Genomic DNA, 56913 nt, shown 5'->3' with positions numbered 1-56913 from the left:
ACTACTCGCATAATATTTATTGACGCTTACTCGCTCCCTATTTTAGGGGAAAATATATAGCTTAAAGATTGAGGAATTCTGTGTATTTACTAATTCCAGCTGCCGGAATCGGAAAAAGAATGGGGAGTAACCGCAATAAACTCCTGCTGAAGGTGCGATCGCAACCAATTATTGCTTGGACTCTATTAGCCGCAGAAGCCGCCACTACAATCAGTTGGATCGGGATTATTTCTCAACCTGCTGACTGGTCTGACTTTAAAGCAATTATCGCTGAACTAAAGCTGACTAAACCAGTGGAATTGATTCAAGGTGGCTCCACCCGCCAAGAATCTGTTTACAATGGCTTGCGGGCACTACCAGTCGCCGCAGAACAAGTGTTGATTCATGATGGGGCTAGATGCCTTGTCACACCAGATTTATTTAACTCTTGTGCCGATGCCATTCGCCACTGTCCGGGTTTAATTGCTGGTGTACCCGTCAAAGACACGATCAAAATTGTTGATGAACAAGGCATAATTCAAGAAACACCCGACAGACGACAACTATGGGCGGCACAAACTCCCCAAGGATTTGATGTCAAGTTGTTGAAACAGTGCCATGCTGAAGGTGTCCGTCAAGGTTGGGAAGTAACTGACGATGCCGCTTTATTTGAAAGGTGCGGCATCAAAGTCCGAATTGTCGAAGGAGAGGAGACAAATTTAAAAGTGACTACTCCCCAAGATTTAGCGATCGCAGAATTTATTCTCACGAGCAGAGGCTTTTGAGGCAGACAAAGGGAATAACCAATGCCTAATGCCCCATGCCCTGTTTGGCCAATGCCCAATCTTTAATTTGATACCTTAAAAAAATATTTTGACAATCTACGATATAATGCCACACACTTGTTGATTATTAGTTGTCATCTGCTAATGACTAATGACTAAATGACTACAGCCACAGCGACGAAGATAGAAGCAATTCTTTATTTAAAGGGTAAACCCTTGTCGCTCGGCGAAATCGCCGAGTATGCGGCGTGCGATCGCGCCACTGTCAAAGAAGGCATAATTGAACTAATGGACAACTATGCCCATCGAGATAGCGCCCTAGAGGTCATAGAAACCGCAGACGGTTACAGTTTGCAACTCCGGTCTGACTTTCATGATTTGGTGCAAACTATCATACCAGTAGAATTGGGTGTAGGCGCATTGCGGACTTTAGCAGCGATCGCCCTCAATAGTCCCATACTCCAGAGTGACTTGATTAACCTGCGCGGTTCAGGAGTATATCAGCACGTTCCAGAACTCGTCGAACTTGGTTTCATCCGCAAGCGCCGAGACAGCGATTCTCGTTCCTACTCACTCCAAGTAACGCCGAAATTTCATCAGTATTTCCAAATCGAACAACTCCCACAAATACTTTCCATCAGCCAGAAGGAAGAACAACTAGAACTAGAACTAGAACTAAAGGGAGTGGGGAGTAGGGAATAGGGAATAGGGAATAGGGAATAGGAGAACTCTTGCATAAATTTAAATTGTCATATTGAGCAAACTGAAAAATCTGGTGAGATTCTTCTCTCCACTGCGTTCCGTACCCTGCGGGAACAGAATGACATTGCTGTTTTTATTGCAAGAGGTCTAGGGAATAAACTAATCACCAATGCCCTGTTTGGCCAATGCCCTCTGTTTTTGACAGCCTATACCCGTGGTGAATGCGCTAGCCTTGAACTATGGTTTAGAGTAGAGTGGTTTAGAGTAGAGTTAGCAATTAAGCTAAATAAAACTGCCAATGGTGTTTAATCCTGACTTTTTGAATGACAACTCTGAGGAACACCCTAATCAACTTCTTTCCGGCCACTCTGAGGAATACCCCAATCAGTTACTCAAATATCTACAGCATCAGTCTCCTGATGTTTTAGCGAGGATTGCTCAGTCCGCCAGCCCTGAAATTAAACAAATCATCTCGCAAAATGTCCAAGGGCTAGTGGGAATGCTCCCGGCAGAAAGTTTCAACGTGCAAATCACAACAGATCGGGAGAACTTAGCTGGGCTTCTAGCGTCGGCCATGATGACGGGGTATTTTCTGCGCCAGATGGAACAAAGAATGCAGTTAGAGCATTTGTCTAATGGTCAATAATCAATAGTCAGTAGTCAAACATTCTCGGACTATTGACTATTGACTACTTCCTTTCAGGATAAGCTCCTAATTGTACTTTGAAGGTTTGAATTTTATCATTGCGGTTGACTTCGATCGCTAATATGTCCCCAACTTTGCTCGCCTCTACCAACTTCTGTACTTGGGCTGAGGTTTTGACAGGTTTACCGTTAACTTTTTGAATCACGTCTCCAGGAAGAAGTGCTACTTGCTTGGCTGGAGAATTGTCTGTAACTCCTCTAATGACAATCCCAGCTTCCTGCTGAATGTTCAGTTGATTTTCTTGATTAATCTGCTGTTTTCTGATTGGAGAAAGGTCTGCCATTTCAATACCCAAGAAGGGATGTTCTACATGCCCTTTGGTAAAAAGTTCATTGGCGACGCGGGCGGCGGTTTCAATGGGGATGGCGAAACCGAGTCCTTGAGCATCGGCGCGGATGGCAGTGTTAACACCAATCACTTCCCCTTGGGCGTTTAACAAGGGGCCACCAGAATTACCAGGGTTAATTGCGGCATCAGTTTGGATAAAGCTGACTCGCTTATCTGGGACACCAACTTGAGTGCTGGTGCGATCGGTAGCGCTGATGATGCCGATAGTGACAGTATTATCTAAACCTAGAGGATTGCCAATAGCGATCGCCCACTGTCCCGGCACTAAGTTTTGCGAATTGCCCAGCTTTGCGATCGGTAAATGATTTGCTTTTATTTTCACGACTGCCACATCTGTCACAGAATCAACTCCTACCACCTTTCCCTCTAGACTCCGACCATCCTTGAGGGTGACTTGTACTGTATCTGTATCTGCTACCACATGAGCATTGGTGAGTAATTCTCCATCTTCGCTCAAAATAAATCCCGATCCTGTACCACGCTCAATGCGTTCTTCGGGAATTGGTTCCTCATCCTCTCCAAAGAATCGCCGCAAGAGGGGATTTTTCAAAGCGTCAGAGATCGGATTGGCGACTTTGCGAGTGGCATTAATTCGTACCACAGCCGGGCCAACTTTTTGCACTGCCGTCGCAATAAAATTCAGATTATCGCCCCCAGTAGCCCCAATCGCTCCGTTAGGAGAATTCGGAACTACGGATTCTGGAGGCGAAGCCATTGTTACATTTTTTAACTGTTGGAACGAGCGGTTTTGTGGCAGGAGATAGCGACTGCCAAACAAACCTGCACCACCGCCGATCACCAATAAAAACACATAAACCGCCACTTGCTTTAAGGATAACTTCATAATCGTTTTGCTTAAGGACAGCAATGCAGTTGCTAATTTCTAAGTGTAGTCAAGCTAACGGCAAGTGGACAGATCAATTTACAAGGAATTGGGCATTGGGCATTGGGCATTGGGCATTGGTTATTCTCCTCATCTCCCACCCTGCGGGAAGCTAAAGCTACATCTCCCTCATCTCCCCCACTCCCCACTCTCCACTCCCCACTCCCCACTCTTCCCATTTAAAATTTAAAGTTAATGCGCTCTTGACGTGTATACATGATTTTACCCTTTCGTCAACTGTTTCTCTGTAGCTTAGTTAGCGCCTTGGCACTAGTAAGCATACTGCCAAACTTGAAGAGTGCCAACGCTGCTGTCGCTGGTTGCCCAACTCCAGCCTTATCTCGCTTCCAACGCCATAAAGTTGTTCGTGGCGAAACTTTGGAGAGCATAGCGCAGCGCTACAATCTCATACCTACAACTATTATTGGCATGAATCCAGCTTTGCAGAATGGTGCGATCGCCACAGTTGGTAGTGTACTTCAAATTCCTCCTTACAATGGGGTTGTAGTCGAAGTGCCTCGCGGTGAAACTTGGCGACAAGTAGCGGCAAAATACAAAGTTCGTGCTGATAGCCTTTTTGAAGTAAATGGCTGCCAACAAGACCCCAGAATTGTGTTTGTTCCGGGGGTAAATTGGTCGCCCAATGGTGTTATAACTAAGTCCCCTTTACCTACTAATACAGATACGCCAAACCGTGCATCCCTATCTGGATATCCCTTGGCACAAGTGGCAACGATCGGATTAGCTTACGGCTGGCAAATTAATCCGGCGACAGGTGAAGTTTTCTTTCATAGTGGTGTTGACTTATTAGCACCAGTTGGTAGTGATGTGCTTGCGATCGCACCTGGAACTGTAGCCTTTGCCAGTGACCAAGGTACTTATGGCAAGTTGGTCATTATTAACCACAGTGGCGGACTCCAAAGCCGTTATGCTCAACTTGAGAGTATCAAAGTTACTGTCGGTCAGCAAGTGAAAAAAGGAGACATATTGGGAACCGTAGGTACCAGTGGACAACCAAGTTCCAGTCAACCGCATCTCCATTTTGAAGTGCGTTCTAGCTCATCTCTGGGTTGGGTAGCGGAAGATCCAAAGAGTTATTTGAAGAAATGAGGGAGTGGGGGAGTAAGAATTTTAGATTTTAGATTTTAGATTTTAGATTAAAGAATTGAAATTTAATCCAAAATCGTCAATCCAAAATCCAAAATTGAATTGCCCTATGCCCAATTCCCAAATTCGCTAGATTTTACAATGTGCATTCCTGCTTCTGCAAACCTTGCAAATGCCGCATCTGCCTGTTCTGTGTAGTCTACAACACCGGGAACAACAACGGGGGAAGTGCAATCTTCTAGCAGATATATTTTTTGAGCAAGGGTAGCATCTACCTGTTTAATTTCTGTTAATAAATCGTCAATTGTCCAGGCGACGCAATGACTTTTAGCTTGACCACCAATAATTACTGCATCAAATTCTAAAAGTTGTTTAATCAGGTGTGTGTTCTTTTGAGCAAGTGGACGTTGCTCAAAATCTTCCAACACTTCTGGACGCAAGATGGAATAGTTTTCTGTTAAGGGATTTTCCCCTTTAATTTCAAATTGTGTCTGACTCTGACGAGCAATGCCGTGAAAAAATATTGCTTCTTCTACCGATGGAACTAAAGCATGACCAATACCACCCAACATAGAATGATAAGGCCAAACAATGAGAGGATATTTACCGTCCTGACTTAGTTGCTTAACGTAATGATAAGCGTGTTTTTCTAATAATTCGTAATCCCCATTAGTAACGCTATCAGCAACTGCTGGGTTAACTTTCCAGATACCTTGTTCGATATCTCCAGCAGTGATGCTAGTCGCTGCTGGGGTAGGATGTTCTCCGGCGGCATTCACCCAAAAAATTGGATGGAAGATTTGCGTTGCTTTGTGGGTATCTAAAGTAGGTATAATTTTTGTAATTACTCCCAAGTTGCGATAGATAAAATCACACAATTTGACGTTATCATCCACCGCCGCAGTACCGGATTTTCCACCTACAAATAATTCAAATCCAGGAATGCAGAAGGTGTTTTGGACATCAATTAATAGTAAGCAAATGCTGGTTTTATCTAAAGATGCAGGTTTGATATCGTGTTGTTTTGCCCAGATTTCAGCTTCGGCGGCACGTTCTTGGTAAGCTACGCGCCAAACTTCGCCGACCTGATCGGGGTTAAAGTGCGGAGGAATAGATAGTTGGGGTGTTATTTGGGTGTTCATAATTACAGTCGCTTTTATTCTGTAATAACACCTATAATTTCAATCCCCAAATTTTATTAAGAACGTGAATTAAATAAAATGCAAAACTTCATCCTATATCTAGCTTCCCTCTCCAATATATCGGAGAGGGATTGAGGGTGAGGTAAGCCAGGGACATAAATTGTATCTTATTTAATTCTTATTCCTAAGTCTAGCGTTACCTTAGTAAACATCATCATGAGAACCTAAAGTCAACAAAGAAATTACTAATTCCCCAGAATCGGGATGAGGAACAAACTCAAATAGAATACGATTGCTGTAGTCTATGGAACAAGCCCATGTACCCAATAAATCCCCTTTAAGTTTATGAGTACGCAAGCTAGGGTAAAACGGATCTTCAGCAAGTTGTTGTAATCTTTGCTCAACTACAGAGCGTAATTCTGGATTTCGACGGGCTAAACGGTTAAAATCTCGAATAAATCTTGCACTCCATAGCAGCTGCATCAATCATCTAACTCCGCCATTAAATCAGCAACAGTTCCACTACGTACTTCCCCTTTAGCATAGGCTTCACGAGCTTCTGCAACCGCCTTTAATAGGTCATCCCGTCGCTGTTGCTTGAGGCGCTTTTGGATAATATCTACAAGAATAGCCTGAGCTTCTGGATCTAATGCTTCTACCGCTTCTATGGCTTTCTGGAATGTAGATGTTTTTTCTAGCATGGGCGTCAAAAAATTTGGTGATAAGTCTAATTTAGCTCGTGGTGTGTGTAATCTGTTTACTCAATAGTATATTTGTATTATGAAAGTATAAATTTAGCGTTAGCGAAGCCTAACGAAGTTATCGCTCTTATGAACCGAGATGAATTACTCAAACGCTATGCCGCAGGTGAGAGAGACTTTTCAGGAGTTGACCTTAGTCGTGCTAATCTCTATGAAATTGACTTGACAAATGCGAATCTAAGTAGAGCTAACATCAGTTATGCTAACCTTGGTGATGCTAACCTTCAAAGCACTAATTTGCATCAAGCCGATCTAAGTCGTGCCGATCTAAGTTATGCCAATCTGAGTGATACCAATCTGAGTGATGCTAATTTGTATCTTGCTCAATTAGATGGTGCAGAACTGAGCAATACTAATCTAAGTCGTGCCAACTTACAAGGAGCATCAGAGATAAATGGTGGGAGCAATGTCAACCTGAGTGACGCTGATCTAAGACACGCTAGGCTAACGCATGGTGAACTGATAAACTCCAACTTGAGTGGAGCTAATTTAAGCCGTATTGACCTAAATCATAATTATTATTTTAAATTAATAAATGTCAATTTGAGTAATGCCAATTTACAGTATGCCGATCTGAGGGGTATCGATTTGAGGAATGTTGACCTCACAAATGCTGACTTAAGTTATGCAAACTTAATTGGTACTCTTTTAGTTGGAGCAAATCTTAGTGGTACTATCCTAAAAAATACTCTCTATACAGATCCAGATTTACCTACTGATATTGAACAACTTTCTCAAGCATACTTCATTGCTCCTGGTGTCAATTTGAGCAGTGCCAACTTAAGTAATGTATGTCTAGAATACTCAGACTTGAGTGGTGCTGATTTGAGTTATGCAAACCTGAGTGATGCCAACTTAGAATATGCCAATCTCATTGGTGCTAACTTGACTGGTGCTAACTTGAATAGTGCGAAATTGTCTGATACCAGACTCAGAAGTGCAAACCTTACTGCTGCTGATCTGAGAAATGCTAATCTAAGTGGTGCTGACCTGATTAGTGCAAATCTTAGTGGCGCTGAACTTAGGGGTACTAGTTTGTTTTATACTCTTTACAGTTCAAAGACAATTTTTCCACCTGAAATTGATTTAACTAACGCAACCTACATTGGTGCTGGTGCCGATTTATCAAACTCTAAGCATAGTTTAATGGGTTTGGATCTACAGGACTGTGACCTAAGCAGTATCAACTTGAGAGGTCGCAATCTTAATAATGCTAATCTAATTGGTGCTAATCTAAGCAATGCTAACTTGAAGAAGACTTCTTTAAAAAACGCTAATTTACAACAAGCTAATCTCAGTTACGCCAATCTTGAACAAGCAGATTTGAAAGATACAAAACTTGAGGCTGCTATTTTTTACAATACAATCATGCCTGATGGTAGTATAAAGAATGATAATTTATAGTTAAATTCTTGCAGGTTGGGTCATAGAATTACGATGAATTTAGTAGTATTTATGACTCAGTAGTAAGGCGATCGCTTTGTTAAGCTTTCCTGTGCGATCGCTACTTCCACTACTCAGTTAAAAGGATTTTTAAGCAATATATCATTAAAAATGAGCAAAACCTCTAAATAGCTCTTTATTTCTTTGCTTGTGTTATTTTGCTTTTTTTTCTATCTAATCGCCCAAAAAAGCTCTAGCTGTGGCAATCTGAGAGACAGAGACTTATCAAACCTGATATTTTAGCTACAGCAAATTTACCTGATAGGGTTATGCAAACTCTACCGACTCTTACAACTTCTAACACCACAGTAGATCAACCCACCTTTGATACAACTATCAAGCGGCGTAAAACCCGTCCTGTAAAGGTGGGAAATGTCACCATTGGGGGCGGCTACCCCGTTGTGGTGCAGTCAATGATTAACGAAGACACTCTTGATATTGATGGTTCCGTGGCTGGTATTCGTCGTCTGCACGAAATTGGCTGCGAAATAGTCCGCGTCACAGTGCCGAGTATGGCTCATGCTAAAGCTTTAGCAGAAATTAAACAAAAATTAATAAAAACTTACCAAGACGTGCCAATTGTGGCTGATGTCCATCACAATGGGCTGAAAATCGCTGTGGAAGTCGCCAAGCACATAGAAAAAGTGCGGATTAATCCGGGATTGTATGTGTTTGAAAAGCCAAACATCAATCGAACTGAGTATACTAAAACCGAATTTGACGAAATTGGCGATAAAATCCGCGAAACCCTAGAACCTCTAGTAGTTTCTTTGCGCGACCAAGGAAAATCGATGCGAATTGGGGTAAATCACGGTTCCCTCGCTGAAAGAATGCTATTTACCTACGGTGACACCCCAGAAGGAATGGTGGAATCTGCTATAGAATTCATTCGTATCTGTGAATCGTTGGATTTCCGCAACTTGGTTATTTCCATGAAAGCCTCACGAGTACCAGTGATGCTAGCCGCCTATCGCCTGATAGCCAAGCGCATGGATGACCTAGGTATGGATTATCCGCTACACTTAGGCGTTACGGAAGCCGGTGATGGCGAATACGGGCGAATTAAATCCACAGCTGGTATTGCAACCTTACTTGCTGATGGCATTGGCGATACAATTCGCGTGTCACTTACAGAAGCACCAGAAAAAGAAATTCCCGTCTGTTACAGCATTCTCCAAGCTTTGGGATTGCGAAAAACGATGGTGGAATACGTCGCTTGTCCTTCCTGTGGACGCACTTTGTTTAACCTAGAGGAAGTGCTGCACAAAGTCCGGGATGCCACTAAACACTTAACAGGTCTTGATATAGCAGTTATGGGTTGTATTGTCAATGGCCCCGGAGAAATGGCGGATGCCGACTATGGTTATGTTGGCAAAACACCTGGTTACATTTCTTTGTATCGTGGCCGAGAGGAAATTAAAAAAGTCCTAGAAGATAAAGGTGTAGAGGAATTAATTAACCTGATTAAGGCAGATGGACGCTGGGTAGAACCATAAAGGGACTAGGGGAGTGGGGAGTATAGGGAGTAGGGAGTAGGGGATGAGGGGGATGAGGGGGATGTAGCTTTAGCTTCCCGCAGGGTGGGAGATGAGGGTGTAAGAATTTTAGATTTTAGATTTTAGATTAAAGAATTGAAATTTAATCCAAAAGACGCTCTCTACGTTCGCGCAGCGTGTCGCAGACAGACGCTGCGCGTAGCTTGTCCTCCGCAGGAGTACGCGGACTCGCTCTCCGTGGCGCTATCGTCAATCCAAAATCCTTGCATTGAATTGCCCAATGCCCCATGCCCCATGCCCCACTCCCCACTCCCCACTCCCCAGTTCGCCAGATTGTCAAGTATTTTGTTGAAATTAGGAATACATATTCGGTCTGTACAGTGGTAGCCTGTGTTAGATTGAGCATACTGAAATATATATTTTCCCTCTGACGCAGCTGTCATTATGGTGATTACAAAAAGTAGGCTTGTTTTGGGTGCTACGGCAGTGACACTCTCCACGATCGCTGTTACTAGCCTTGGCATTCACTCGCGAGGTCAGGCTTTATTTAAAGCAAGTCCCAAAGCATTGGTAGATGAAGTTTGGCAAACTATTGACCGCCAATATGTAGACGGTACTTTTAATCAGCTAGATTGGCGGGCTGTTCGTAAAGAGTACTTGAGCAAGTCCTACAGTAATCCGCAGGAAGCGTATAAGTCCATTCGGGAAATGCTTAAAAAGCTACAAGACCCATACACCCGGTTTATGGACCCAGAGGAATTTAAAAATATGCAAGTGGACACCTCTGGAGAACTAATAGGAATTGGGATCACGATTGGTCAGGATGAAAAAACGAAGCAACTGGTTGTAATTGCGCCAATCGAAGATACACCAGCCTTTAAAGCTGGTCTTTTGGCGAAAGATGTCATCATCAAAATCGACGGCAAAGATACTAAGGGGATGGATAGCAATCAGGCAGTATCCTTGATTAGGGGTGAAGCAGGAACGCAAGTCAGCCTGACAATTGCGCGCGACGCTCAGAGAAAAGAGTTTGTCATCAAACGGGCGCGGATTGAAATCCATCCAGTTAAGTTTTCCCAGAAACAAACTCCAGCAGGGAATCTTGGGTACATTCGCTTGAACCAGTTCAGCGCCAATGCTGGTAAAGAAATGCAAACCGCTATCAAAAATTTAGAAACCAAACGCGTAGCTGGATATATTCTGGATCTGCGTGGTAATCCAGGCGGCTTACTCTTCTCCAGTGTGGATATTGCCCGGATGTGGATAAATAAAGGTAAGATTGTCTCCACAGTTGAACGCCAAGGAGAGGCAGAAAAGGAAGAGGCAAATGGACGAGCCTTGACAACTAAACCGTTGGTGGTGCTGGTAGATAAAGGTTCAGCCAGTGCAAGTGAAATCCTCTCAGGGGCCTTGCAGGATAATAAGCGTGCTACTTTGGTTGGTACTCAAACCTTTGGTAAGGGACTGGTGCAATCGGTGCGTCCCCTGGAAGATGGTTCAGGATTGGCGGTGACAATTGCTCATTACTATACCCCTAGCGGTAGAGATATCAATCATAAAGGCATTGATCCAGATGTAAAGGTGGATTTGACCAAAGCGCAGATGGAGGAGTTGTGGCTCCATGAACGTGAAAAACTCGCTACCCTAGCAGACCCACAATTCGCTAAAGCAGTGGAAGTCATAGGTAAAGAAATTACTGCTAAACGCACGCCCACAGCAGAAAAATGAAGAGTTAGGAATAAAGTTAGGAGTGAATAGTGAGGAGTTAGGAATAAAAACCATTATTGGCAATTTCAAACTCTGCCAATTTTAGATTTTAGATTTTTCCTTCAATCCAAAATCTAAAATCCCAATTTAAATGACTCCTAACTTAAACTGGTTGGCACTTTCTGGCCCTAATAAGTCCCACACGCCGAGCGATCGCTTCTTCTTGCGAACTAAAAGGCCCCCACTGTTCTATAATCTCTAGATTATCGTCTCCAACTTTGTCGCTGGGGATAATTTCGCAATTACCAGCAGAACGCTTGACAATATACCAAGTTTGTGAGTCATTCATGCTTGAAAAAAATTTGTTTTTTACGGTAGGGTGTGTTAAGTAAAAGCGTAACGCACCCTACATTTAAATTTCTACATTTAAATTTATTAACATAGCTTGAAAGATTTGCGCCGACTTACTTAGAGAAAAAATTTTCGCGCGTATGCGATGCCTACGGTGGGCTGCGCCAACACGCCGGATCTGATTTGGCTATAGACTACACTCACGAACCAGTTCCGTAGAGTCATAAATTTGCTATTTGCCCTTGGCTATCACAGTGATAAATTTTAATCAAAATATAAAGTGTACTTAAATAAGTAGATGAATTTATATATATAATACATATATAATACTTTTGAAATTCAAGGGATTGATATGCGTTTACCTATGATTATCAGTGCCGGATTATTGCTATCTTTGGGTCTGAACCTACCAGTAATGTCCAAATCTCCCATAGAGATAGCACAATCGCCAGCGAGTAATAACTTGAATTTAAGGCGATTAGAAAAGCGATTAGAATTTAATCGGCGTTTCTGGAATCAGCAAAATATTTCCAATTATGACTATGAATTGAGCAATAGTTGCTTTTGTATACCCGACGCTAGGGGGCCAGTAGTGATTAAAGTACGTAATGGTAAAACAACTTCTATCACTTCTGTAGCTACAGGTCAACCAGTTAATCCAGAATTGTTTCAAAACTATAATACAATTCCTAAGCTGTTTAATGTGATTCAAGATGCTATCAACCGTAAAGCCTTTAGCCTGAATGTGCGGTACAGTGCTAAATTCGGCTATCCAACCCAAATTGATATCGATTACAACAGTCAGATAGCTGATGAAGAAAAATATCTCACAATTGAGAATTTTAAGGAAATTAAATAGCCAAAGCTGCAATTAGAAATTTAGATATTAAGCCAAAGCGTTCTTTGAATCACTTAATTACTAAATGTGGAGTGGCTGTAGGTCTACCCCAATTTGTAGTCAACTAAAGTATGAGATGAGATGCGATCCGCCAAAATTGGATATCAAAGCTTTCTCTGCTTGATGGGTTGAGCCGGATTACCTGCATAAATAGTCATCGGCTCTAGTGAGCTTCCAGTCACGCCACCTAAAGTCAGTACTGCTCCCCGACCAACAGTAACTCCTGGGCCAATTACTGACTTTGCAGCAATCCAACTACTCTCTTGAATATGGATTGGAGCATCAATCAATTTAAAATCGGGATGATTCCAATCATGATTTCCAGTGCAGAGATAGACCCCTTGAGATAGACAAACATGCTTTTCGATCGTGATCAGAGCAAGGTTATCTATCCACGTATCTTCTCCAATCCAAACAAAATCACCAATGTTTAATCGCCAGGGAAACTTTACCCGCACTCCCGGTTTAATGCGGACACCTTGACCGATTTTAGCTCCAAAACTGCGGAGTACCCAAATCTTAAAAGCTGAAAATGGTAGCCAATAACTTTCAACTAAGGGCGACCCAACAAAATACCAAAAAAGTTGCTTCCAGTATGTTGTGCCTGGAGTATAGTTGCCAATAGTATATTGATCTAGACGCATATGGTGGGTAAGCAAGGTAGGTTAAACAAGAATTCAATCAGCTAAAAGTTAGAGCGCCGGAAACCAGCGCTCTAAAGTTTTCAAGATAGTGAGGGATTGATACCTACCACTAAAGATAAGGGTAGCGATCGCCTTGGCTCTGGGCATGTGAAAATCTGAAGTAATTAGAAATAGGTGTTGGATCTGCTGTTGCTGGAAAACCTTGAGTCTACAAGATATTCTGGTAAAAGTTTTCTTTCAATAATCGCATGATAAACAGAGGTAAGATTTTGAGCGATCGCTTCCCAGGAATATTGCTGTTTGACAAGCTGTTTGCCATTCTCGCCTTGCTGTTGCCTCAGATTGGGAGATTTCAGTAATTGGGCGATCGCTTCTGCCAATGTTTCAAGTGTACCCTCAACAACCAACCCAGCTTGGGCAGCAGCAACCTCTGGAGAAATTTGAATTCCTGGAGTTATAATCACAGGCAATCCAGCTGCCATTGCCTCAGCGACGGCGATACCGAAATTCTCGGAAAAAGATGGTAAAATAAACATATCTGACCCTTGTAGCAGCAAGTCTTTCTCTTGCCCCATCACAAAACCAGCAAAGGAAATTTGATCTGAGATGCCAAGGGATATTGCCAAGTTTTTTAGCTGAGTTTCATATTCTGGTTCTCCTGAACCCGCTATGATTAGGTGAAAATCATAGTTTTGTTCTACAAGACGACTAAGTGCTTGTAGTAGTAAGTCTGGGCGTTTTTTGTAGTGAAGACGAGAAAGAAACAGCATTACGGGTGTTTCTGTAGAAATGCCGTAGATGTGTCGTAGTTTTTGTTTGGCATCGGGTAAAGGGTGAGGGATATTCACCCCAAGAGGTAAAGTGAGGACGGGTGTCTTAACACCGAAATTACGGATATCTGCTGCTTCACCAGCAGATGTAGAATGAATAACAGCCGCACGATTCAGATTATGATGCTCAATCAGCCGACTATAAACCTGTTTTTTGAAGGGACTTTGAGCTAGTGCCCAAGGTGACAATTGACCCATTGTACGAACTAGATAGGGGATTCCTTGCCAACGAGCGATCGCCGCAGCACAAGTCGGAGCATAGGAAAAAAGATAGTGAGTTTCCACTAAGTTATAATTTCGCATATGCTGCCAAAGCCAAGGTGCTAACTCAGGAGAGAAGATATATTCTTTGATTCGGCGGGAAACACGGGGTAAAAACCAGATTGGCACTTCTTTATACTCGATACGCTGACGAAGAGGGACATCCAATAAAGTATTTCCATCATCGTTGGTGGTGACAATCTCAATATCTGACCCAAGCTGGCGCAGGGCTTTGACCAAGTTTAGAACAACTTCAGTAGGGCCGCCCATAGTCAGACTGATGGAGGGTATGACTTGTAATATCTTCATCTAATTTTTAGGTTAATTTTGTTGATCAACTTCATCAGGTAGTGGGTAGTAGTTGAGTTTGAATTAACTCAGCCAGAGTTTGTTGGAACTGTTCAAATCCAAATCTGGCAATCACTTGTTCGCGTAAAATTTGAGGTTGATAGAGGATAGGGTGAGGATAAGCACCTTGTAAGATTTGAATCAGTGTTTGGGCGATCGCATTTACATCATCAGGATTCACCAAAACGCCTAACTCCCCATTACAGAGGGCATCAACTGCACCATCTTGATTCCCTGCTAAAGTTGGTTTGCCACAAGCCAGAGCTTCCAAATAGACAATTCCAAATCCCTCTCCTTTACTAGGCATGGCAAAAACATCGCAGACATTGTAATAGTCACAGAGTTCTGAATCTGGTATAAATCCTGCTAATGTTACACAGTCGTCTAAGTTTAATTGAGAAATTAGTTGCTCAATTCGGGGGCGATCGCTTCCTTTGCCTACTAAGATGTAATGAGCATGGGGAATAGCTAGGCGAATCTGTGGCATTGCTAGTAAGATTTGGTCGTAGCCCTTGTAGCGTTCACTATTGTCTAATCGAGCTACGGTCAAAATGATTGGCTGTTGAACAGTTAACCGATGACGTTTAAGTAAATAATTTGGTTTGGGACTGAGCTTAAAGCGTTCTGCATCAAAAGTAACTGGTAAAAGCTCAATTTTATCTGGAGATAAATTCTGCTCTTCAATTAGGCGATCGCGGGTATAACTACTAATTGAGATTATTTTTTCAGCAGCATATAACGCTTTGATTTTCCATATATTTTTAATTTCCCAAGCATCAATACCATAAACAATAATTCCATAAGGAATACCCGTAACCCGACGAACAAAAAATGCTACAGGAGCAAAATTGATATGCCCACACAAAATGAATTTTGGACGATTAATTAATGCTTTTGTAATTAATTTAAAAGTAAAGTGCGCTGTTTTAAAAAAAACCGGATAATGACCACTAAAAGTAAACGAGTAATTTTTTGAATTGAATTTATCTACAGGTTTATTTCTGTCAAGCTTATCTAAAATACATACAGATAAGTTTGGTAGTGCTTCTTGTATAGCCTGTAGAACATCCTGGAGATAAACCTGAATACCACCCTTAAACTCAAACAGGTTAGGAAACCAAAGATGCAGAGAGTCTGTCGTTGCAGATTTGGGTTTTTCAACCTTGATTATTTGCATATTGATATCTCTAAAATTTTATGATTAGTTAAGTATTTAGATAATTGATAATTTCCTGAACTCGACTAGCCAATCTCTGGCGGTACATACCCCAATTCAACTGTTCAGCTTTGCGACGAGCGGCTCGTCCCATCTCTGCTAATTCTTGAGGATGGGAATAGCACCACTCAAGTTTTTCTTTGAGAGCCTCTGAATCACGAATAGGGATGATAAAGCCTTCTGTCCCATCAGTAATAATATCGGAGCCTGCTGTGTGAGGGGTTGTAATCACAGGAATGCCACAAGCCATCGCTTCTAGAAGTACCAGTCCAAAGCCTTCTACTAAAGAAGGAAACACAAATACATTGGCATTGCTGTAGTATTGATTCAGCGTAGTATGGGGTACTGATGGGATGTAATTAAGTCCATGAGGAAGTTGAGAAAGCCAGGTTTCTGGAAATTCGTTCACTCCTACCAGCATTAACTCTGCCTGGGGAAGTTGGAGTTCTTCCCATGCCTTGATCAGGTAATGAACTCCTTTGCGAACACCGACGCGACCGACAAATAAGGCCCGAAAAGTTCGATCTAGTTTGGGTTGAGGTTGAAAATAATCAATCGGTGCGCCATAAGGGATAACCGTGATTTTGTCAGGACTGACCCCTTCTCTGAGTAAGGATTGCTGGGTAATAGAAGAGGCCACAAAAATATGGTCTGCGAGCGCCACTTCCTGTTCCTTGCGTCTCAACTTCCAGTCAGGTTCTCGTACTGCTTGCAGTGATGCAGATAGTGCTGGGAATCGTTCAGCCTCCTCCTGCTGAATTTCTCGCGCCATGCGGTAGAACAGGATAGGCAAGTCGTACAGGCATAAAATTCCCTGCTGTTTGGCAACCTCAAAGGTAGTAGCAGCGCCATCTTCATAAGCATAAACTGCTGCCAGACCCTGGAGGTGATGCTTGGCAACATGGCGATCGAGAGAAGCATAAACCCAATCTATGGGGCCTTGAGAACCGAAGCCAAAACGCCTGCTGAGTCCAGTTTTAACCAAGGTCATCCGCATTGCTTCACCCCAAGGGTGCGATCGCATGGCTACACCATTTGGAGGAATCCAGGTACGCCGCCCTAGTTCATTAGTGATTCTATTGCGAATTTGAGCAGGAAGCAGCTTGAAGTATTGGCAGATACTTTCTTCTGGGTTATAGGCAATAGTTGTAATCACCTCTTGAAGTAGACCTGCTTCTCCTAACGAGATTGCTGCGTTGCGAGCGAAGGGATTACCTGTAGGATGTATCAGCGCGATCGGTATCTGGGACATGGAAGTATTCCTGTTGTTGTTTCCAGTTCTCTATCTGTTCGAGCCGGGGTAGAAGGAAAATAAATCCTGCCAGGAACCAGTAGTAGACTAGGAGAATATGGTTGAACACAAGCTGACCACTAAATTGGAGCGCATGAATCAAAAAAGCCGACAGCGCTAGCTGTCGCAACAGAGGTCGCTTTAATTTCAGGAATGTGCGCCACAGTAGATAAATGAGTATGAGTCTCAGCAGATACCACAAGAAAAAACCTATGGGGCCAATTTCCAAAACTATTCGACCCATTTCCGACTCATAGTAAACAGGAATGGTTTCTCCTAGAGGTAAATTTAGAATTCTACGCAATACTGAAGCTGCTGGATGAGTTGCGCCTAGACCATAACTATCCAGTCCTTTTAACTTCATCAATTCAAATGGCTCAATGAAGCTTCCCGAAATGCGACTAGATACATCATGATTGGAATTGATGCGGAATAGTAAAGAATTGATAGCAGACTGAAACCAAGTGATAGTTGCAACAGCTATAGCGATTATAGGCACTGTAAACTGTTTGATCAAGGGAACAGTTGTTTTCAGGTTAGTTAGTAACTGTGCCCCAAAATAACCAATTAAAAATAGGATTTCACTGAAAAAAAGACCACGAGAGCCGTTCATGAAGGAGGTGCCAATAATTAGCAGTAATTCTGCTATTGTTGCCCAACGCCACCATCGAGATTGCTGAACTGCTAACAGGGGAACTAATAATCCAAAGGAAATAATTGCGTAAACTGAATAGCCAGCAATGTAGGAAAAAGTGCCCGTTACACGAACATTCGTAGAATTTGCATCTCCAAAAGTTGCAACACCTAGCTTTAAATCTGGGGTATAGACATTGAGGGGGCTTGAAGGGGGGCTAAAGAACTGTGCTACTGCTAATAGCCCCACTGGAATGACCAACAGCAGGTAGGAGCGCAGAAATCTATATAATTCTTCTTCTGAACGAAAGAGATTAGGTAACATCCATATTAAAGGAATATATAACAAGTATCCTCTTATTCCAAAAATACCAATAATTGGAGAACCCAAGCTAGGATTAAAAACTTGTAATAGACACCAAGCTGTTAATAGCAAAATTACCGAAGCGATAGTTTCAGCTGCCGAATTGCCTTTGATACGAAAGGTTTTTTCAGTAGATGATAAAATGTAATAACGAAGATAAGCCCCTATGAGTACAATATCTTTCAAAAAATAGATGAACTGACTGCCTTGGGGTAAAACCCATTTTCGCAAAGCCCCTTCAATTATCGCTAACACCAGTACAGTTTTTAAAGAAGTCCGCCAGTTTTGAACAGAAAGATAGAGAATAAGTAGAATGGCAAAGGGAGCTAAAACTCCAATGTATTCTTTCACCGAATTACTGCCTCAATTACTTCTAGATAAGCTTTAGCAACTACTGATTTCTGATGGCGTAAAAGGTGATTATCTGAATTGGCTCGGTAGTTAGCAAGTTGCTCAGGATTTTTTAAGAGATTAAATAGAGTTTGCGTTAATGCTTGCACATCTCCATTGGGGAATGTCACACCACAGGGGCCAATGGCATCTTTTAATCCTCCACCCTCTGAACCAACAATCACACAGCCACAAGCAATTCCTTCTAAGGCGACAATACCAAATGGTTCTTGCCATCGGGATGGTATGACCATTATTTTATAAGTGTTGAGTAGTTCTATGAGTTCTTGTTCAACCTTAAGTCCAACAAATTCTATTTGCTCACTGATAGTCAAAACTCTTGCTTGCTCACGTAAATTAGATTCTTCTAATCCACTACCAATAATTGTTAGCTTGGGGGATAGCCCCATTTGTTTTAGTTCAGCAAGTGATTGAATCAGTAGGTCTACTCCCTTATCAGAAACCAGCCTTCCTAAAAACACTAAGTCTTTATTACGAGGAATTTTTGGTATCTCATAGAATATCTCATCTCGATAGGGATTAGGAATAATGACTGATGGCGTAGAAATATGGTTAGCTAATGCTTGGCTGACCGAGATATTGGTTGCAAATCGCAGTAGAAATTTCTTTAAGTGATCCTGCCAGCCCAAGCTACCGTTTGGTCGAGTATACCAATTATGGTGAGCTACTACCCAAGGCTTAGGGCTAATTAATAAAGTCCAAATTCCCTTGAGGCTAATAACTGGTTGAAAGTATACATCACACCATTGTGTTAGGTTTAACAGCGTTAGGGGATTGGGTTTACGAATCACTTCAAAGGCAAAAACTTTTCTATCTGTTGTTAGAACGTTTGATACTAGTTTAACTGTGTGCCCTTGCTCAACAAACTCATGAGCCAGGATGGACACAACAGTTTCTAATCCGCCAACACTGGGGTAAAAGAGCGGAGAATAGATAAGTATTTTCACAACAACTTTTAAGTAAGCTTTACACTAAATCCATTCGGTTATGAAGCGAATGCCATCCCCACGACTTAGTACGTTGTAAAACACGGGCTGGATTTATAGTCGCAAGATAACAGGGGGGTTCCCAGTAACGTCCTATTTGTTGGCTTTCAGGAGAACAAATGATTGGCCCCCAAAAACCTCCTACAGCTTTGAAAATGGTGTATCCATACTTTTCTAAAAAATTTGTCACCAAACTAGGATAGGAATTATGCTCCTCGAATATGATATCGCGAATTTTTTGCTGACCAATTAGTTGTTGAGCACCATTTAAAGCTTCAAACTCATGCCCTTCAATATCAATTTTAAGAACACCTATCTGAAAAGATTGATTCAAGTCTAAAATTTTATCCAGTGTAGAGACAGAAACTAAATAAGATTTTTGAATCAAAGAACTTTCATTTTTGATCAAAACCTTATTGTTGGTATCTATTTTGGAGAGTCCCCGATTTTTATCAAAGCCGTCTGGGATAGTTAATATATCCGAACCAGACTTATCGGAAATTGCTATTTGTTGTGGGATGATATGGTGCCAATCAAGAGACTCTTGCCACTTTGTGATGTTTTCTAATAATTCCTGATAAATCTCTGGATGTGGTTCATAACAATATACTTTACCTGTCTGAGTAACTTTAGCGGCCATAATGCTAGTCATATAACCAATATTTGCGCCAGCATCTATAGCAACTTCCCCTTGATCAATTAACCTCCATAACATTTCAGTGACAATCAAGTCGTAAACTCCACTCATCGAGATGGCACGTCCAATCTCATCATCTGGCCGAATTCTAATTTGGACTTTCCAAGGAAGAATAACTTCTTCCAAATTATTATTAATATTATTGCCAGTGAAACGTTGAATACGTTGCCATATCTGGGAAGGTCTGAAAAAATATTCTGGCTTATTTAGATTTTTAAAACTTCTTGTCATAGTTGAAAGAATTATGGTTTGTAAGCAAGAGTTAGTAAATTATCACTGTAGCGTAAACCCTTAAATAGTCTTCCTGAAATTTGTTGCCATTGAAATTGAGGAAGTTTGGGAATACCTCCAAGATTAGTAAAAACAAATGTTGGCTCAGAAAAGCCCGCTTCGCCTAAAATGCGCCGAATATCTTTGCGAAGAAGCGCTGTAATGTGTGCTGGATAGCAAGTATCGCTGAAAAGTACAAAATGTCCTTGTAGCACGAGAGCAATTAAAGCTCGCCAACTTTCATTATTAGGTGTGCTGAAAATTATAATTCCATTAGGACGTAGTAATCGGAACCATTCTCTGAGAGTTGCTCTGGGATTTTCTAGATGTTCAATAACCTCAGCAGACACAATAACATCAAATTGTTGACTAGGTATATTTAGTGATTCATTAAGATCCCAGCTAATCCACTTAATTGAATCATCTATCCCGACAGGACGCTGCATAATGTCAGCAGCAGTAATAGAATTAAAGCAGTCTAAACTTTGAAGCAGTTGAGTTAAATTTCCTATACCTGCTCCAAAGTCAAGACAATCACCTTGAATATTTAACTCCTCTATTAATTCCAAAAAATTATCATATATTGCTTGGCTGCTAATGCCCCCACTGGCTATAGATGCAGCCTGTCTTGTGTTTGTCAAATTTAAGTTCATCTAAGCTCCTATTAATTAATTCAGTAGCTCATTAGTTATTAAGTAGTTCAGCAAAAGTTTTAACAGTTATTGATAGTCTGTGCGTTTTATACCAGGAATAAGCATTGTCTGCGATCGCCTGCATCTCCATGTGATTTCCTAACTCATTTCCTTGAGGATTAGGAACCCAATAATGTTTACCTGGTTCTATACCATCAACTACTGAGGCACTACCTTTGGTATTGATAGGTAATAGTCGGTGGGCACAGTAAGAAGCAAAAATAGTTGACTTAGCTAGAAAATCGGGGTTATAGTCCGAGAAAGCAGCAACAGAATCTGCTAAAATTTTACTCACCTTTTCGGCAGATTGCTGTCCTATTTCTAAGATAGGTACTTTAGTAATTGAGGATAAATTTACTCCCGTTGGAGTTCCTATATCCCAAATTTGTTGAATGTTTAATCTCTGACAAACGTACTCCAAAACTGCTTGAGACTCTCGGTAAACTCTTGCACGGTTAGCAACACCTCCAAAGACAACTAAGCGCTGCTGGCGTTCTGACAAAGGAAGTACTTTGTCTGGTTCACCGATGTTTGAAAAAACTGGTAGGAATGGAATTTGATGATGCTTGCCTCGGCTAATATTAGCAATTATTTCAGCATAGAGTTGTTTACTAGTAATACAGCGATCGCTCATCTGTGCCAAACGTGCTGCTAAATTTTTCTGTAAGGGCGATAACCAAAAAGAGCTAGTCCAAGGAAGCCCTGAAGCATAGACTTCGTGGAACATCGTAAGGAGCGATCGCTTGGGAAATAAACTTTTCCAACGCTGTAACCCATCGACTAACCAAATTGGACAGCCGCGTTGAGCATAGCCGTAGCCTACATAATGTAAAAGGATGCTGGATGAGCGATCGCTTGATAATAAAGTTAGCAGTGCATCAGGGGAGCGATGTCTACAACCGGCTACGCCCACGCTTACTTGACTAACAGGAAACCCATCAATTTCTGCTGCACCAGTCCATGTGGGATTACCTACAATAAAATGGGTTTGAATATTGAAATTTTTGCGAAGCTGACGAGCTAGGTTGAGGGCATAGTCTCCTACACCGTCAATTGCCGGAGGCAGTCGAGGTACAATCGAAGTTATATGAGTTAAATAATTGACCATCAAATAGTATGACTTTAAAGGTTTAAATTGAGTAAAGAGTTAGCAAGAAATTCTGCAAAGGCTTAAAACCTGCTTGCGGGAAATTTATGGCGATCGCTTAGTTCAAATGGTTTTATTTGGCTCTCAAGCGCGGGGAGAAGCTTTTACAGATTCTGATATTGATGTTTTGGTGGTACTTAAGGGAAATGTGAATCCAGGGGAAGAAATTAAAAAAACCAGTGATGTAGTTGCTGAGTTATCCCTAGAGTATGACCAAGTAATTAGCCGTCTATTTATAGATGAATCTCGTTTTAATTCCTATAATAGTCCTCTATTACAAAATATTCGTCGAGAAGGGATAGCTTTTTGACACCAGAACAACTTGATTTATTGCTTAAAGCCCGTCAAAGTGTTTCTGCCGCTAAAATTTTATTAGAGAACGGCTATCCCGATTATGCTGCTTCTCGCGCTTACTATAGTATGTTTTACGTTGCCGAAGCTTTTTTGATTGGTGAAGGAATGTCTTTCTCTAGTCATGCTGGGGTGATTAGTGCTTTTGGAAGAAATTTTGCGCGTACTGGTAAAGTACCAATTCAGTTTCATAGATTTCTCATTGATGCCCAAGATTTGCGTAATGCTGGAGACTATGGACAGCTTAATGCTGTTTCTGTTGAACAAGCGAATGAGCAAATTATGAATGCTGAATGTTTCTGGAGTTAGCAGCAAATCTCATTGGTACTTTTTGACTGAGTTAATAAAGCAATTGTAGTTGTGTGCAATTTGCACTTCACTGCTAAAGGCATGGAGCAAGTTAGTTTTTCACAAGTTTCAACCCAGGATTTTGGTAATAGTTTTAATAAATGATGTAGTTTTATATGACCGTTAGTTAATGGATTAGTGACTAACCGAGTCTCCTTAACAACCAATCCTGCTTGATGTGACAACTGTTCTATTTCATCTAAGTGGAGTAAGAAAATATGTCCGTCCGAGTTTGGCTTAAATTGTATTGCTTCATACTGACTCGGATCGGGGCAGTCCGAAAACTTGGGCAAATGATTCTTGAAATATTCGCCGTTAGGTGTGCTTAGTACGATATGACCTCCTGGTTTAAGCATCTGGGCAATGTTTGTCAAGAAATCATCAGGGTGAGCTACATGCTCAATTACTTCAGCAATTAAAACTACATCAAATTGAGTGTCAAATTTTAAGTCAAAAATATTTCCTGGTGCATAGTGAACAATGCCAGATTCCCACTTCAATTTGACATAATCAATAAGTTCTTCTCGCAAATCATTCCAGGTAACTTCATATTCTAGTTCTGCCAATGACAAACTAAAATTTCCTTGTGCAGCAGCTATATCCAAAATTTTTGCTCCCGGTTTGGCAACTTTTTGGATTAACTCTAATGTGTGTTTAAGCCTATTTGCGTATGCGTGAGCGTATCCTGTCAGATTTGGAACTCCATAAACTTCAAGTAAGTCATAGGGATAACTATATTTCCAACTTTCAGGCCAATCTTCTTGAAAATTAATTTTTTTCATATTTTTAACTAATAACTAAGACATTAAATTGAGTTTCAACCATTAGAAAGTTTTATTTACTAGAATTGATTTTTTTTTAATTTAAAATTTTAGTTATGTAATTTTCTGCTATTCTTTCCCAACTACATATACGATAATAATCATCTACATCTGTATAGCTACTAATAATATCGGGTATTAATTCCGGAGGTGGTGGGAATGTCATAAGAGTCTTAAAGAACTCTTGTAAATCAGCTACTCCACCAGCAGGTTTAGCAAAAACAGGCATTCCAGACTCTAACATTTCATTCAAAACTAATCCCCATCCCTCAACTTTACTTGTAAATAAACCAGCATCATGGTTAGAAAATAATGAGTAAAGCTGGTTTCTCTCAAATGAAGGTAGAATTTTTAGCCTACCCGATTGAATTAGTTCAGGTGAAAAATATTTCTCGGACTTAGTACCACATCCAGCAATTGTAAAAGTATCTTTGGGGTGCGAAGCTGCTCGTTGAATGATAAAATCAACTAGTTCATGAATACCTTTATGGGCAGTCCAGCGACCAATCCACAGAAACCGAATACGTTCACCTTCATGTTTTTTTCTATTTAGACGTATCTTAGCGAGTTCTACTTGATCAGCTTTTGATAATGCATTGACATAAGAAATTAATTTACTCCTCCACCAGGGAAACCATTTCTTCATCCATTCAAGTTCTAAACTACCGAGGCAAAGAATATATTTTGATCTTTGCCAACCTTGCATTAGTAAAAAGACTACTATTATGAAAAACAAATAATCGAATGGCAGGAGAATAATTTCTTTTAGGCTCGTTTCTGGTTTATCCTTTAAATCACATAGCATGTACAAAATTTGAGGCTGAACACTACGAGCTACTACTAACCCTGATTGAGCAACCCGTTTGGTGATCAGGTGGGCAGAGGTATCAATTATATCGAATCGCTCCTGGGTAGCAATAAACGCATCTAGCTTTGACTGCATTAATTGAATACTTTGCAAACCTTGCCACCATCTTGTTAAATTAGGCATAGGATAAGGAGACCAGAGAGTAACATCGTGTCCTTGTAACCGTAATGCTTCTGCTAAATTGATTGCCATCTGACCTGCACCGAATTCAGCAGAAAGTGGTGAATATGTAGCGATTAGTATACGAAGCGATCGCAATGAAAACTCCTTATGCAAAAATTATATACAAACTAATTAGCCTCTTTGTAAATATCTAAATGTCTTTGCACTACCGTTAACCAACTAAGTGGATTTATCCACTCACGACAACGCATTTGATATTCTATATATTCTAATGGAGATAAATTAACGATCTGACGCAAAGCAGCAGCGATCGCTTCTCCAGAATTCTGCTGCACAACAAACCCAGTCTTACCATTATCTACAAATTCATGCATTGCACCAGCATCAGTACAGATCACAGGAGTTCCGCAGGCTTGGGATTCTAATAAAGTAAAACCCATTAATTCTGGAACTGGAGTGTAGTCTCCATAGCAGGTGGTGTGAACAGATGATAAAACCGTTACCATTGCTGTGCGATACTCATGTAATAATCGCTGATCATTAGCATCGTGAACAAATTCTATATTCAGCCCATCTGCTTGCTGTTTAAGGTCTTGGTAGAATTTTTCACTGTAGACTCTTCCAATAATTTTTAGTTTGTAGTCTGAACGATTGAGCAGACGGAATGCATCAATTAAATAGTTAATGCCCTTGTGAGGTAAAATTCGACCTACATATAAAATATTATTTTCCTTTTTTAAAGATGCATCAGGACAAAATTTATCTGTATCAATACCTCCTTTAATCAAAACTGCTTTTTTTTGAAGTTCAACAGGGATAAAATCTAGACCATAGCGAGAATAGGCGATCGCATTTTTATAGACTCTAAACACTGGTAGTTTCTGGTTCAATACAAAGCTTCCTCCACCGCCATAGTCAGTAACAAAAACTCGCTTACCAAGCAAACCAGCTATGAGACAGCCCAGATCAGAAACTAGAGTATGAATATGGTGTATATGTACTATATCAGCGCTCACAATTGAGCGTAGATATTGAAAACTTAATGGATTTATCTTGTTACCATGAATTAAATGTTTAACTGGATATGTCTTGATTTTGAGATTAGCTTGACTATAATTTATACGCACTGAAGAAAAACTTACAAGAGTAGTATCAACAACCTTTGCCATCCAAGATGCTAATTCAGTGGGATAGCGTTCACCACCACCGATAATTGATGATTCATCAAAGTAAGTTGGGGTAATATGAATAACTTTCATACTATTAAAATTAACTTTGATATCTATTTTTAATGGCTTCACCTTTTAAACATAGTAAGTTAGTAAAGCTTTCTCCAGTTAAAGATGCTAATAGCAAATTTATATCAATAACTTTTTCAACCTTACGATTAAGGTCATCAATTTTAAATATTTCAAATCCTAGTTCTTCTAACTGATTATAGAATAATACGGGAGACTCTAAACCAGAAGCTTTAAGCCCAAATGGCCAAAATTCTGTTAAAAGTACGACATTAGGATTTTCAATTATTAAATTCTTCATGCCTTTCAAAGCAAAATATTCAAATCCCTGAATATCCATTTTTATAATGTTAGGATAGACATTTAATCCTTCAAAATAAGAATCTAATTGTATTCCTTTTACTGTATAGTGTATTTTTTCTTTATTAAAATTATTATTTTTATATGTTCTATGATCTCCTTTATTATCTGGTGATAGGCTTAAAGCTAAATCAGAGTTCTCATCGGAAACTGCATACTCTAGTAATTCAACATTTGAATGCTTATTCAAGGCTACATTCTTTTGAAGAATATTAAAATTATCCTTGTCAGGTTCAAAAGCATATACTCGTCCATAGCTGCCGATTTTGGAAGCTGCTATCAAAGTGTAGTATCCGACATTAGCTCCAATATCAAACACAGTCATACCTTCTTCTAATAAAGATAAGAATATACTAACTTCTAATTCCTCAAAAACACCTGTTGAAATTATTTCGTTAGAAAATATTTGATCATCTGGATGCAGTATCAACCACTGACCAAAAACTTTTACCATTTTTGGCTTGCTTGATTCATAAAAGAATTTATATAAATTTTTCAAAAAAGGGAGTTTTTGACCTATTTGATAACCAAAAAAAGGCTTGGCAAATTCGATTATGCATTTATTAGCTAATGTCTCAAGTTTATTTGTTAAAATGTTAACCATAGAATTCCTACCCAAATATACAGATTTTGTTAGTAATTAAGTCACTATTTGAAAAAATACAGAATATTATGCTGATTCATATTCAGCAATGCCCCTATTTGTCAAATATATATTTACAATAAATGCCGGAAACTGAGATATTAAATTAAAAGTAATAACATTTAAAACACTGGACAAATCTAATACTAGTAGTAGAACTATTTGTACAGAGAGAGTAAATGGTATATTAATCCAAGAATAATTTATCCATGCTTTAGAAGCATTAATTGACCACATAATGCCAACTATAGAGCTGAACAAACTATTTATAACTATTAACACCAGTTCTTTATGTAAAGATGTATATTTACTTCCTAATATCCATAAAATTTGGTCAGTAAATAATAGTGTACAACTTATCATCAATCCTGCTATTATAAATAAAATAGACAATACTTGTAAGTAGTATTTGCGTAATAGGGATGCTGATTGACATCGGGAAATTGAAGGTAAAACTATGTTAGACATTACCGCAGTAATTAATGAGAAAACTATTCCTAATCTTCCTAATGCTCCAATTTCGGCAATATTATTTGTATCACCAAATAAAGTTATTAAGTAAAGCATTAATTGTCCTTGCAAACAGTAGTAAATAGTATTAGGTACTTGATGTTTTATAATAACTAAAATATGTTTTTTATCTTCTTGATTAATACTTGCTTTAGAATCTATTTTTTCATTAGCCCACCGACCCAACATAATACGCTGCATCACAATTATAATTGAATAAATTCCAATAGCTACTACAGAATTCAGATAAAATATGTAAGAAATTCCTAGCAAAGTAAGCCGAGTAACAGATGAAAATAAATCTAAATTTTGAATTTTGTTAATTTGGGAATGAAGGCGTGGGATCACTAGTAGTACATCGGTTGTCAATTGAAATGACAAACCAAACAGCACCACAAATGTTATCAAAACTGCATAAGTCAATGAAGCACCATTGCGGATCAACATCCAGATCAAAATAGGCGTGACTATACTAATTGAAGTTGCTGCTAGATAATAGCGTAATTGCATTGCAGTATTGATTAATTGCCCAAAACGGTAGCGATCTTGCCAAACCTTTCCTCCAATTGTAGAAAGACTCATACTAATACCAGTATCAGCCAATAAATTCATTGTTGATTGCATCGTATTAGCAATAGTGAAGTAAGCATATTGTTGCTGATCTAACGTGCGGACTAACAAAATTCCGCTTACTAGGCTTAAAGCTTGAACTACAATTTGAATAGAAGCGAATTTGCCAATTATTTTAAGCCGATGGACAAAATTAGGCCATAAGTTTTTCATTGTACTGACTTAGCTAATCTTGCTTTCACCATCATCTGCACCACATCCTGCATCTTGTATTGCGCCTGCCAACCTAACTTGTTCTTCGCCTTAGCTGGATTACCTCTACCCACTGCCAAATCTGTAGGTTGCAGGAGGCTATCATTTATTACAACATGGTGACGCCAATCTAAATCCACCAATGCAAATGCTGCGGCAAGGAAATCTTCTAATGAACTACTTTCTCCCATAGCAATTACATAATCATTTGGCTGTGACTGTTGCAGCATCAAATACATTGCCTCTACATATTCCGGTGCCCAACCCCAGTCACGCTGAATCTGCATATTTCCCAAATAAAGCTGCCCAGTGCTACCTTGAGCAATGCGACAAGCAGCCGCAACAATCTTTTGAGTCACAAGGGAGATTCATGATTAAATAGAATCCCAGAACAGGCAAACAAACCATAGTAGTTAGCAACTTCCCAAAAAGCAGCAGCTTTTGGATGGTGGCGAGTAGTGAACGAATACCAAATGAGCAATTAGCAAATTAGACTAAGAGCTTTACTTTTAATTTGGCCTTCTTCAATCTTTTCCTTGAGTTCATTATCTGTATATATACCTTCCAAAGCTTCTAATGCTGCTTTCTTAAGCGCTGTATCAAAGGCATCAGTTAAAATTTCTTTTAATTCTTCTTCATTGGCATAGCATCCACCTGATTTTCTCCGTTTGTTAACTCTTTTAATTTCTTTGCTGGCATTATAAATAGAAAACTCCCAAGAACGGGTACTACGTTTTTCAGCCTCTTGCTTAATTAAATGCAACAACAAAATTACCGCATAGCTATAAATCTTATTTAATTTATCTTCCCTTGACATTTCTTCGAGTTCATCTACAACTTCTAGAGCTTTCTCATATTGCTTTTCTTCAATAAGTTGACGTAACAATAATAGTTCTTCCATAATCGACTGTTTTTTTAACTGACTAATATCTCTTCTAATCCGAGCAACGATTTATTCATTATCAGTTGACTTTAGGTTCATTCTTTATCAATTGCTCTCTCAAAATCATCTGTAGTATTACACAAAAACTGATGATTCAAAATTTCTTCTATTTTATAAGGGCAATTCTCACTAAAATTGGCTAAAGTTATGCCTGTTTCTGCTGATGCCTCCCGACGAGCATTACGATAGGCTTTAGTTAAAATATCGGGAAGGTATTGACGCAAACTAGGCTTTTCATCTAGTAAATCGTGTAAATCATCCCGTTGGTTAGCGATCGTTGTAAACCAACTGACAGAGCGTTTTGTAGGTTGATGCTGCCATTTTAGTAAATGCGCTAACAAAACTACTAAGCGGTTTTTCAACTCATTTTTTTCGCGAATGCCCATAGCATCCAACTCTTCTGCCAGATTCTCCCAATCTAAAGCTGCCACATCTCGATTAGCTAAAGCTGATTGCTGCTGGGTTAACCAAGCCAAAAAATCTTGCTCGTAGAGAGATGATTGAGACATGATATCTTTGCCAAGCTTACTATGCTTACTACTTATATTTTATAAGAGCGATCGCTCCATTCTAAGCATTGCGATCCCCTGTACTGTTTTATCTAGTGAGCGATCGCAGTGTGATACAGCACGATAATCAGAACATTTGCCTTTCACTCAAAAGCGTAGGCGTTCGCGTAGCGTTCCGCAGGAAAGCCCGCCGTACCCTTCGGGAAGCAAGCTACGCGTAGCGTCTCGTAGAGAAGGCATCGCCTGCCAATGAAGTTACAAATCATCTGGATCAACACCGAGCGATCGCAATCTTTCTGCTAATCGTTCTGCCCGTTGACTCTCCTGTTCGGCTCGTTGACTCTGGTGTTCTGCCCGTTCCTCCGGTGTGGCAATCCAATTACCTGTAGCATCGTACCAACGCAGCCATAAACCTTCTGTTTGCTGATAACTCCCGCTCCATACTCCTAAGCCTAATTCCAGTTCTGTTAACCAAAACTTTTGTTCTGGAACTTCTACTGGTTGATATCGTGTTGCGGTTAATTGAAACACTCGCAATTGATTTTGATAGCGGTCAAACACGATATAGTAAGGAATTCGCAAACTCTGTTCATACGCCAACCATTTTGTTGGTGGCTTCTTGGCATCCCTGAATGTTTGTCCTAAATCTTCGGCTTCTGTACCGGGTGAAAGTAATTCAACTACTAAAAATGGGGCGATTCCTTCTTGCCAAACAACATAGCTCAGGCGCATATCTTGTTGTTGTTGGGCACGAGATACACCTAATACCAAAAACCAGTCTGGTCTTTTGTGCCACAATCTATTGCGGGCATCGTAATACAGATTTAAATCTGTGCCAATAAACATTTCCCCAGTTGGGTAATTTGGGGGTTTACAGGTTTCGCGTAATAATTGGGGTTGGAAGTCGTGGAATTCGTCCGGCAAACCAGGCTCCTCTGGGTCTTCACTAGGAAGATCATACATTGTCGGCATGGTTTCCCTTGGTGGACGGGGATGCATCTGTTCGGGTAAGTCCATATCCTCTGGATCTTCACTGGGCAGATCATACATTGTCGGCAGGACTTGGCTCTTGGGTAAGGGTGGATCTGTTTGGTACATAGCTTCGTTTTTCAGCAAAATTGGCTAAAGTTATTCCTATTTCTGCTGATGCCTCCCGACGAGCAGCTTACTACTTATATTTTATAAGAGCGATCGCCCCATTCCAAGCATTGCGATCGCAAACCCTTTACAGCCTGAGCTAGAAAGCTTCAGTTCTAGCAATTTCCAAAAAACGGTATCCAAATGCTTTAACTTCTTCTCTATTTCTTGCCTGAGCTAAAGTTTCTTCCTCATAATTAGATCCAGGTTTGAGTTTTTCCCACCATTCAGCAATTAAATCTGCTAGTTTAGTATATTTTTTACCTAAATTTTCAACTCGAATAACAGTGTCAGACATTAGCTTTCCAGTTATCAGTAGTTATAATGATGTCCGCAGCGATGAGGAACGACAAAGCAATCCCAGTCATTGCGATCGCTTCCCTGCGAGAAAGCAACGCAAAACAGAGGTTTTAGCAATGGAGGTTTAACCCATCCTGAATTGACCAACAATCTCATATAATTCGCTACTACAAATGATGCGTTACCTGAAACCCTTGTAGAGACGTTACATATAACGTCTCTACATTCATTTTCCCAGATGTCTAATAGGTTTCTGAGTATGGGTCAGTAGACTGGAAAAAATGCTAATATTACATCGACGTAATACCTAAGTGCATGTCGTGGGATATAGAATACACTGATAACTTTGAGAGTTAGTGGCAAACTCTAACTGAAGATCAACAAGATGATGTGGTTAGTGTTGTTCAACTACTTGAAGAAAGGGGAACACAGCTAACTTTTCCCTATTCGTCCAGTGTTAACGGTTCAAAACACTCTCACATGAGAGAATTACGTATACAAAGTGGACGCAATCCGATTCGAGTTTTTTACGCTTTTGATCCAAGACGAGTCGCTATTCTACTCATTGGAGGTGAAAAAACTGGAGATAAACGCTTTTATCAAAAATATATTCCTATTGCCGATCAACTTTATGATGAGTACCTTCAGGAGATTAGAGAGGAAGGCTTGATATGACAGGACATCAGAAGTTTTCTCACTTAACTCAAGATTTTTCTCCAGCGAGAAAAGCAAAAATAGTAGCGAAAAAAGCACAATTAAAAGAAGAGATGGCACTTCATGAATTGCGCCAAGCATTGAAAATATCTCAAGCTGAACTGGCTGAAAAATTACAAGTGAAACAACCAGCTATTTCACGATTAGAAAAGCGTACCGATATGTATGTTAGTCATTTACGTCAAGTGATCGAAGTAATGGGAGGTGAACTGGAAATAGTTGCACGTTTTGCAGATGGTGAAGTGAAAATCAACAATTTTAGTGAGTTAAATCCCTAGAGGATGTTTTAAAAGTATTTTTGGTAACACCAAAGCCTCTCGACCTTTCGGGGAGAGGAATGGAAGCGGGGTTTGTAGTATGCTTTAAGACTTGCTAAACATCCTCTTAGCCTCTACCATCATTTGCACAACCTGCTTCATCTTATATTTCGCCTGCCATCCCAGCTTGTCCTTCGCTTTAACTGGATTTCCTTTACCCACTGCTAAATCTGTAGGTCGCAGCAGGCTATTATCGATCACAACATGGTTACGCCAATCTAAATTCACAGATGCAAATGCTGCTGCGACAAATTCCTCTAATGAACTGCTCTCTCCCGTAGCAATTACATAATCATCCGGCTGTGACTGTTGCAGCATCAAATACATCGCTTCTACATATTCCGGTGCCCAACCCCAGTCACGCTGAATCTGCATATTTCCCAAATAAAGCTGCTCAGTGCTACCTTCAGCAATGCGACAAGCAGCCGCAACAATCTTTTGAGTCACAAATCTTTCTGGTCGCAAGGGAGATTCATGATTAAATAGAATCCCAGAACAGGCAAACAAACCATAAGCTTCCCGGTAGTTAGCAACTTCCCAAAAAGCAGCAGCTTTAGCCACAGCATAAGGGCTTCTGGGGCGGAATGGCGTTGTTTCATCAGCAGCAGTTTGGCCAGTATCCCCAAAACATTCACTAGAACCAGCATTATAGAGTTTGATTGGGACACCTAAAAAGCGAATAGCTTCTAATAAATTTAGAGTACCAGTAGTGATACTTTCTAAAGTTTCTACTGGTTGTTCAAAAGACAAACCAACTGAACTTTGTCCTGCCAAGTTGTAGATTTCATCTGGCTGGATTTTTGTCAGCACTTGCAATACACTCCGAAAGTCATTCAGAGCCATTGATTCTAACTTTACCTGGTCACGGATAGCTAAGTGAAGCAAATTTTGGAAAGAGGAAATCTGGGCATCTCGTGAAGTACCACAGATGGTATAGCCTTGATTAAGAAGTAAGTGTGCCAGGTAAGCTCCATCCTGACCCGATATTCCACAAATGAGAGCTTTCTTCATCAGCTTATTTTAGAGGATGTTTTAAATCTATTGGGCGAATATAATTCGCTACTACACAAAGCTTAGTCCACGGAGGTGGACTAATGCAAATTCAAGGGTTTGTTAACTCTCCCCTTCCCTACAAGGGAAGGGGTTGGGGGTTAGGTCTCTATTAGACCTTTAAATCACATCTGCAAAAGTCCGTTCCACCTTACGAAAATACCAAATACCACTGATAAATAGCAAAATTACTAATCCCAAAGATAGTAAAAAACCGGGTAAATATAACTTTGAACCCCCTAAAATCGCCCAACGGAAACCATCAATCACCCCGACAATAGGGTTCAGGGAGTATAACAACCGCCATTTTTCTGGAACAACACTGCTGCTAAATCCCACTGGCGAAATATACAAACCAAACTGCACAATAAACGGCACAATGTAACGAAAATCTCGATACTTGACATTTAGAGAAGCAAACCATAATCCCGCCCCCATTGAAGCAGCAAAAGCAATAACAATAAACAGTGGTAGTGTCAGAATTCGCCAACTGGGGACAAAGTTATACCAAGCCATTAACCCCAATAAAATCATCCCTGAAATCAGGAAGTCTACGAAGCTTACTACTACTGCACTTGTCGGTACAATTAAACGAGGAAAATACACCTTTGAGATTAAGTTAGCATTGCCAATCAAACTATTGCTGCACTCCGAGAGAGAGTTGGCGAAGAATTGCCAAGGCAACATCGCTGAAAAAACTAGAATTGGATAAGGCACACCCTCGGAAGGCAACTTTGCCAATTGTCCAAACACAATTGTAAAAACTACCATAGTCAAAAACGGACGAATCAGTGCCCAAGCAATACCGATCGCAGTTTGCTTATATCGCACCAAAATATCACGCCAAGCAAGAAAATAAAATAATTCTCTATAGCGCCATATGTCTTTCCAATACTGTTGGTCTGTGTGTCCAGCTTCAATCACTAACTCCTGTTGAGAGAGAATTTTGGGACTACTCATAATTATTGATTGAAGATTAATATATTTAACAAAATGGCACTAATAACACTTAACTGACAAACTGGAAACCTTTAAGACCTTGATAACCAACATACCTGGCACTCTTACGCGTAAACTCCCCAACAGAAGGGTTCCCTAGAGAATCAATCACTCCGCTTACTTGCTGCCATAGTTCTTGTGGTGCTACCGAAATTTCATAACTGCGATCGCCACACTTGTGAATATGATACCAAGTTGTTTGCTGACACTCTTCACACCAAAAAGCTTCTAACCATTCCCCTTCTATAGCCACTGCGGTTTGGTTAGCTACTAACATCAACGCATTCCGCCGACTCATCCCTCGTTCCTGTAACTGACCTGCTTGATCAGCAAACATTTTATATTTCTGACTGACACTATCGATATAGCAGTTATGAATGGGGCAATAAATAGCCCGTCGCTGGGAACGTTTCCGATTTCGGTCACACCTTTTCTGCAATTCCACCTCCTGTATAGACAAAAACTATGAGCAAGGAAGGCTATTTTGGAGGGACTGAGATCAATAAGACCATCGAAGCCCAACTCCTAAAAAAATACTCCAAAAATATTAAATTAATTCCAATATACTTACTTTACATCGCTTTGAGATATGGCTATTATCTCATCAGACAATAGTGCCTGCTCCAAAATATGTAAATATTGTTGAGAGATAACTTTCGGTGTAAAGTGCGACGATCGCAAATACTGGCGACCTGCTTTGCCCATCTGCTCTCCTATTTGTGGATCTCGATTCAGAAAGCGAATAAATTGCGCTAGACCTTGACTATCTCCATTATCAAATGTCCCACCACAGTTGGCTTCAGCCATTAATTCTCTCAGATATGAAGTCTGTGAGCAAATTACTGCTATTGGTCGCCCAGAGGCTAAAGCTGAATAAAATTTGCTGGGAACAACTAAACCCTCTGTAGTTGCATCCACACTCACTAGTGATAGATCGCAAGCTGTTAAAGAATAGGGTAACACTTGCTGATCTTGATAAGGTAAAAACGTAAAATTGTTCAGCCCTAATCGATTTACTTCCGTGATTAATTCTTCGCGTTTGGCACCACCACCAATACAGACAAACTCAATTGGCTCATCTTGTAGTTGCTTTGCAGCTTCTAACATGGTGTCCATGTCATGGCAGCGACCCATATTGCCAGAATAGAGTACGGTAAATTTGTTAACTAACTTATACTTCCAAGCAAACCAGTTTTCTCGCTTGGCAATCGGCACGATCGCTTCTGGATTAGCCCAACTGTGAATTATAGAAATCTTATCAGCTACTTCGGGACAATGCGCTACTACATGTTGTTTCATCACCGGACTAAGTACTATAATCCCTTTGGCTTTTAGCCAAACCTGTTTGTTGATCCCATCCCACAAGCGTACTAGCCAGTGACGCTTGGAAATTACACCTAGTGCGATCGCAATATCAGGGTATAGATCATAGAGTACACACACATAGGGCAATCGGAATAATAAATAACCGAGATATCCTATAACTGGCAAGAATGGGGGAGCTGTAGTTATTAGTAATATATTGTTGCGACGCCAAGCTCTCAGCAGATAGAGCATAGCACGTAAAGTATATAGTATCCCATTAACAGCTTTACCACGAATTCTTCCCGGCCACAGTTGGGCAGTGCGCGATCGCTGAATTCTAATTTGGTCAGCCCATTCAACTGCTGAGGCCGTATGAGAGCTAAACGCATATCCTGGCTGACTTGTAAAGACTTCAATCTCCACCCCTTGCTTCCCTAACTGTTTCACTAGTTCTTCGATCAGCTGCCCTGTAGCAGCATAATCTGGGGGAAAAAATTGGGTCAGCACAGATAATTTAATTGATTTTTGAGTTTTTACAGAAGGTTTATTCCTTGCATCTAACTCAGTAGAAATCGATGGCAATAATTGTTGATTAATCCATTCATTAAGTTCATTAAGTCTCATCTGCTATGCTCCTAGTCTAGAGTAGAAAAATGCTTGTTTATTCCTTCAATGTTTGAAAGATTCAAGCAACATATTAAAGTCTCCCTGAGCGGAACGAGTTAAAGCAAAAAACCTAATCTCTTTTTAGGACTGAGATGCTTTACCAAGAAAGAATAAAGGCATCAATCGTCAGAAGAAAGCTCTGAATTTTGTACGCCTGGCGGATAGCGCCACGCTTTCTCGTGTTCGCGTACTCCTGCAAAGAAGCAAGCTAGCAAGAGCGTCTGTCTGCGACACGCTGCACAAACGTAGAGAACTTCTGAATAAAGGGGTTTAAGACCCCCACTAAATCTGCGTATTTAGTGGTCAACAATAAAGTGGCGGGTTTCTCTTACAAAGTTGCTCCTCTTGGGGAGACCCCAAGACCGCACTTTGCGCTGAATCCCCCACTGATAGCGCTACGCAAAGTAAGTCCGCTAGCGTCTTAATTTTGACTCCTGACTTTTGAATTCTTCTTGGAACACTACGCACCCTGTGGCAAGGCTTTTCTACGAAAAGCTACCTAAACTAGAAGAATAATGATACAGAACTAACTGTTTAAACATCCTTAAAGGCATTTAAAGATATGATCATTGAGTTTGATTTTTACGTGTAACATCTGTTACGCCCCACCTTATCATCTTTCAATTATAAAGCCCAAAACCTCATCAAAACTTTATATTTAAAAAAATATACTCGCAAAGTTTTTATAAAGTTAATATTTTAATTACTTAAGTTTTGTATAAATTTAGTTAGTATTTTTATACTGTACGTAACTAAATAGGGCGTTTCAGGCTTTTCTCAATCATCCTTTAATAAGTTGCCGAGGCATAGCCCAACGCTGTTATCGGTGAAAAAGCGTCGAAAATCAAGTTTTAACAGCTTAAACTCGTATTGGATATTTGGTATTTTTTGTCAATGGTTGAGTTCTATTGTTATACTTTGAGCAAGCAGATCCCATCTAAGTAACTTAAGCTATGCTTATTACTTCCTTTATTACGTATTACGCTCAATAACAATACGAGGTTTCATTAAAGGGAATATAAAATCAATATTATATTTTGTATATATTATTACTTATATGCAAACTGCCTAACTGAAAGTTTCAAAAGCCTTTTTACTGCTCCCGTTCAGTGCATTACCAACTATTAAACACATGATAGAGAATTATCCTTCTCAAAATTCAAGTTCTAATGGCAGTCATAACTCTGTGCCTCCATTCCCTCAAAATCAACCTGTTCGGTGGGCTGAAGAACAAGAAGATGAATGGAGCTTTCAAGAATTTATAAGTATTTTACGGCGGCGATCGCTACTCATCACAAGTGTAACGATTACTATGATGACACTTGTAGTGATTAACTTGGTGGTAAACGAGAAGCCTCCAGAATATGAAGGCAGTTTTCAACTGTTGGTAGAACCTGTAAATGATGTAAGTGATGACCCCAAAGTTCTGGATGTTGTTAAAGACTTGAACTCACAGAAGTCTAGTCTAGATTATGAAAGCCAAATTCAGGTTCTTAAGAGTCCTGAACTGATGAAAACCACTCTTAAACAGTTGCAAGCCTCCTATCCAGAAATCGACTATTATTCTCTTGTTGAGTCTCTAAAGATTAATCGGTTACAAGAAACCAAGATTATAGAAGTTCGTTATCAAAGTAGCAATCCAAAGCAGACTCAAGTTGTACTAGAGCGAATAGCAGAGAATTACTTAGACTATAGTCAACTAAGGAGGCAAACCAAGTTACGTCAGGGGCTTCAGTTTGTTGAAAAACAACTGCCATTTATCCAAAATAGGGTCGATCAGATTCAAAAAGAATTGCAACTTTTTCGACAAAGGTACAATTTTAATGACCCAGAAAGCCAAGTAGCGCAAATTGCTTCACAAACTGTTGAATTCTCTCGACAAAAACAAGTAATTGATCTACAGTTAGCCCAAGTTCGTGCTAATTTTGCTATCCTGCAAGGAAAAAATGGAGCAACAACAATTCTGAATAATGCTCCTTTATATCAACAGTTGATTAGCCAAATACGCCTATTTGATCTTCAGATTGCTACGGAATCAACTCGTTTACAAGAAGAGAATCCCAGCATCCAAACATTGAAAGAGAAACGAGCTAGTCTTTTACCTTTGCTACGTCAAGAGTCAGAGCGCTTATTGAGTGTAGAGTTTGCCCAAGTAGCGACACAGTTTCAGAACTTAGAAGCACAAAGCCAAGAACTTGCCAAAATAGAACAGAAATTTGCACAACGACGCAAGCAACTGCCAATTTTGATCCGACAGTACACTGAATTACAGCGCAAATTACAAATTGCTACTGAAAGTTTAAATCGGTTTCTATCAACCCACGAAAATCTCCAAATTGAAATATCCCAATCGGATGTTGGCTGGCAATTACTTCAAAGACCAACTACCCCAGATATTCCTATTGATTCTTTTTCTACCCAACGCAATTTTATACTGGGATTGGTTGCAAGCATCCTCGCAGCAATTGGTATTACCTTACTTGTAGAAAAGCTAGATAATACCTACCATACTGTTGATGAACTGAAAAAGAAGCTCAAACAACCATTGTTAGGAAATATTCCTTTTGAAAAGCAAATTGACACTAAGAAAAACCGCGCTTCTAATCAAAAAAGTCCCTTAGCAAATATCCAAAACTCTTCTTGTCAGGCAACTGCTAGGTTGGGTGTTTTACTAGATAAAGAGTATGGTGACTCTTCTACCCACTTTTCAGAAGCGCTACGGGTACTTTATACCAATATTCAACTACTCAGTTCCGATCGCCCGATGCGCTCTATAGTTATTAGTTCAGCTATGAGTGGTGATGGGAAGTCTACGGTTGCCTTGCATCTAGCTCAAATAGCTACAGCAATGGGGCAACGAGTTCTACTGGTAGATGCTGATCTTCGTAAACCCACAATTCACACTCTATCAGGTTTAAATAATCTATGGGGATTAAGTAATTTAATTACTACAAACTTGCCAGTGGGAGAAGTAATGCGGCAACTACCTTCCATGAACCAATTATCTGTAATCACCTCTGGACCAATACCACCCGATCCGACAAAGTTGCTCTCATCTCAAAAAATGAAGCAACTAATGGCAGATTTACATAACAGTTTTGACTTAGTGATTTATGATGTCCCTCCCTTGCTGGGATTAGCCGATGCTAGCCTGATAGTACCCCACACTGATGGGCTTTTGATAGTAGTCAGGATTGAAAAAACAAATTCCTCGATGCTAAAAGCAGCTTTAGATAACCTGAAAATTTCTCGGTTGAATATATTAGGCATAGTTGGTAATGGTCATAAAAGTAGGAGCAATAGTTATTATTATTAGGAAATTTACGTTAAGTTTGGATTGATTTGCTTTCTTAGCCATTGACGAAATGCTTTCAGCGTTGGACTTCTACCTACAGTTCGGCTCTGTTCGACAAACTGAGGAATTACTTCAACAATGGGCAAGTTTGGAAAAGTAGAACTAATTTCAGAGTTAATATATTTGCCATCCTGAAGAATATTAATTTCTAGCTTGCCATCTTCATATCGCCACAGTTCAGGAACTCCTAATGCTTCGTAAGCATCTAGTTGAGTTTTGGAAGTAACATCAACTTCAATTGCTAAGTCAGGTGGCGGATCAACCGTCAAGTCTATTTGTTCTTTACCAATCATTTGAGCATAATTTTGAATGTAGGAAGAGTCATCAGGCTCTACACCAAAAGCCATATCTTCACGTTTAAAGGTGGTTGAGCCAAATGTTTCACAGTCAATCTCTAACTCCTCCAGCAGAATTTTTACCAAATCCCCAATGATGACTTTGGCTTTCTCATGCTTTGGTAACGGCATTCTCATCTCCAAAGTTCCGTGGCTGTAAGCCAATCGAGCGGCTCGATGGTCGCCAAGTTCTTCTAAAATTGCCTCAAATTCTTGCCAGCTAACATCGTGGAGTATTACTCTATGTCCCGGCGGAACACTTAATTGTCTTAATTGAAGTGTTCCCATCACTAATTACTTCAATCTACGACTAGGTTTATAAAAGCAGGTATGAAGTTATCGTAGCAGTAAAGGATAAAAATGTTAGCCAATCTTTAATTCTTTTTGAACGTGCTTTTGAAATTCAAGCAAGCCTTGCTCGTCCCAACGTTGTTTAAATGCTTTTATACGTTCTAGTCTATATGCAGTTCCACCCATTGGAAATTGAATTTTAGGCTCGAATAATTCGTCAGTATTTGGGGGATTATCCCAATTATCAGTTATCCAAACAACTTCAACATAGCGATAAATATTAAATTCATTTTCAGCATTTGTTTGAATGCTTATACCAAATTGCCTTTGGTTGTCATTTTTAACGCGATTTAGTTATTAGCCCGAAACTTAAAGTTCCGGGCTAGTGTTGATTTTAGATTAATCCAAAATCCAAAATCCAAAATTATTTGCCGTTGCCGTTTCCACCATTACCATTACTTTGAATGACACGTTCAGCAAGCTTTTCTGGCACCTCCTGCAAATGGTCATATTCCCAGTGGAAAGAACCAACACCGAGAGTGAGCGATCGCAGCTCTACAATAAAGTTTTGCATCTCTGCTTGTGGTAAGTATGCAGAGACATTATCCCAGCCTTGCCAATCGTTTCTACCTTCATAGCCTAAAATTTGCCCCCGTCTACCACTCAACAGTTGCAGCACTTTCGAGGTAAATTCGCTAGGTGTTGTCACTTCCACCCGCAGAATTGGTTCTAACAGGGTAGGTTCCGCTTGGGGTATCCCCGTTTGCATTGCCAATCGGGCAGCTTGCTTAAAGGCTTGTTCGGAACTATCAACGTTATGATACGAACCATTAGTCAGAGTTACCGCCAAATCCACCATTGGGAAGCCCAAAGGCCCATGTGTCAGAAATTCCCGCACGCCCATTTCCACCCCAGGAATGTACTGTTTCGGAACCACGCCACCGACAATAGTTTCATTAAAGTTAAAGCCTGTACCCCGTGGTAAAGGCTTAATTTCGAGAAAAACATCACCAAACTGTCCGTGACCACCGCTTTGATGCTTGTAGCGCCCATGAACTGAAGCTACTGTTTTGCGGATGGTTTCTTTGTAAGGCACTTGCGGTAAGTGGGTTGTCATCGGTAAGTTATATTTGCGGCGCAGTCTGTCGAGGGTGACTTGCAAATGAATTTCGCCTTGACCCCAAAGAATTACTTCGTGGGTATCGCCATGTTGTTCCCAAGCAAGTGAGCAGTCTTCTTCTAACAACTTGGTGATGGCACTGCTGAGTTTAACTTCATCGTTGCGCTTTTCTGGTGTAATAGCAAGGGCATACACTGGTTCCAAGTGTGCAGCTTTGGGTAATTCCATCGCCGACTGCTGTTCTGTAGAGATTGTATCGCCTGTCTTGATTCCTTCTAAACGGCTCAATGCGACAATTTCACCAGCACTAACTTGGTTAACGAACTGCTGTTGTTGTCCCATCAGGCGGTAAATTCCACCAGTACGAATGCCATTGAGGACAATACCATCAGTTAATTTGCCCCGCCAAACACGCACGAGAGAGAGTTTGCCACCTTGGGGAGTGTAATAAGTTTTTAATACCTGCGCTAGAGGTGTATCACCTTTTATGTTTTTTAAACGACGTTCTGCTGTGCTTTCTGGTTCGGGGGCTTCCCGTAACAAGGCTTCTAATAGAGGTCTAACACCATAATCTTGTTCTGCCACACCAAAGAAAACGGGCACTACTAAATCTGCCCCTAATTCCATTTTTAAATCTTTGAGGATTTCTTCTTGGGGTGGTTCGATATCTTCTAAAAGTTCTTCGAGTAAATGGTCGTCAAAATTTGCTAAGGCTTCCAGCATTTCTGCCCGCGCTGTATGCTCTTCTTCTTTTAAACTTTCGGGGAAGGGAATAGGGTCAGCAGGTGCGCCTGGATGATATTTATATGCCTGTTCGCTCACCATATCAATAAAGCCGGTGAGTTCTTCCCCGTTCATGATCGGATATTGATGCGCTACCAAAGGACGGCTAGATACTGCTTTCAGGGCGTGTAACGTTTCCAAAACGTGAATATTTGCCCGATCCATTTTGTTGACAAAGACGAGGTGGGGAATTTCCCAATCGTCTAGGAATTTAAATAGAGGGGCAAGGGTGAGGACTCGCTCGCGTATGGGTTCGCAAACTACAATTGCCGCATCCACTCCAATTAAAGCATTGTACGTTTCTTGGGCAAATTCTACACTTCCCGGACAGTCAATAAAAGTGAAGCTAATGCCGTTATACTCAGTGCTAGCGGCGGTTACTTCTACACTCATCTGGCGATCGCGCGACTCAGCAGCACTATCTCCCACTGTATTGCTGTCCTTAACACTGCCTTTGCGGGAAATTGCCCCTGTGACAAATAACAAGCTTTCTAGTAAAGTGGTTTTTCCACTTAAATAAGGCCCGACAATTGCAACATTCCGCGAACCCGATTTTACTTTTTCGTTCATAAAACCTCCCTTGCGGTAAGTTTTTCCTAACCGCATTATTCTGCTGTATTTATCAGGGATAAAAAATGCTTCTCTGGAGTCAAAATTACCCCTTCTTAATTCGTTATTATCCTCCTTTTAATGGAAAGTTAAAAAAAATGTAGCCTGTTGTAAGATTTAGCTTAAGAAAAGTTAAGTATCACAAACTTTCATCCCGAAGAAAAAACTTTTGTAAAAAAGTCCTTATCAAGTAAATTTAACTGAAAGTGTTGCGAGTCAGAAAATCAATGGGATTATCATTCTCTAAATATCGCATAGCAGGGTTAGTAAGTTTGATGCTGCTTGTTAGTATTTCCTTCCCCTCTGTTTCTCTATCTCCTCCTGTTGCCTTAAAGCTGGCACAATCTAATGCTAAAACTGCCATAGACTGGTTAAACCAAGGCTTACAGGCAATTCAGTCCGGAAAAGTACAAGATGCGATCGCTGCCTTTAAAAAAGCAACCCAATTAGATCCGACATTAGCACCAGCGCACTATAATCTAGGGCTAGCATTCCGACAAACGGGAAAATTACAACCCTCTGCGGACGCATTTTATCGAGCAACGCAAGCCGATCCTAAATTTGCTCCAGCTTTTGCTAATTTAGGTGGTGCGTTGTTAGAAGGCAATAATTTACAGTTAGCTAACGATTATTTGCAACGATCGTTGGAACTCGATCCCAAACTAGGATTTGCCCACTATAACTTGGGATTGGTACGAGAACAGCAAGGAGATTGTAAGCAAGCGATCGCATCTTTTAAAAAAGCGATAGAATATAGCAAAAATGCACCAGAGCCTCCTTATCATATGGGGATGTGTTATCTCCAACAAGGCAAAGTTGATCAAGCAAAAGATGCCTTTCGTAAGGCAGTAAAAATTAATCCGAAGTATCCAGAAGCTTACTATAATCTCGGTTCAATTTGGTTTATCCAACACAAATTACAAGAGGCATTAGAAGCTTTTAGAAAATCAGCCGAAGCTAACTCTAACTATCCCAACGCTTATTATGGTGCAGGGTTAGTTTTTATGCAGTTACAGCAATATAAGGATGCAGTACAAGTATTGCAATTTGCTAAAGATTTATACAATGCTCAGGGTAATCCCCAATGGGGAAAGAATGCCGAGCAATTGTTGCAACAAGCACAAAATTTAAATTACCAACCTCGCTGAGGCGTAAAAGCTTAATATTGCATAACATAAAACTATTGGGTTGACTCGCTGGTGTTGTCTGAACTAGTCCCGATTGGAATAAAACGTACATGCAAAAGCGCCAGAAAAGTCGATTTTTATTTAGCGATCGCTGGCTTGATCGGCACTCAATTGTTCGCAACATGGAAGCCTTTCAAGACTTAATTGTGATTGTCTTGTGTTTGGGTTTATTCGCCGTCATGCTGATCCAATTGTGGGGGATAGCTATCGCCATCACGCAGCCACTAGACTATAAACATGTGACTGCAAAAATACTATTTGTGTTGATTTTAGTCGAGTTATTTCGACTATTAATGGTCTATTTGCAAGAACATAGTATCTCTGTGGGAGTGGCAGTTGAGGTAACAATTGTATCTCTCCTGCGAGAGATAGTAGTTCACGGTGCGCTGGAAATTTATTGGGTTAATACGCTGGCAATTTGTGGATTGTTGTTTGTTCTGGGTGGACTACTTGTGGTGTGTGCTAAGACGCCACACATGGATTGTATGAGTGCTAACACTAAGTTTTGTCCGGTTGCGTATAAAGGAGGTAGAGAACGGCAAAATGAGTTGGAATTCCAGTATTCACGTCAATGTGATCAGAATCAACCGCTTGGATGAACTTCTATGAAAATGGGGAGTGGGGAGTGGGGAGTGGGGAAAAAGTATTTTTCTACTCTCCACTCTTTTGTTTGAGACTGTATCAGGAACTTTGAAGCATCTAAAATCGTTCGACTGAAAATAATCGACAAGTCTAAATCTAAAATCACAAGGTACTTCCGACGTATTGAAATATACTCTTTTTGGAAGATGAATCGCTCTTTAAGGGTGAGTATAAAGTTAATTATAAATTCTAAAAGAGGGTCAAGCAATGACTACAAATACAGGTAACGGACAGTCTCAAGAAGTAATTAGCGACTTGGAGTATGATTTTGTCACCGTGTTGCACAACAAGGCTGAAGCCGTTAAGGCTTATGATATATACATCAAAGATGCACAGCAAGCCGGTTCCCAGCCTTGTGTAGAGTTGTTCGAGAAACTGCGCCAATCTGATATTGAGCACGCACAAGAAGTTCGCCGACATCTACAACAAGTGCTACAACACGGTAAGATGTAAGCCAGGTTTTTAAGTGCGTAGGCGTAAGCCCGTCGTAGACATCGCTTCTGATTTTATGAAACTAAAGATTAAATAGGCGATGTCTACACAGAGCCTGTTCGGTGATGCACTTACTCATTACATTAAGACGCAAACAGCCCACTATCAGCTAGACTGATTCTGGGCTGCTTGCTGTACTTGCGCCACTGTTAAATCGAGAGCCACCGCCACTTGTTCCACACTCAACCCCAATGCCAACAACCGGGGAATAGCTTCTAACTTAGCTTCCTGGCGACCTTCCTGGCGACCTTGCTGGCGACCTTGCTGGCGACCTTGCTGGCGACCTTCTTCTAAGCCGTCTTCCTTAATTGATTGATACATCCTTGTTTTTTTGAATTCCTCGTCTATACCTAACATTTCTGCTAACTCCTCTCGGCTTAACCGGGTAAATTTGTACAACAGAATAGTCTCTATCAATTCTACAATTTGCTTGGTGGTAGCTTCATCTGCCAGCTGTTGCCTTGCTTGTAAAATCAATTCTCTACCTTTGTCAATGGCTGTTTCTTCCCTTTCGATAATTAATTTAATGATCGCAACTTGCAGTGAGTTCTCCCCCGTATCTAATTCATCTAGATAAATGCGTTGCACTTGTGAACTGTTTAGCAGCAACTCATACGGTAGGCGATCGCTTGGATCTAAACTTCGTTGCGGATAGATAACCACAGCACGCCAAAAATTGACTGATTCGTTTTGACGCAAGTAAAGGAAGATTTCCGCAAAGAAGCGTCTATAAAAAGTTGGGTCTAATTGAAACTGAACTTCAACAAAGTAAAGTGGTTGGTTTGTAGTTTCACTTGTGGGGATGAATACCCCATCAATCCTAAAAGCAGTCTGTTTTACTTCAATTGAAACAAATTCATAGGCGTTGATATTGACAGTCGTCTCGCCAATTATTGCAAAAAATATGCTAGGGAAAGCTTGAAATAAGCTATAAAAGATTTTGTCAGTTTGCACCTGGATTTAGTCAAGCGAAAATTGGATATTCAAAGTTATATCAAAAATAGTGTATACGCATCTGATTCAACATTAAAAAAAGCAAATGGTAACAAACATCTGCTTTAATAAAAGATTCGTTATAGCGTCAAAACCTCACCCCCAACCCCTCTCTTTACTAAGGAGAGGGGAGATAAAGCACAGCTTTATCGGGGCGAGGTTAAACGCTATATCTCATTTACTTGGATACCAACTGATTAACTGGAGCAATCCCAGCTAAATCCAAAATTGGCGCGATCGCATCTTCACGCTTCACCGCCATCATATGCACACCCTGACATAATTGCCGCGCTATTTGCACTTGCTCGGCGGCAATTTTTATCCCTTCCTCAAAAGGGTCTTTAGCTTTTGCCAATCTATCAATAATATGCTGGGGAATATTTACACCCGGAACACATCTATTAATAAACTGGGCATTTTTTGCCGATTTCAACAGAAAAATTCCTGCCAAAATCGGTTTTTTATAGCCAGCAGCAATTAGATCCATAAACTTTTCTAGCCGCTCAAAATCGGTAATCAACTGACTTTGAAAAAACTGCGCTCCGGCTTCAATTTTGCGTTCAAATCGACTTTGCAAACCCGACCAACTTTTACATTGCGGATCTACTGCTGCACCAACAAATAAATCTAGCGCTCCATCAGTCAAGGGTTTCTCGTTGCAATCAACGCCTTGATTCATCTTCCGAATCAGTTGCAGCAGTCGCACAGCTTCCAAGTCAAACACTGCTTTGGCATCTGGATGATCGCCTGCTTTTACTGAGTCGCCAGTCAAAGCTAAAATATTACGAATACCTAAAGCATGAGCGCCCATCAAATCAGCTTGTAAACCAATGCGGTTGCGATCGCGGCAAGCAACTTGACAAATCGGCTCTATGCCGTTTTGTAACAAAATTACCGACGCCATTAAGGAAGACATCCGTAATACTGCGCGGCTACCATCAGTAATATTGACAGCATGAACCCTTCCCTTAAGAGTCGCCGCCATTTGAATCATGTGCGCTGGATCTCCCCCTTTCGGCGGTGTTACCTCGGCAGTAACTAGAAATTCACCTGCTTGTACAGCTCTCTTGAAGGCTGTGGGGCTATGGGTGTAATGCATAAAATTAAGAATTTCCATTTCTTAAATGGTATAGCAAATCACACCGAAAAGCGAAAAGTTATAGAGGTAGAGAGTAGCCTAAAGCAGCTTTTACTTGTGATAAAGTTTGATTTGCGATCGCCCTAGCTTTTTCCCCTCCATCCCGCAACACAGACTCCAAATAGCCTTTATCCGCCGTTATCGACTGATATTTTTCTTGAATTGGTTTCAGGGACTCAATAATCGTGTCCGTCAACAATGGCTTGAATTGTCCCCAGCCCATATCCTGACACTCAACTGCGACATCTTCCTTTCTCTTCCCAGAAAGCAATGTATAGAGCGTTAATAAGTTATTACACTCTGGACGCGCTGGATCATCAAAAGTCAGCCCACGAATCGGATCGGTTTTACAACGCTTAATCTTGTATTGAATCTCTTCTGGTGAATCTAGCAAACTGATCCGGCTTAACTCGGAAGGATCAGACTTTGACATTTTGCGTGTACCGTCCGCTAAACTCATCACCCTTGCCCCTTCCTTACGAATCAAAGGGTCTGGTAACTTCAGAACTGGTTGATCTGGTTTACCAAATTGGTGATTTAACCGAGCTGCAATATCCCGTGTCAATTCCAAATGTTGCTTTTGGTCTTCACCCACTGGCACTTTATCCGCTTGGTAAAGCAAAATATCAGCCGCCATTAGTACAGGGTAATCCAACAAACCTGCACTCACATTTTCTCCCTGTTTAACAGCCTTTTCCTTGAACTGGATCATATCTTGCAGCCAGTTTAGAGGTGTAATGCAGTTGAGCAACCAGGTGAGTTCACTGTGGGCCGAAACGTGGGATTGTACAAAGATGGTGGAGTGATTTAAATCAAGACCACAAGCTAGATAAAGAGCAGCAAGGGTGTAGGTATCAGCTGCTAACTGTGTTGGGTCGTGTGGCACTGTAATCGCGTGCAAATCAGCGACAAAAAGGTAATTTTCGTATTCGCTCTGACCTTCTACCCAGTTGCGAATGGCTCCCAAGTAGTTACCTAGATGGTAATTGCCGGTTGGTTGAACTCCAGAAAGAACACGTTGCTTGCCCATAAATTTCAACTTAGTTATCTCAAATCTGCGCTATGTAAAGTGGCGATGTCTGGCGACAAGTCGCTTGCGCCTACGCAAAACTCATTTAATTTTGACATTTTCCAGGTCAACTGGCCGTTGCGGGATGAGAGATTTTAACTCAACTCGGATTACTATAGAAACTCTTCACGAAGAAAAACGACAATTTAGTGTGTTAACGACAGCTTATAGCGACTGTCTTGAATGTCAAGTGCGATCGCAAAAGAAAAAGCCTAAATAAAAAGTCGAATTGGCATTCTAAGTCGATACAATCGCATAGCGAATTGTGCCAAGATGTCCCTGTGGCGTTAACGCTGGCAACAGTGGGCATTCTGCTGACTGCGGCGAGGATGTGGTGCATTTCTATTTTGAAGCTTAAGGACGTTAGAAGACTAATGAAGCAGTACTCTCAACTCACGATTATTTCTTACATACTAGGCCCTACTTTGATCGTGGTGAGTCATCTAGGATCATTACTCATTATTGTTACTGGCTTATCGTGGGGTGCTGCCTTGTGGGCCGTGTTGTTATATATAATACGAATGCTTGCAACTACTGGCATCTACCATCGGCTACTCACCCACAAGAGCTACCAGGCTCCAACCTCAGTTCTATGTGTTGGAAGCATCGTGGCTGCTTCAGCCGGGCAGATGGGGCCAAGTTGGTGGAAAGCTCACCACATGGATCATCATCAATGCTCAGACCAGGAAGAAGATCCTCATTCTCCCTATATGCCTTTCAAAGGAATCAAAGGATTCTGGTGGTCTCAAGCTGGATGGCTATTCTCCCCACAGTTTTTTCCCTCTAAACTTCCCACCGATGTTGAGAGTAATCTGGTTTTGAAGATTGTTGACCGTTTGCACTTCATTCCCACCGTTGCTCTTGGTGCGCTCTCGTACTACATTGGTGGAGTTGAATATCTCGGCGCTTTTTTCCTCAGCACGACTGTCCTCTTCCACGGTGTCGCCACCGTCAACTCACTCAGCCACATACTGGGCGAGCAACCGTTCATAACCAATGACTACAGTCGGAATCATTGGCTCGTAGCATTTCTGACCTTGGGTGAAGGCTGGCATAATCTTCATCATGCATTCCAGTGGTCAGCCCGGCATGGCATAACGCTGCGAGAGGGGCAGGTTGCCTATCTTCCAGACCCAACATTTTGGTTCATCAAAATCCTTCAGTTTCTGAAGCTAGCGTCAAAGATTAGAGTACCTTCTGAACCAGAACTTCTCACTCGCGCCAGAAACCGCAACTGTCAGAACTCAGTTTTCAAGGCGGAAGCAAAGACATCCGTTTGATATTCTGGTTGACAGATTGCTCAGGAAAAAAGTCTGTTCTTTGCCGTCTCAGTCAAGAATCCAAACATTTAACAGAATGAAGATGTTTTTGTGAAGAAGGCATCTTCATTCTGTTGAATAACGACAGGCACGATGTCCATCCCCTAGCAGGGTAAACACTAACTTTGTCCGGTTAAGCATGAACCATTAAAAATTGACCATTACCATTATATTCTCCATCACAACAAGCAAAATTCCGAATAAACCATATCAAATAAAACCTCCATATCCGGCGAAACTTGGCATAGTCCATGCCATAGTTTAACGTTTTTATTGTGGTCTGGTTGTCGTCAAAATTTTGTAACCAGTTACTTAGTGTTTTAGAGTAATTAGAGCCATTGAGATACCATCTTTGAATTGTTTTCAGGTCTTGGTTATGGCTGGGAACTGCATCGTAATTCCAGTACCGACCGTGTGGAAAAATATATTTGTGAGTGTAAACGCTAGACATATTGTTAGGGATGCGGACTGTGATGATGTGAATCAAAACTTTGCCATCATCCTTCAGAAACGAAGCTAATTTTTTAAAGGCTGCCGTTAAGTTACCAACATGGCAAAAAACACCAATCGAGAGGATTTTATCAAACTTCGTCTCGAAATTTGCATTATTCAAATCACCTTCATATAGGGTAAACCGATCTGAACTGAGATAACTCTCAGGATCTTGCATTTTGCGGCGGATATATTCACATTGCTCGTGGCTCAAATTAAGACCCGTAAACTTGACATTAGGGAACTTAGAAAGAATGTAATTAGGAACACATCCCCATCCGCACCCAAAGTCTAAGATATTGTCTCCGTCCTTGATGTCTAGCTTTTCAATCACATCATCAATCATGTGCATCTGGGATTGCTCAAGGTTTAATGCTCCTTTTTCCCACAATCCCATGCTGTACTTAGGATAAATGAGTTTCCCGTCCCATAACATAGTATTCAGCATGGCTTGAGGCAAGTCGTACTGAATTTTCATTAGTTCCCGCGATCCTACGGCGAGATGATCCGTTTCTTTTAATACCCATTCATAGGGTGCTAGCAGGGATGGGAAATACTGAAAGAAAATTGGCATACAGGTATCGAAAAGCGATTATAGAACGGAATCAGGAACTTCTAATCCGTTGATATAAGCTTCTGCCACTGCCATCTGGACTGTGTTAACTACCTCAACCGCCCCACGAGTTGCTTGATATGCTAATGGAGTCTTAATATTTATATCTCCCACAATAGGGATATACTTTTCTATTTCTTGCAGCAGGGTACTAGAAGTCATAGTCTTACTCCTAAACAAGCATTAAAATTATGCAACATGAGTATAATAATTAAATTTTTTTAGCTTTTTAATCCCAAAATGTAAGAAGTTGTAACATACATTTAAAAATATTTATCTTAACGCACCTGATGCCACTTTTACTTGATAAAAGGTAAGCATACCAAGGGCAAACGTCCTATAACTTGGCATTAACTGCGTTTATTTCCGATAATTGTTTGGCGTCAGGGTGTTGTTCGCTCAACTCGTTTCCGTTTCTAGTAGTCTCTCAAGTTTAAATTGATGGGTAAGTAAGTTCGTAGTAAGGACTTGAGTCCTTTAAGTACGCTTTGTGCTTACTACAAACTTTTCATTACTAGCTTAGACATTAAACATCTCCAGAAATTAAATATGCGTTACCCACAAACCTTGTAGAGACGTAGCACTGCTACGTCTCTACATTCTTTTTCACGCCTATGTCTATTGTACTAGTGGCAGTTGGTTGCGATCGCCCTTCAAAAACCGCATTTACCTTTCTGCTAAACCCACTTCTCCTCCAATTAGCCCCAGGAATCCTGTTCCAAAGTGCTGAATCTCCAAAAAACTTGCTTGCTCTGGTGAGGTTTTGTAAATCCGAAATGTCTTCATAATTCCCAAAGTAGCAGCACTTTCTAGAGTCCCAACAAAGCTAATATCTCGGTCGAGAAAATAAGTTTGATTAGCCCAATGAGCCATCTGATTTGCATTTAAAAAGTAGCAGCCTGCATGAGGGTTGAGGGCACGACAAAAGGTAATTGGTGTATTCAGAATTGTACCCTTAAGTTCCGGTTTTTCCTGCACATTTTGAAAAGGAGCACTTACTCGCAACGCCAAATCTCCATCAATGTAAGCTTTGTGAACCAAACCGTAGGGGGAGACTTCATAACGATGTGGCTGGAGCAAGTTTAAGTCACTCGCTTGTTGGGTAAACCAATTTAATTTTATAAAAAACCAAGGGTCATGGATAATTAGGTCATCTTCAAGGAAGCAGTAATAATCATACTGACCGAGACAACTTTGCAGAATAGCTTGGCACTCAAACCCCAAAAGTAGAGGTTCTACATCAGTAGAATGATGTTTATATAAATGGGCTGGTAAGGGAAGCTGATTCAGAAGATGATTATCTTTGGTTGTACAAATAACAATATCTAGTTCGTGAGACTGCGGCTGGTTAGCAGTGAAAGCTAGTCGTTGAGCAATGTTGATGATAGTTTGAGATTTACCAAATAATTGGTGTAAGGCGGTAAGGCTATTAGTTAACGCCTGCAAGCGGGGTTGCGGGTCTTTGCGTTGGGAAGCATGACGACCATCACTGCTAGGTTTGAAAAAATGAGCAATAGTAAAAATAATTCGCATTTTAAATATCGGTTTTATATTTGTCTGTCATTTGTCATTTGTGCTTTGTTGGTTGTAACTAATGACTAATGACTAATGACTTTTGCCAAATCCTTTAGAATCGGGGCGCTTTTTCAAACTATGAGAACTTTTCCCAGCGAACATCCATTGCAAATGCTGTGGTAAAAGTTTTGCCAAATCATAACGCTTGATAATTGTCTCTCGCGCATTCGCTCGAATTGCGTTCATCTCTTGAGGATTATTCAGCGCTTCTTCAACCCGATTAGCAATATTCCGAGGAGAAAAGAAATCTACCAGCAGTCCATTCACCCCATCCTGTATGACCTCCAATACTGGCGGAGTCTTAGAAGCTACTAATAAACATCCTGCTGCCATTACTTCTAACATTGACCAGGATAAAACAAAAGGACGGGTTAAATAAATATGAGTAGAAGAAGCTTGTAAAACCTGAAGGTACTCATTGTAAGGAAGCCTATCTGTAAAGTGCAGCCTCGATAAATCCAAAGATAATTTTTCTAACATTAATTGTTTATAAGTCTGACCATTGGGGAGATTCTTCCCATAAGCAACCCGATCTTCTCCCACAACTACTACATGGCACTTAGGTCTTCGCTGCTGAAGTAAGGCCACCGTTTCCATAAACTGCGGAAAACCTCTATAAGGTTCCATCCCCCGTCCCACATAAGTTACCAACTCTTCCACATGGGAGAGATCAAGATTTATTCTTGGTAAAACTAACTTTGCGCCTGGTTTGGGAACAAAAAAGTTGGTATCGATACCATCATGAAGTACAGTGAGTTTGCTATGATATTCTTTAGGAAATTGCTGCCGTTGCCAATTCGTCGGAGAAAGACCGCGATCGCAACTATATAAATCAGTCAAAATCGGCGCATTTTTCACACGGATGCGGCATTGATCATCAGCATTCAGTGGTTCATTGGGATCAAAATCTGCATCCGAACCGTGAGCGTGGTAAAACCACTCGAAATAACACAATAATTCGGCTTTGGGGAAAACATCTTTGATAAATAAAGTTGGCCCCCAACCAGAATGACCATAAACTATATCTGGAACGAAACCCTCAGCTTTTAATTTTTCTGCTACGCGATAGACAGCCTGCGCGGTGAGAACAGCATTTTCCAGATTGCGAACATAGTGGTGGGTTTGGGGAGCAGCTTCACGAGAAGGAGTGTAAATAGCCTTATAAACGCCCGATATTTCCCCTTCACGTCGATTTGTCCCAAAGACGACTTTGTGATTAGGATTTTTACCTAAAACTGTCGCTAGATTGCGAAATTGCGAGGGAAAATTGGGATGTAAAAATAAAATCTGCATCGGAATAATCTTGATTAACTTATTGCCAGATAAAATAAATTAAGACAAGCTTCTTAAAATTATAAGATTATTTACCCTAATTTTTTGCAAGTAAATTTAGATGAATCGTTGCAGTGAAATGGGAAAATAATTGCAAATTCATGTTATGACCATGAAATTTATTGGCATTGATTTAGGCTGGAAATCCCAGCCAAGTAGACTATGCTGCTTAGAATGCATAGATGGACAACTGCAACTAGTTGATTTAGACCGCAAAGATGCTATTGCAGACATCCTCACCTGGATCGATCAGAGTGTACAACCATATGAACCAGCCATCATCGCCGTAGATGCACCTACCCTCATACCCAACGCCGCCTCCCCGACAAACTCAGCCACAAGTACTTTGGCAAATATCATCCAGGATGCTATCCAGCTATTAGACATAGGAGTAGAGACGTAGCACTGCTACGTCTCTACAAGGGTTCTCACCCAGAATAGAATTGCAACTCAACTGTCCACTATGGGTTTGTTCGACAATTTATTGAGCGATCGCTAATCCTAATCCTGTGCCTTTACCAACAGCTTTATCCCTCTTCTAAGAAAGCATAACCCAATTAAACCTAACTCTTGTGGGGTAGCCCCGAAAGCCCGCCCTAATGGGAGCAAGGTTATATTGTAGAACAGCTTAGTCATAGTCAGCGTAGACGAAGCAACGGCTTTTTCGTATGACATCGCTCTACGAGACACAGGTGAATATTGCATGGTGCAATTTAACACAGAATGTCTACTGACATTAATTCTCTTCAGAAAGCAAAAACCACTACATCTAAATATCCTAGCCAGGGACGCCTAGTAACCCCAAGGAGTTTGAGAAACTACATCTTCTGTGTCGAGTTTGAGAAAGTGGAAGGGGTAAAGGGCACGTACTAGTTCATTGAGTAGAGCTAGTTTGATTAATATGTATAATCTTATCAATCACACAAGAGAGTGTGGTGATAGGATTAATTAAATTTTGAGCCAATTCACCAGAACAAATGGTACGCACAACCCCAGGACAGAAAATTCCTATTGATAAACTCCAAGCGACTCTAGCTTTTCTAGAAAAGCTAGAAGAGAAGGATAAAGAAGAACTATCACTGCCAGAGAGCGTTTACTTTCTGCGAGATCAGCTTCAATCGGCTCTGAAGAAAGGTTATAGCTATCAAAAGCTTTCTGAGATTCTAAAAACTCAAGAAATAAAAGTTTCGGCAGCGACATTCAACCAATATTTAACTGAGATTGAGAAAGAAAAATATTCTCGCAAAAGAGGGGTTAAACTAAAACCAGTTTTGTCTGCTGAGAATTCTACTCAGATTTCAACAGAATCATCAGTAATGCGACAATCGCCCTCAGTAACTGAAGACTCTCTTGTTCTTGAGACTTCTTTATAAAAGCCAACTCCAGTGATTCAAGTTCAGCAAGAATCAAAGGATGAGATAAAGGCATCTCAGAAAACTACCAAAACTACTAAGCGGCAACCGCCAAAAAGTTCTAAGCCTGGGAAAGATGTATCAGACAAGTTTAATAAGTATTAGAGGTGGCTGTAATGCCGACGATTCATTTGGTGGATGGTGAAAAAGGTGGGGTAGGAAAGTCTCTCTTTGCTAGGACAATGATTCAGTATTGTCTGGATAAGAGAATCCCGTTTGTACCAGTGGAGACAGATAGATCGAATCCAGATGTAGCAGGAGTGTATAAGGAGATATGTAAGTATGCTGTGTTTAGTGAGAATGAACGACAGGCAGATAAGGCAGATAAAATATTTGAGTGGGCGATAGAGAAGCCAGTAATTGTGAATTTAGCCGCACAATCGCATAGAGCAGTACAAGGGTGGATTGACTCTAATCAATTATTTGAGCTAGGGAGTTCGCAGGGGGTGATGTTTTGCAAATGGTTTGTATCGACAGGAGGATACGACAGCATGAACCTATTTGCTCAGTCAGTGAATACCTACGGTGACAGAATCCCTCATATTCTGGTGAGAAATTTAGGGCTGTGTGATGATTGGGAGCATATAGAGTCAGACTCCAACTTTCAGAAAATAGTAAATAAATATAAGATAAAAGTTATGGATTTTCCGAAGTTAGCATATAAGGAAAGAAACATAATTGACCAAAATCGCCTGACGTTTGCAGAGGCGAGAGAGCATAAAGAATTTGGGATAATTGGGAGACAGAGAGTAGTGAATTTTCTGAAGCTTGCTTATAGTGCTTTTGAGAGAGTAGGCATCTGGTATGAAAAAGTTGAATAGCAAAGCCCTAGAGAGGAATGGTACGCTTGTTTAGTTATTTGCTGGGGCGAGGCAGTTCTTGCTGGAGTTTTAAAACCTCGTGTTGCGTAATGGCTTTTAGTAAGGGCTTCAGCCCGGAAAATAGGGCTGAAGCCCTTACTACAAGCCAATTTAATTAATTTTAAATTGCCTAATATAGTTTGATTTATTCTTGCCTACTTAGTTAGCCCATCTAAATAAGTAACTCAAACATCGTTCTATTGATTATGATTGGTAGGAAATTTTATAGTTAAAAATTTTGTTTTTGTCTACAATAAGCAGCTTTATACTTTCTTTATATTCAAAAAATATCGGACTACATAAAGATCCTTCTGAATGTTATGTCAACCTAGCCTGTTGATCTGCCAATCCAGCGTAAAACCCTCAGTGTGAACATTGTGCTTATCTAATTGCAAGCTCCCGAAGGTTTGATTATCTTCACCTTTATAGACTAACTTTAATGCCAATTTAATTCCTGCGATAGAAGTGGTTTTACTCCTATGGTAGAAGTCAGGGAAAAAATTAGCAGCTATTCTGGATAAGAATGACAAAATTATTCACAATAAGTAATTAAAATTTATGATCCAAGTGAATGTAATTTATTATTATTCCTTGTTTGTTGTGAACAAGCGACTTTGGTCGTTGGTTCCTAATCATAAATTAGTAATTACTTATTATTAATTAGTTTGACTTGACGAATAGTCATTTGTTGGTTGTGGGAGCTTCAAATGCTTTCAATTATTCTAAAAGAAACTCGGTGAAAGACTCCTCAATCAATATTGTCAAAATTTACCTAATTTAGCAGTCGATTGAGTAGACAATATCGGTTTTGAAAATCAATCAACCACAGAAATCTACAACACAAAAGGAACCATAATCATGAAGTCTTTTGATTTATCTAAAGCTGTTTTGGCTAGTGTCTTTGCCATCAGTTTCGCCTCTGCGTCCTTACCTCCTTCTGTTTCTGCCCAAAGCGGAGGCTCCGGCAGCGGAGGTTCCAGTGGTGGCAGTAGCTCAGGTAGCGGTACAGGTAGCGGTACAAGCGGTAGTGGTCTAGGTAGCGGTACAGGTAGCGGTACAAGTGGTAGTGGTCTAGGTAGCGGTACAGGTACTGGTACTAGCGGTACAGGTACTGGTACTAGCGGTAGTGGTCTAGGTAGCGGTACAGGTAGCGGTACAAGCGGTAGTGGTCTAG

Annotated in this window: 61 protein-coding genes and 2 pseudogenes (1 of these 63 running past the window's edge); 24 read left to right on the top strand and 39 right to left on the bottom strand. The window is 40.6% G+C overall.

Annotated features, from left to right (window positions below):
- Nucleotides 1–11 carry the 5' portion of a glycosyltransferase family 9 protein gene (locus HWQ23_RS10560; RefSeq protein ID WP_292827466.1) on the bottom strand. The gene continues 946 nt to the left of window position 1, outside the view, so only the first 11 of its 957 coding nucleotides appear in the window; its start codon is at nt 9–11; the stop codon falls past the left edge of the window.
- 69 nt (nt 12–80) lie between these two features.
- Between HWQ23_RS10560 and ispD the strand changes: the two genes are divergently transcribed.
- From ispD to HWQ23_RS10545, 3 genes are all read left to right on the top strand, one after another.
- Nucleotides 81–764: a 2-C-methyl-D-erythritol 4-phosphate cytidylyltransferase gene (gene ispD / locus HWQ23_RS10555; protein WP_292827463.1), complete on the top strand. Its 684-nt coding sequence runs from the start codon at nt 81–83 to the stop codon at nt 762–764.
- Between the two features lie 159 nt (nt 765–923).
- Nucleotides 924–1466, top strand: coding sequence for an SMC-Scp complex subunit ScpB (scpB, locus tag HWQ23_RS10550; RefSeq protein ID WP_292827460.1), 543 nt, complete (start codon nt 924–926; stop codon nt 1464–1466).
- Between the two features lie 298 nt (nt 1467–1764).
- Complete coding sequence (locus tag HWQ23_RS10545; protein WP_292827457.1) at nt 1765–2112, top strand: DUF760 domain-containing protein; 348 nt, start codon at nt 1765–1767, stop codon at nt 2110–2112.
- A gap of 43 nt (nt 2113–2155) precedes the next feature.
- Here HWQ23_RS10545 and HWQ23_RS10540 read toward each other — a convergent pair whose 3' ends face one another.
- A complete protein-coding gene (locus HWQ23_RS10540; RefSeq protein WP_292827454.1) occupies nt 2156–3364 on the bottom strand; it encodes an HhoA/HhoB/HtrA family serine endopeptidase in 1209 nt (402 codons plus the stop codon).
- Between the two features lie 255 nt (nt 3365–3619).
- Between HWQ23_RS10540 and HWQ23_RS10535 the strand changes: the two genes are divergently transcribed.
- A complete protein-coding gene (locus HWQ23_RS10535) occupies nt 3620–4513 on the top strand; it encodes a LysM peptidoglycan-binding domain-containing M23 family metallopeptidase (RefSeq protein WP_292827451.1) in 894 nt (297 codons plus the stop codon).
- A gap of 104 nt (nt 4514–4617) precedes the next feature.
- On the opposite strand, the gene HWQ23_RS10530 is transcribed toward HWQ23_RS10535, so the two are convergent.
- The 3 genes from HWQ23_RS10530 to HWQ23_RS10520 form a co-directional block, all read right to left on the bottom strand.
- The gene (locus HWQ23_RS10530; RefSeq protein WP_292827448.1) at nt 4618–5652 is read right to left on the bottom strand and encodes a cysteine hydrolase family protein; all 1035 of its coding nucleotides are present in this window, start codon (nt 5650–5652) and stop codon (nt 4618–4620) included.
- A gap of 201 nt (nt 5653–5853) precedes the next feature.
- Nucleotides 5854–6135 carry a type II toxin-antitoxin system RelE/ParE family toxin gene (locus HWQ23_RS10525; protein ID WP_292827445.1) on the bottom strand — a complete coding sequence of 94 codons (282 nt, stop codon included), beginning with the start codon at nt 6133–6135 and terminating at the stop codon, nt 5854–5856.
- The gene (locus tag HWQ23_RS10520) at nt 6135–6353 is read right to left on the bottom strand and encodes a hypothetical protein (protein WP_190955524.1); all 219 of its coding nucleotides are present in this window, start codon (nt 6351–6353) and stop codon (nt 6135–6137) included. The genes HWQ23_RS10525 and HWQ23_RS10520 overlap by 1 nt, the downstream gene beginning before the upstream one ends.
- 129 nt (nt 6354–6482) lie before the next feature.
- On the opposite strand from HWQ23_RS10520, the gene HWQ23_RS10515 reads away from it, so the two are divergent.
- Nucleotides 6483–7817: a pentapeptide repeat-containing protein gene (locus HWQ23_RS10515; protein WP_292827438.1), complete on the top strand. Its 1335-nt coding sequence runs from the start codon at nt 6483–6485 to the stop codon at nt 7815–7817.
- A 308-nt stretch (nt 7818–8125) separates the two neighbouring features.
- Complete coding sequence (gene ispG, locus HWQ23_RS10510; protein WP_292827435.1) at nt 8126–9352, top strand: (E)-4-hydroxy-3-methylbut-2-enyl-diphosphate synthase; 1227 nt, start codon at nt 8126–8128, stop codon at nt 9350–9352.
- Nucleotides 9353–9513: 161 nt separating this feature from the next.
- Here the strand turns inward: ispG and HWQ23_RS10505 are convergent, their stop codons facing one another.
- A complete protein-coding gene (locus HWQ23_RS10505) occupies nt 9514–9795 on the bottom strand; it encodes a hypothetical protein (protein WP_292827432.1) in 282 nt (93 codons plus the stop codon).
- A gap of 1 nt (nt 9796) precedes the next feature.
- On the opposite strand from HWQ23_RS10505, the gene ctpC reads away from it, so the two are divergent.
- Nucleotides 9797–11080: a carboxyl-terminal processing protease CtpC gene (gene ctpC, locus HWQ23_RS10500; RefSeq protein WP_292827429.1), complete on the top strand. Its 1284-nt coding sequence runs from the start codon at nt 9797–9799 to the stop codon at nt 11078–11080.
- A gap of 142 nt (nt 11081–11222) precedes the next feature.
- Here the strand turns inward: ctpC and HWQ23_RS10495 are convergent, their stop codons facing one another.
- Nucleotides 11223–11408, bottom strand: coding sequence for a DDE transposase family protein (locus HWQ23_RS10495; RefSeq protein ID WP_292827426.1), 186 nt, complete (start codon nt 11406–11408; stop codon nt 11223–11225).
- A 354-nt stretch (nt 11409–11762) separates the two neighbouring features.
- Between HWQ23_RS10495 and HWQ23_RS10490 the strand changes: the two genes are divergently transcribed.
- A complete protein-coding gene (locus tag HWQ23_RS10490; protein WP_292827423.1) occupies nt 11763–12269 on the top strand; it encodes a DUF6174 domain-containing protein in 507 nt (168 codons plus the stop codon).
- Nucleotides 12270–12412: 143 nt separating this feature from the next.
- Here HWQ23_RS10490 and HWQ23_RS10485 read toward each other — a convergent pair whose 3' ends face one another.
- From HWQ23_RS10485 to HWQ23_RS10440, 9 genes are all read right to left on the bottom strand, one after another.
- Nucleotides 12413–12952, bottom strand: a complete 540-nt coding sequence (locus HWQ23_RS10485; RefSeq protein WP_292827420.1) for a WcaF family extracellular polysaccharide biosynthesis acetyltransferase — start codon at nt 12950–12952, stop codon at nt 12413–12415.
- Nucleotides 12953–13116: 164 nt separating this feature from the next.
- Nucleotides 13117–14352: a glycosyltransferase gene (locus tag HWQ23_RS10475; protein WP_292827417.1), complete on the bottom strand. Its 1236-nt coding sequence runs from the start codon at nt 14350–14352 to the stop codon at nt 13117–13119.
- A gap of 34 nt (nt 14353–14386) precedes the next feature.
- Nucleotides 14387–15568 carry a glycosyltransferase gene (locus HWQ23_RS10470; RefSeq protein ID WP_292827414.1) on the bottom strand — a complete coding sequence of 394 codons (1182 nt, stop codon included), beginning with the start codon at nt 15566–15568 and terminating at the stop codon, nt 14387–14389.
- 28 nt (nt 15569–15596) lie between these two features.
- Entirely contained in the window at nt 15597–16859 is a 1263-nt protein-coding gene (locus HWQ23_RS10465; RefSeq protein WP_292827411.1) for a glycosyltransferase family 4 protein, read from the bottom strand.
- On the bottom strand, nt 16819–18246 hold the full coding sequence (locus HWQ23_RS10460) for a hypothetical protein (RefSeq protein WP_292827408.1): 1428 nt from the start codon (nt 18244–18246) through the stop codon (nt 16819–16821). The genes HWQ23_RS10465 and HWQ23_RS10460 overlap by 41 nt, the downstream gene beginning before the upstream one ends.
- Entirely contained in the window at nt 18243–19253 is a 1011-nt protein-coding gene (locus HWQ23_RS10455) for a glycosyltransferase family 4 protein (RefSeq protein ID WP_292827405.1), read from the bottom strand. Before HWQ23_RS10455 ends, HWQ23_RS10460 begins: the two co-directional genes overlap by 4 nt.
- Before the next feature lie 19 nt (nt 19254–19272).
- Nucleotides 19273–20220, bottom strand: coding sequence for an FkbM family methyltransferase (locus HWQ23_RS10450; protein WP_292827402.1), 948 nt, complete (start codon nt 20218–20220; stop codon nt 19273–19275).
- 11 nt (nt 20221–20231) lie between these two features.
- Nucleotides 20232–20912: a class I SAM-dependent methyltransferase gene (locus HWQ23_RS10445; protein WP_292827399.1), complete on the bottom strand. Its 681-nt coding sequence runs from the start codon at nt 20910–20912 to the stop codon at nt 20232–20234.
- A gap of 31 nt (nt 20913–20943) precedes the next feature.
- Nucleotides 20944–22059: a glycosyltransferase family 1 protein gene (locus tag HWQ23_RS10440; RefSeq protein ID WP_292827396.1), complete on the bottom strand. Its 1116-nt coding sequence runs from the start codon at nt 22057–22059 to the stop codon at nt 20944–20946.
- Between the two features lie 49 nt (nt 22060–22108).
- Here HWQ23_RS10440 and HWQ23_RS10435 point away from each other — a divergent pair, with 49 nt between their 5' ends.
- Both HWQ23_RS10435 and HWQ23_RS10430 read left to right on the top strand, forming a co-directional pair.
- Nucleotides 22109–22408 carry a nucleotidyltransferase domain-containing protein gene (locus HWQ23_RS10435; RefSeq protein WP_334888892.1) on the top strand — a complete coding sequence of 100 codons (300 nt, stop codon included), beginning with the start codon at nt 22109–22111 and terminating at the stop codon, nt 22406–22408.
- The gene (locus tag HWQ23_RS10430) at nt 22405–22758 is read left to right on the top strand and encodes a HEPN domain-containing protein (protein WP_292827393.1); all 354 of its coding nucleotides are present in this window, start codon (nt 22405–22407) and stop codon (nt 22756–22758) included. The genes HWQ23_RS10435 and HWQ23_RS10430 overlap by 4 nt, the downstream gene beginning before the upstream one ends.
- Here HWQ23_RS10430 and HWQ23_RS10425 read toward each other — a convergent pair.
- The 9 genes from HWQ23_RS10425 to HWQ23_RS10385 all read right to left on the bottom strand — a co-directional run bounded on the left by HWQ23_RS10425 (nt 22755) and on the right by HWQ23_RS10385 (nt 30732).
- Nucleotides 22755–23579 carry a class I SAM-dependent methyltransferase gene (locus HWQ23_RS10425; protein WP_292827390.1) on the bottom strand — a complete coding sequence of 275 codons (825 nt, stop codon included), beginning with the start codon at nt 23577–23579 and terminating at the stop codon, nt 22755–22757. The genes HWQ23_RS10430 and HWQ23_RS10425 overlap by 4 nt on opposite strands.
- A gap of 76 nt (nt 23580–23655) precedes the next feature.
- Complete coding sequence (locus HWQ23_RS10420; RefSeq protein WP_292827387.1) at nt 23656–24678, bottom strand: glycosyltransferase family 4 protein; 1023 nt, start codon at nt 24676–24678, stop codon at nt 23656–23658.
- Nucleotides 24679–24776: 98 nt separating this feature from the next.
- A complete protein-coding gene (locus HWQ23_RS10415; RefSeq protein ID WP_292827384.1) occupies nt 24777–25868 on the bottom strand; it encodes a glycosyltransferase family 4 protein in 1092 nt (363 codons plus the stop codon).
- Between the two features lie 10 nt (nt 25869–25878).
- A complete protein-coding gene (locus HWQ23_RS10410; RefSeq protein WP_292827382.1) occupies nt 25879–26811 on the bottom strand; it encodes an FkbM family methyltransferase in 933 nt (310 codons plus the stop codon).
- A gap of 66 nt (nt 26812–26877) precedes the next feature.
- Nucleotides 26878–28143 (bottom strand): lipopolysaccharide biosynthesis protein, encoded by a 1266-nt coding sequence (locus HWQ23_RS10405; RefSeq protein WP_292827379.1) that lies wholly within the window; start codon nt 28141–28143, stop codon nt 26878–26880.
- Nucleotides 28140–28541: a GDP-mannose 4,6-dehydratase gene (locus HWQ23_RS10400; protein ID WP_292827376.1), complete on the bottom strand. Its 402-nt coding sequence runs from the start codon at nt 28539–28541 to the stop codon at nt 28140–28142. The genes HWQ23_RS10405 and HWQ23_RS10400 overlap by 4 nt, the downstream gene beginning before the upstream one ends.
- Before the next feature lie 122 nt (nt 28542–28663).
- Nucleotides 28664–29083 carry a DUF29 family protein gene (locus HWQ23_RS10395; RefSeq protein WP_292827373.1) on the bottom strand — a complete coding sequence of 140 codons (420 nt, stop codon included), beginning with the start codon at nt 29081–29083 and terminating at the stop codon, nt 28664–28666.
- A gap of 77 nt (nt 29084–29160) precedes the next feature.
- The gene (locus tag HWQ23_RS10390) at nt 29161–29634 is read right to left on the bottom strand and encodes a DUF29 domain-containing protein (protein ID WP_292827370.1); all 474 of its coding nucleotides are present in this window, start codon (nt 29632–29634) and stop codon (nt 29161–29163) included.
- A 255-nt stretch (nt 29635–29889) separates the two neighbouring features.
- Nucleotides 29890–30732 carry a Uma2 family endonuclease gene (locus tag HWQ23_RS10385; protein ID WP_292827368.1) on the bottom strand — a complete coding sequence of 281 codons (843 nt, stop codon included), beginning with the start codon at nt 30730–30732 and terminating at the stop codon, nt 29890–29892.
- A 20-nt stretch (nt 30733–30752) separates the two neighbouring features.
- Between HWQ23_RS10385 and HWQ23_RS10380 the strand changes: the two genes are divergently transcribed.
- Nucleotides 30753–30875, top strand: coding sequence for a hypothetical protein (locus HWQ23_RS10380; protein ID WP_292827366.1), 123 nt, complete (start codon nt 30753–30755; stop codon nt 30873–30875).
- Here the strand turns inward: HWQ23_RS10380 and HWQ23_RS10375 are convergent.
- Nucleotides 30872–31069, bottom strand: a complete 198-nt coding sequence (locus HWQ23_RS10375) for a hypothetical protein (RefSeq protein ID WP_292827363.1) — start codon at nt 31067–31069, stop codon at nt 30872–30874. The two genes, HWQ23_RS10380 and HWQ23_RS10375, sit on opposite strands and share 4 nt — an antisense overlap.
- Between HWQ23_RS10375 and HWQ23_RS10370 the strand changes: the two genes are divergently transcribed.
- The 3 genes and pseudogenes from HWQ23_RS10370 to HWQ23_RS10360 all read left to right on the top strand — a co-directional run bounded on the left by HWQ23_RS10370 (nt 31059) and on the right by HWQ23_RS10360 (nt 32063).
- On the top strand, nt 31059–31199 hold the full coding sequence (locus tag HWQ23_RS10370) for a hypothetical protein (protein WP_292827360.1): 141 nt from the start codon (nt 31059–31061) through the stop codon (nt 31197–31199). The genes HWQ23_RS10375 and HWQ23_RS10370 overlap by 11 nt on opposite strands.
- A gap of 244 nt (nt 31200–31443) precedes the next feature.
- A pseudogene (locus HWQ23_RS10365) lies at nt 31444–31746 on the top strand (type II toxin-antitoxin system RelE/ParE family toxin); the annotation flags it as partial.
- The gene (locus HWQ23_RS10360; RefSeq protein ID WP_292827357.1) at nt 31743–32063 is read left to right on the top strand and encodes an XRE family transcriptional regulator; all 321 of its coding nucleotides are present in this window, start codon (nt 31743–31745) and stop codon (nt 32061–32063) included. The pseudogene HWQ23_RS10365 and the gene HWQ23_RS10360, both read left to right, overlap by 4 nt.
- Before the next feature lie 84 nt (nt 32064–32147).
- Here the strand turns inward: HWQ23_RS10360 and HWQ23_RS10355 are convergent, their stop codons facing one another.
- From HWQ23_RS10355 to HWQ23_RS10340, 4 genes are all read right to left on the bottom strand, one after another.
- Entirely contained in the window at nt 32148–33113 is a 966-nt protein-coding gene (locus HWQ23_RS10355; protein WP_292827354.1) for a GDP-mannose 4,6-dehydratase, read from the bottom strand.
- A 159-nt stretch (nt 33114–33272) separates the two neighbouring features.
- Complete coding sequence (locus HWQ23_RS10350) at nt 33273–34112, bottom strand: ABC transporter permease (protein ID WP_292827351.1); 840 nt, start codon at nt 34110–34112, stop codon at nt 33273–33275.
- Between the two features lie 49 nt (nt 34113–34161).
- A complete protein-coding gene (locus HWQ23_RS10345) occupies nt 34162–34590 on the bottom strand; it encodes a hypothetical protein (RefSeq protein WP_292827624.1) in 429 nt (142 codons plus the stop codon).
- Between the two features lie 128 nt (nt 34591–34718).
- Nucleotides 34719–36080, bottom strand: coding sequence for a glycosyltransferase family 4 protein (locus HWQ23_RS10340; RefSeq protein WP_292827349.1), 1362 nt, complete (start codon nt 36078–36080; stop codon nt 34719–34721).
- Nucleotides 36081–37254: 1174 nt separating this feature from the next.
- Between HWQ23_RS10340 and HWQ23_RS10335 the strand changes: the two genes are divergently transcribed.
- Nucleotides 37255–39438: a GumC family protein gene (locus HWQ23_RS10335; protein ID WP_292827346.1), complete on the top strand. Its 2184-nt coding sequence runs from the start codon at nt 37255–37257 to the stop codon at nt 39436–39438.
- 5 nt (nt 39439–39443) lie between these two features.
- Here the strand turns inward: HWQ23_RS10335 and HWQ23_RS10330 are convergent, their stop codons facing one another.
- A complete protein-coding gene (locus tag HWQ23_RS10330) occupies nt 39444–40100 on the bottom strand; it encodes a Uma2 family endonuclease (RefSeq protein ID WP_292827343.1) in 657 nt (218 codons plus the stop codon).
- 427 nt (nt 40101–40527) lie between these two features.
- Complete coding sequence (locus HWQ23_RS10325) at nt 40528–42576, bottom strand: elongation factor G (RefSeq protein WP_292827340.1); 2049 nt, start codon at nt 42574–42576, stop codon at nt 40528–40530.
- Between the two features lie 266 nt (nt 42577–42842).
- On the opposite strand from HWQ23_RS10325, the gene HWQ23_RS10320 reads away from it, so the two are divergent.
- The 3 genes from HWQ23_RS10320 to HWQ23_RS10310 all read left to right on the top strand — a co-directional run bounded on the left by HWQ23_RS10320 (nt 42843) and on the right by HWQ23_RS10310 (nt 44897).
- Nucleotides 42843–43763: a tetratricopeptide repeat protein gene (locus tag HWQ23_RS10320; RefSeq protein ID WP_292827337.1), complete on the top strand. Its 921-nt coding sequence runs from the start codon at nt 42843–42845 to the stop codon at nt 43761–43763.
- A gap of 89 nt (nt 43764–43852) precedes the next feature.
- Nucleotides 43853–44401, top strand: a complete 549-nt coding sequence (locus HWQ23_RS10315; protein ID WP_292827334.1) for a phosphate-starvation-inducible PsiE family protein — start codon at nt 43853–43855, stop codon at nt 44399–44401.
- A gap of 250 nt (nt 44402–44651) precedes the next feature.
- The gene (locus HWQ23_RS10310) at nt 44652–44897 is read left to right on the top strand and encodes a hypothetical protein (RefSeq protein WP_292827331.1); all 246 of its coding nucleotides are present in this window, start codon (nt 44652–44654) and stop codon (nt 44895–44897) included.
- Between the two features lie 144 nt (nt 44898–45041).
- On the opposite strand, the gene HWQ23_RS10305 is transcribed toward HWQ23_RS10310, so the two are convergent.
- The 3 genes from HWQ23_RS10305 to trpS form a co-directional block, all read right to left on the bottom strand.
- Nucleotides 45042–45890 carry an Rpn family recombination-promoting nuclease/putative transposase gene (locus HWQ23_RS10305; RefSeq protein WP_292827328.1) on the bottom strand — a complete coding sequence of 283 codons (849 nt, stop codon included), beginning with the start codon at nt 45888–45890 and terminating at the stop codon, nt 45042–45044.
- Nucleotides 45891–46107: 217 nt separating this feature from the next.
- Nucleotides 46108–47028, bottom strand: a complete 921-nt coding sequence (locus HWQ23_RS10300) for a methylenetetrahydrofolate reductase (protein WP_292827325.1) — start codon at nt 47026–47028, stop codon at nt 46108–46110.
- A 58-nt stretch (nt 47029–47086) separates the two neighbouring features.
- A complete protein-coding gene (gene trpS, locus HWQ23_RS10295; protein ID WP_292827322.1) occupies nt 47087–48097 on the bottom strand; it encodes a tryptophan--tRNA ligase in 1011 nt (336 codons plus the stop codon).
- A 124-nt stretch (nt 48098–48221) separates the two neighbouring features.
- On the opposite strand from trpS, the gene HWQ23_RS10290 reads away from it, so the two are divergent.
- Nucleotides 48222–48356, top strand: a complete 135-nt coding sequence (locus tag HWQ23_RS10290) for a hypothetical protein (RefSeq protein ID WP_292827319.1) — start codon at nt 48222–48224, stop codon at nt 48354–48356.
- 154 nt (nt 48357–48510) lie between these two features.
- Nucleotides 48511–49416, top strand: a complete 906-nt coding sequence (locus HWQ23_RS10285; RefSeq protein ID WP_292827316.1) for an acyl-CoA desaturase — start codon at nt 48511–48513, stop codon at nt 49414–49416.
- Nucleotides 49417–49588: 172 nt separating this feature from the next.
- Here HWQ23_RS10285 and HWQ23_RS10280 read toward each other — a convergent pair whose 3' ends face one another.
- The 4 genes from HWQ23_RS10280 to HWQ23_RS10265 form a co-directional block, all read right to left on the bottom strand.
- Entirely contained in the window at nt 49589–50521 is a 933-nt protein-coding gene (locus HWQ23_RS10280; RefSeq protein WP_292827313.1) for an SAM-dependent methyltransferase, read from the bottom strand.
- Nucleotides 50522–50539: 18 nt separating this feature from the next.
- Complete coding sequence (locus HWQ23_RS10275; protein ID WP_292827310.1) at nt 50540–50722, bottom strand: hypothetical protein; 183 nt, start codon at nt 50720–50722, stop codon at nt 50540–50542.
- Between the two features lie 504 nt (nt 50723–51226).
- The gene (locus HWQ23_RS10270; protein ID WP_292827307.1) at nt 51227–52093 is read right to left on the bottom strand and encodes a calcium-binding protein; all 867 of its coding nucleotides are present in this window, start codon (nt 52091–52093) and stop codon (nt 51227–51229) included.
- A gap of 72 nt (nt 52094–52165) precedes the next feature.
- The gene (locus HWQ23_RS10265; RefSeq protein ID WP_292827304.1) at nt 52166–53428 is read right to left on the bottom strand and encodes a glycosyltransferase family 4 protein; all 1263 of its coding nucleotides are present in this window, start codon (nt 53426–53428) and stop codon (nt 52166–52168) included.
- A 151-nt stretch (nt 53429–53579) separates the two neighbouring features.
- Here HWQ23_RS10265 and HWQ23_RS10260 point away from each other — a divergent pair.
- The 4 genes and pseudogenes from HWQ23_RS10260 to HWQ23_RS10245 form a co-directional block, all read left to right on the top strand.
- Nucleotides 53580–53845 (top strand): annotated as a pseudogene (locus HWQ23_RS10260) (DUF429 domain-containing protein); the annotation flags it as partial.
- A 599-nt stretch (nt 53846–54444) separates the two neighbouring features.
- Nucleotides 54445–54840: a hypothetical protein gene (locus tag HWQ23_RS10255; protein ID WP_292827301.1), complete on the top strand. Its 396-nt coding sequence runs from the start codon at nt 54445–54447 to the stop codon at nt 54838–54840.
- Nucleotides 54841–54995: 155 nt separating this feature from the next.
- On the top strand, nt 54996–55700 hold the full coding sequence (locus HWQ23_RS10250; protein ID WP_292827298.1) for a P-loop NTPase family protein: 705 nt from the start codon (nt 54996–54998) through the stop codon (nt 55698–55700).
- Between the two features lie 897 nt (nt 55701–56597).
- A partial coding sequence (locus tag HWQ23_RS10245) for a hypothetical protein (protein WP_292827295.1) occupies nt 56598–56913 on the top strand: 316 nt, incomplete at its 3' end.

Source organism: Nostoc sp. JL33 (assembly GCF_017114985.1).
GTDB lineage: Bacteria > Cyanobacteriota > Cyanobacteriia > Cyanobacteriales > Nostocaceae > Nostoc.
Note: the sequence above shows the minus strand (reverse complement) of the source record. Positions and strands in the feature narration are given on the sequence as shown.

Bases quoted from the DNA above. Each gene is read 5' to 3' on its own strand.
- scpB (WP_292827460.1), top strand. From the start codon at position 924: ATGACTACAGCCACAGCGACGAAGATAGAAGCAATTCTTTATTTAAAG.
- HWQ23_RS10545 (WP_292827457.1), top strand. From the start codon at position 1,765: ATGGTGTTTAATCCTGACTTTTTGAATGACAACTCTGAGGAACACCCT.
- HWQ23_RS10540 (WP_292827454.1), bottom strand. From the start codon at position 3,364: ATGAAGTTATCCTTAAAGCAAGTGGCGGTTTATGTGTTTTTATTGGTG.
- HWQ23_RS10535 (WP_292827451.1), top strand. From the start codon at position 3,620: ATGATTTTACCCTTTCGTCAACTGTTTCTCTGTAGCTTAGTTAGCGCC.
- HWQ23_RS10530 (WP_292827448.1), bottom strand. From the start codon at position 5,652: ATGAACACCCAAATAACACCCCAACTATCTATTCCTCCGCACTTTAAC.
- HWQ23_RS10525 (WP_292827445.1), bottom strand. From the start codon at position 6,135: ATGCAGCTGCTATGGAGTGCAAGATTTATTCGAGATTTTAACCGTTTA.
- HWQ23_RS10520 (WP_190955524.1), bottom strand. From the start codon at position 6,353: ATGCTAGAAAAAACATCTACATTCCAGAAAGCCATAGAAGCGGTAGAA.
- HWQ23_RS10515 (WP_292827438.1), top strand. From the start codon at position 6,483: ATGAACCGAGATGAATTACTCAAACGCTATGCCGCAGGTGAGAGAGAC.
- ispG (WP_292827435.1), top strand. From the start codon at position 8,126: ATGCAAACTCTACCGACTCTTACAACTTCTAACACCACAGTAGATCAA.
- HWQ23_RS10505 (WP_292827432.1), bottom strand. From the start codon at position 9,795: ATGACAGCTGCGTCAGAGGGAAAATATATATTTCAGTATGCTCAATCT.
- ctpC (WP_292827429.1), top strand. From the start codon at position 9,797: ATGGTGATTACAAAAAGTAGGCTTGTTTTGGGTGCTACGGCAGTGACA.
- HWQ23_RS10495 (WP_292827426.1), bottom strand. From the start codon at position 11,408: ATGAATGACTCACAAACTTGGTATATTGTCAAGCGTTCTGCTGGTAAT.
- HWQ23_RS10490 (WP_292827423.1), top strand. From the start codon at position 11,763: ATGCGTTTACCTATGATTATCAGTGCCGGATTATTGCTATCTTTGGGT.
- HWQ23_RS10485 (WP_292827420.1), bottom strand. From the start codon at position 12,952: ATGCGTCTAGATCAATATACTATTGGCAACTATACTCCAGGCACAACA.
- HWQ23_RS10475 (WP_292827417.1), bottom strand. From the start codon at position 14,352: ATGAAGATATTACAAGTCATACCCTCCATCAGTCTGACTATGGGCGGC.
- HWQ23_RS10470 (WP_292827414.1), bottom strand. From the start codon at position 15,568: ATGCAAATAATCAAGGTTGAAAAACCCAAATCTGCAACGACAGACTCT.
- HWQ23_RS10465 (WP_292827411.1), bottom strand. From the start codon at position 16,859: ATGTCCCAGATACCGATCGCGCTGATACATCCTACAGGTAATCCCTTC.
- HWQ23_RS10450 (WP_292827402.1), bottom strand. From the start codon at position 20,220: ATGACAAGAAGTTTTAAAAATCTAAATAAGCCAGAATATTTTTTCAGA.
- HWQ23_RS10445 (WP_292827399.1), bottom strand. From the start codon at position 20,912: ATGAACTTAAATTTGACAAACACAAGACAGGCTGCATCTATAGCCAGT.
- HWQ23_RS10440 (WP_292827396.1), bottom strand. From the start codon at position 22,059: ATGGTCAATTATTTAACTCATATAACTTCGATTGTACCTCGACTGCCT.
- HWQ23_RS10425 (WP_292827390.1), bottom strand. From the start codon at position 23,579: ATGAAAAAAATTAATTTTCAAGAAGATTGGCCTGAAAGTTGGAAATAT.
- HWQ23_RS10420 (WP_292827387.1), bottom strand. From the start codon at position 24,678: ATGGCAATCAATTTAGCAGAAGCATTACGGTTACAAGGACACGATGTT.
- HWQ23_RS10415 (WP_292827384.1), bottom strand. From the start codon at position 25,868: ATGAAAGTTATTCATATTACCCCAACTTACTTTGATGAATCATCAATT.
- HWQ23_RS10410 (WP_292827382.1), bottom strand. From the start codon at position 26,811: ATGGTTAACATTTTAACAAATAAACTTGAGACATTAGCTAATAAATGC.
- HWQ23_RS10405 (WP_292827379.1), bottom strand. From the start codon at position 28,143: ATGAAAAACTTATGGCCTAATTTTGTCCATCGGCTTAAAATAATTGGC.
- HWQ23_RS10395 (WP_292827373.1), bottom strand. From the start codon at position 29,083: ATGGAAGAACTATTATTGTTACGTCAACTTATTGAAGAAAAGCAATAT.
- HWQ23_RS10390 (WP_292827370.1), bottom strand. From the start codon at position 29,634: ATGTCTCAATCATCTCTCTACGAGCAAGATTTTTTGGCTTGGTTAACC.
- HWQ23_RS10385 (WP_292827368.1), bottom strand. From the start codon at position 30,732: ATGTACCAAACAGATCCACCCTTACCCAAGAGCCAAGTCCTGCCGACA.
- HWQ23_RS10375 (WP_292827363.1), bottom strand. From the start codon at position 31,069: ATGTCTGACACTGTTATTCGAGTTGAAAATTTAGGTAAAAAATATACT.
- HWQ23_RS10360 (WP_292827357.1), top strand. From the start codon at position 31,743: ATGACAGGACATCAGAAGTTTTCTCACTTAACTCAAGATTTTTCTCCA.
- HWQ23_RS10355 (WP_292827354.1), bottom strand. From the start codon at position 33,113: ATGAAGAAAGCTCTCATTTGTGGAATATCGGGTCAGGATGGAGCTTAC.
- HWQ23_RS10350 (WP_292827351.1), bottom strand. From the start codon at position 34,112: ATGAGTAGTCCCAAAATTCTCTCTCAACAGGAGTTAGTGATTGAAGCT.
- HWQ23_RS10340 (WP_292827349.1), bottom strand. From the start codon at position 36,080: ATGAGACTTAATGAACTTAATGAATGGATTAATCAACAATTATTGCCA.
- HWQ23_RS10335 (WP_292827346.1), top strand. From the start codon at position 37,255: ATGATAGAGAATTATCCTTCTCAAAATTCAAGTTCTAATGGCAGTCAT.
- HWQ23_RS10330 (WP_292827343.1), bottom strand. From the start codon at position 40,100: ATGGGAACACTTCAATTAAGACAATTAAGTGTTCCGCCGGGACATAGA.
- HWQ23_RS10325 (WP_292827340.1), bottom strand. From the start codon at position 42,576: ATGAACGAAAAAGTAAAATCGGGTTCGCGGAATGTTGCAATTGTCGGG.
- HWQ23_RS10320 (WP_292827337.1), top strand. From the start codon at position 42,843: ATGGGATTATCATTCTCTAAATATCGCATAGCAGGGTTAGTAAGTTTG.
- HWQ23_RS10315 (WP_292827334.1), top strand. From the start codon at position 43,853: ATGCAAAAGCGCCAGAAAAGTCGATTTTTATTTAGCGATCGCTGGCTT.
- HWQ23_RS10310 (WP_292827331.1), top strand. From the start codon at position 44,652: ATGACTACAAATACAGGTAACGGACAGTCTCAAGAAGTAATTAGCGAC.
- HWQ23_RS10300 (WP_292827325.1), bottom strand. From the start codon at position 47,028: ATGCATTACACCCATAGCCCCACAGCCTTCAAGAGAGCTGTACAAGCA.
- trpS (WP_292827322.1), bottom strand. From the start codon at position 48,097: ATGGGCAAGCAACGTGTTCTTTCTGGAGTTCAACCAACCGGCAATTAC.
- HWQ23_RS10290 (WP_292827319.1), top strand. From the start codon at position 48,222: ATGAGAGATTTTAACTCAACTCGGATTACTATAGAAACTCTTCACGAA.
- HWQ23_RS10285 (WP_292827316.1), top strand. From the start codon at position 48,511: ATGAAGCAGTACTCTCAACTCACGATTATTTCTTACATACTAGGCCCT.
- HWQ23_RS10280 (WP_292827313.1), bottom strand. From the start codon at position 50,521: ATGCCAATTTTCTTTCAGTATTTCCCATCCCTGCTAGCACCCTATGAA.
- HWQ23_RS10275 (WP_292827310.1), bottom strand. From the start codon at position 50,722: ATGACTTCTAGTACCCTGCTGCAAGAAATAGAAAAGTATATCCCTATT.
- HWQ23_RS10270 (WP_292827307.1), bottom strand. From the start codon at position 52,093: ATGCGAATTATTTTTACTATTGCTCATTTTTTCAAACCTAGCAGTGAT.
- HWQ23_RS10265 (WP_292827304.1), bottom strand. From the start codon at position 53,428: ATGCAGATTTTATTTTTACATCCCAATTTTCCCTCGCAATTTCGCAAT.
- HWQ23_RS10255 (WP_292827301.1), top strand. From the start codon at position 54,445: ATGGTACGCACAACCCCAGGACAGAAAATTCCTATTGATAAACTCCAA.
- HWQ23_RS10250 (WP_292827298.1), top strand. From the start codon at position 54,996: ATGCCGACGATTCATTTGGTGGATGGTGAAAAAGGTGGGGTAGGAAAG.